The organism is Apibacter muscae (assembly GCF_007845635.1).
Lineage (GTDB): Bacteria > Bacteroidota > Bacteroidia > Flavobacteriales > Weeksellaceae > Apibacter > Apibacter muscae.
Genome location: NZ_SELG01000022.1, coordinates 1 through 50,009, shown reverse-complemented (window position 1 = coordinate 50,009; position 50,009 = coordinate 1). Strand labels below are relative to the sequence as shown.

Here is a 50,009-nt window from a genome sequence, read left to right as displayed (position 1 = left end):
GAATTTTATAATTCAAAAAAGCTTAGAAAATTTATTAAAAATATTCTTAAAGAAGATTCTGATTTATAATTTAAATACTTGTAAGATAATGACCAAAAACGTTTATATAGAATAAAAATATTAGTATTAAAATAAACAGAAACGAAATTAAAATTTTTACTATAATAGTAATATTTTTTTTAGCTGAAACATACGCAATCTACAAAATAAGAAAATAAAAATAAATTCCACATGAGCCACCCCTTAACAGAAAATACTAAATTAAAGTGCAATAAAGGCACCAAAGAAACTCCTTTAAAGGTAACCAGCCATAGTGGATTAAAAATTAATTCCTTATTAAAAGCAACAGAAAAGGATAAAGAAGCTAATACCAATATTATTCCTTTTGGACAATGCAAATTAAAACCAACCTCCGGAGGCTATTTACCTTGTACACCGGTTATCAAACAATGGGAGAAAACCTCCCCTTTCAGTCTCAATGGAATGAAAAAATTAACTACGGATTCCTTTTGTATGTGTGCTACCGGAGGAAAAGTTTCTCCCTTAACTCCACCGGAAACTTTTATTAATGTGATTGAGAAATCTACAAGTTTTAGTCATTTAAAAGATTTAAATGACAATTATCCAATAGAAATTAATGGTTTGGAAGGTCCTACAAAAGTTGAATTATTTGATATTGCAGAGTACAAGGTAACATCTTTTACTAAAGAACCCAAATTTATACATAAAACAAATATTAGCTGGCGGTATGCTGATAATAAAACAAACTTATACAAGTTAAATGGGAAAACAGTTAAACTGTCTTTGTTTATAGGAGAAATAGATGATCTAAATAAGGATATAAGTATCTATGCATATCTATATGAAATTTCAGAAAATATAAAAATTACCAGTAGAGTAATAAATACCGTAAAAATTATCTCAAGAGCAGAATGGGGAGCAAGAAAGCCTGACCCTAAAAAAGGACTTTATGAGAAAATTATGGAGCCTTTAGATAAATTTTATGATACTATTGTTGTACATCATTCAGGTAATGAAGTAGACTATCCTACAGTTAAACAAGTTCAGGATAAACATATGGATAGTAAATCTGATTCAAGAGCTGATATAGGATATCATTATGCAATAGATAAGGATGGAAAAATATATGAGGGAAGAGATATAAAATTTAAAGGATCTCATGTTAATAAAGCAAATACGGGTAAAATAGGAATTGTATTATTAGCAGATTTAAGTACTGATGATGCAGGTATGGGTTGGAGATCAACATTTGAATGGAGTAATGGGGAATTAACTAATAAATTGGAGCGTTCATTATTAAAATTATGTAAATTCTTAGATGATTTGTATGGAATTGAAATTTTAGCTGGGCATATGGAAATAAATACAGATCGATATTGCCCCGGGAATTTAACTATGGCTAAAATAAATAATTGGAGAAAATTATTAAAAATGAAGAAGCCTTGAAAAAATTATTATATTTAATCTTACTCAGTATTTTTATTCTACTTTTTATAGGTATTATAAATTATGACACAGAATTTGGAAATGATTTCAGGTTATTTATAAAGTATCCTCCTTCCTTAAAATTTTATATAGAATGTCCTCCTGATACCCTTTTTGAGAGAAATCCCACCTCTTACCTAATTTTAGAGTATGAAAAATATTTAAGTAGATATAATCAATTAAAAATATGGAATAACTTTATTCCCTTCCTCCTCATACAACTATTTTTAATTACTTTATTCTTTAATACTAAAAGGATATATCAACATAATTATCTATTTATTGATATTCCTTTATTTATTTTTAGCTATTTCATACTTATGTGTACTTTTTACCTCTCTTTTGGATTAAATTTTGATTTTTTATTACTCTTTGTAATATTTATATTATCAATTGTTATCGCTAACTATTTTATATGGATAAGGTTAAGATTTAGATTACTTAAATTAAATAAGATAATGTAGTAAATACTATTTTTTTGAAATAAAACAATCTTAAAGATGAAAAAATATTGTTTACTATACTTTTTTATTATTTTCAGAATATCTCTTTATGGACAAGAATTACCCACCTATTATAAAGACTTAATTTATAGCATTAAAGAGAATAACTTTACTGATTTTAAAACCTTATTTGCTAAGGTGGATAATATCAATAGATTTATACCCGAAAATTTAGAGAAAGAATCTTATAATAAATTAACCTTATTAGGATTTGCCTGTTCTTACAAAAGAAATAAAATTGTAGAATTTCTTCTTGAAAAGAAAGCAGACTTAAATCTTGGAGTGGAAGATGATTATTATGTTTATGATGCTCTGTATAGTATTTACCAAAAAGATAGTTTGAAAAAAAAATCATCCGCGATAGGAAAATTACTATTAAAAAAAGGTGCAAACCCTAATACTGTATATGGAGATAATACACGAAGTATCCTTCATATTGCATGTTCTAAGGGAGATTATGCTATGGTAAAACTTTTATTGGATAATGGCGCTGATCCAAACAACTCTGGAAACAGTGGTATAGAGTATAAATATTACCCTCTAATAGAAGCTGTAAAGAATAGTGATTATAGAATTATAAAATTATTATTAGATGCAGGAGCAGATATTTCTGTAAAAGATGAATATAATAAAACTGCTTTAGATTATGCTATTTTAAGTAAAAATAAAAAAATAATTAATCTATTAAATAAACGAATTACATTAATATGAAGGTGTATATTTTATATACATCTTTAACTAGCACTAGATTCATAAAAAGGAAGAATTCATCCCCTCCTCCAAAAGATAAGCAAGTTCAGCCGGAGATTTATACCCCGTTAAACATTCCCCCGTTTCAGGATTTACCCAATCATTCACCTTTAAATTAAAATTCCAACTTTCGAACTCAAAAACCAATTTAGAATCAGGTTGAGGTCTTTCTTGTTTCGGTAGATTAAACCCAAACCTTTCAAAAATCCTTTTCCCCTTCATTGCTCTAAAAATAGCATCCAAAGCTTGGATGTAAATCATAGGAGCTAGATTCGATTTTTGTTTTTAGATTTTCTTTTTTATATCCGGTTCCGTAAAAATTTTACTACCGTATTTAATCACCTCAATTAAATCCCTTTCCAAGTTTTCCACCTTTCTTATAAACTGAGCTTTAGAACTAACCACTATTTGGTTAGGATTATCCTTATACTTCCAGATCTGCAACCATTCCTTTTTCAGAATTTCAGCAATTTCCAGATTAGCCGTAATAATATGAAAATGCGGATTATAAGTTTTTCTCTGAGGATTAAAATTACATTCTAAGGATTTTATTCCTATCAGTGGAATCCCTTTTCCTCTTTGAAACCTCTTCTTATACCTATCTAAAATCAAAGAAAAAGCACGAAACATTCCGTTAATCCATTTATTTAAAGATTTTATTTTTACAGCCCTTACCGTTAGAGTAAGAAAATGAGGCTCTTTCCATGTCTTTAGAGTAGGATAATACCGATGAATGATATCGGCTTTTCGAATAGCAGAACAAACCGTACAAAAACGATTTTTACAATATTTCCCGTAAATCCTGTTTTTAGAACTAATAATTTTACTCTGACAATGAAAAGTATTCCAATAACTTTTTAGTCTTTGAAAATCCTCTTTAGACTTAGAAACATCAATCAACCCCAACATCATTTTTTGAGTAATCAGTTTTCTTTTGGCTCTTCCTTGCAACACTTTTGTATCAGTCAAATCCGTTCCTTCACCCTCTAATAAAGCAGGAAAAACCCGTTTTTTTTAATAGATAACTGATATTTTGGTTTATGCAATATTCAAAATTTTATTCAAGAAAAGTTCTCCTAACTTAATTCCAAAAACTGTATCTGTAATTTTCAAAGTACAAATTTTTAATATTTTCTCATAAATTCCTTTGATTCTATGTTCTTCTATCCATTCAATATTGTAAATCAGTAATGCCTGTAATTTATTTTAAACAATTAAAATATAGCATTGTCTATCCTCTTTTAAAATTTTTTTTAACCATATGTCAAATGAATTATGACCATAATCATTTCGGAGACTATCAACAAAAGATTCATCAAACCTATTTTCAATTGCTCTGATACTACCAAATTAAAGAATTGGTTGAGAAGGGATTTTTATTGCAAAATTTTCTTCTAATAGATCAATTATAGAATAAACATTTAAAACCTGATTTTGAAGCCCAATTTTTTTAGCATTTTTATGTATTACTAAATCTTCTGTAACAAAATAATCAACATAACCTTTTTTTTAGTTAAAAAAGTTGTTTATTATCAATTCTATCATTCTCTTTTTTTACTTCAAATATTTTATTAAAATTTTCTGACGGAATGGAGTAATTAATTAATATTTCATATTTCTGAAGTTTAGAAATAGTGATTTCCTTTCTTATGGTGTTCAAATCTCTTTTTAAATCTGAAGGAATTGCTTGTAGATGATAAATAATTTTACAATTGTTAGAAATTGCTAATCGATAAAACTTTGGAAATATGTTGCTAAATGCTTTATTATCTTCAAGATTAATTAAAATGTTAGTATCAATTAAAATTTTCATAACTACATGAATTTTAATCTTTATCACCAATGAGGAGATTCTATTTGATTTTGATGAATATCTTCTCTGCCTTCATATTTTTCACGTCCATTTTTATCAATTTCTTTAAAAAACATAATTAAATAATCCTTTTTGGGATATAATTCTTTTCTATTATAAGGGTCAATTTTTGGTCTATAAGGATCTTTTTTTGTCGCAATAATAATAGCCTTTTTTCCAAAACTGATTATCTTTTGATTTTGTTTAAATACATTTTCCATTATCTAACTAAATTTTTGTGTTAATATCTTAACTGATAGTTTTTCTAAATGTTTTTTTATCAAATCCAACAATTTTCAATATCCCTTGAGTTGATTCGTTCTCTTGTTTTAACCTTTGTTTTTGAACTTCAGTTAATTCTGATTCTCGGCCAATAACCACTAGACAAAATGGTCTATAAATATTTTGATATTTTCGAGAAGCATATAGATTATTATTAATAGCCCAATCTCTAAAATCTAGAGCTTGCTTTTTTGCGTGAGTTGTTTTAGCCGAAAGCTCTCCAGATTTTGTCATAATAGAGGTATTGGGTTCTTCAATTTCAATAACTGTATATGCATCATCCATTGAACGGATCAGAAAATCTGGGATTAAATTTTCACCAAATTTTGGTTTTGACCATATTTGAGCATGGAAGGGTTCTAAAATGTATGGATTATTTTTCAAAAAATTGTGATAAATTATTTCTTTCTTTGTTGTAGATTCTATTAATTCTAAATATTTATAAACATTATTTGAATTAAAATTGAACCACCTGATCATGAGAGCAGCAAACATATGTTCTTGAGCAGAGATATTAAAGGGATAAATTAAATTTTGTATTAATCCTAATGGAAAAATATCATTCTTTTCTACTGATTTCACAACCTCAATTAAAACCTTTTTTGCATTTGTAATCCATTCTTCTGTTTTATACTTTTCATTTTCTAGGTTAAGTCTCTTTATACAAGGTAAATTAGAATTGGCAAAGAAAAAATCATTTAAACTTTTACTAGATATATGACTTAAAAGCCTAGTTACATTGTTTATAGCCCTAAAACAATCGTTTTTTATAGTTGATTTTCCAAGTTTTTCTAATCCTTTTATTCCCCAATGGAGTGTTCCTAACATTGCTATGATTTGTAATTCTGCTTTAAACGTTATACCTCCATAATCTGACATGGCTAATTTTAATACTAAATTTAAGGCATCATTATTATTTTGTTTATATAAAAGTATTATTATTTCATTAAGTTCATATAAAGATGACCCTGATACTTGGAATTGACAAACTAATTCTTCTATTGTATGATTTCTCATTGCTTTTATAGTTTTGTAATATCGATATTTTAAATGGATAAATTTACTAAACTATTATGTTATTTTATTACATCTAAAGCACAAATTAAAAAATATTAATATAATCCTCTATGCAAACCCCTGTCCAATTTTAAAATTTATTAAATATTGGAGAATAAGGTGGTTACATAATTGGATTCCCATCCTTTCGCGATCACAAAATAGAATCATAAATAATTATATAATAATTATTTATGATTTTTTTCTTTCATTGTTTAGGTAATATTTAGATAGCGAATCTTTGTTTGCTTAAAATATAAAAAGGTGAATCCTAGCTATTTTAGGCTATAAATAAGTATAATAGTATTTCCTACTTATTTAGTAGTTTCTCAATCAATGTATTTTTCTCCTGAAGCATTCGTTCGTAGAGTTCTTGCTTCTCATTATAGAGTTCTACAATTTTATTTATAGGGTTAAAATTGAAAGTAAAACCAATAGAGGTGTCTTAAAAATCTTCGCCTGAAATATTTGCAACCCTGAAAATAACAGCAAATTACCGCAATTAACTATTATTTAAAATGTATTTTAATATCAATAAGCTTAAATTGGATACTTAAAAATCTTTTAGATATTATTTTTTAGGCTTGATTAGCAAAATTATTAAATAGTAGTTACAGAACCGTACAAAACTATATGAGTGCGGAAAATTGTAAAAAAAACAGAAAGCTATTAAAAATTAAAATATTAGTTAAAATTATTATTTGATATAAAATTTAACTTTATATATATTTGAATTCGTATTTGCTTGATTGTTAATATATTTTATGGGACATAATGATCTATCAGACTATGATATATTAAATATTATAGAAAAGGCTAGAAAAAGTAGCGAATTAGGCATTAGTTATAAAAAATAATGTTCAGATAAATAATTCATTAAAGGCTAATCTGACAAATGTTTTTACAAGTTATAATAATAATTCAAACCCATATCATTTTATATAGGTAAAATAAATATTAAAGAAACAATTACTAATCATAGTTACAGAAAATCAGTTATAGGAGGAGGTTTGATTTATTTAGGGCGTCCTATAATAAAAAAACGATTTGTTATGCAAGGTTCAGCTAAAGGAACTTCAATTGCTTCTAAATATCTATCAAAAGCATTACCCTATGAAATGCCATTTAAATTTTATACTATTAATTTAAAAACTAAAGTAATTTCATCAACTAGTAATTTAGGGAGAGGGTTAGGACGTCTTGTTACTTATGCTGGTTGGGCTTTATTAGCCATTGATGTAATACAACTACTAATTGAAGTATATGAAGTTGATAAGAAAAATAATAAAGTAACTTTTCATGGTTTTGGTGGTGGTGCTAGTGGTTATTGGTAAAAAAATATTTATATATGATTGATAACAAACTACAAATTTTCTTAGAAAAAGAATTATTATCTAAATGGGACAAGAGGTTAGTTTTTACCCCTGATATGAAACTGCACAAAGATTTTGGATTAGTTGGAGATGATGTAGATGATTTTTTAATACATTTTATAAAAGAATTTAATATTTCTGTAAGTAACGACTTTAATTTTGATGAAAGATTTTATCCAGAAGCATACACCTTAAATGCAATATTCAAAGTTATATTCAACAAAGCTAAAAGCCTATTTCTACAAAAAACGATCCAAGAGCCTGAATTAAAAGACTTAAGCATTGCAGAATTACAAGAGGCTATAAAAATAGGTGTTTTAAAGTAATTCATATATTAATTTTTAGAATTCAAAGACTTGTGAAAATTCTCAATTAACTTTTCTCTATTATTTATGATAAGTAATATAACCGATTTTACATCTTCTTTATTTCTCGCAAATCGGATTCTAGCATTCTCGGGTGTAATTTTTAACATCTTACTTGCTAAAATATAATCCCCAACTTCTAATTTTTTTCTTATTTGTTCAATAGTCATAGTTACTTTTTTAAAGTGAGCTAAATAAGTAAATACCTATTTGATAATTAATAACATATAGGTATGTATAATAATTAAAAAGGAATAAATTATTTTCAATTAGTTATTTTATATCTTTGTAAATGAGTAAAAGTATAAAATATGGATACAGCACCTAAAAAAGTACATCAAGGAAGAAACATAAAAAGGCTTCGTGAAATGTTAGGAATTAAACAAGAATCTCTAGCTATTGATTTAAATATTACTCAAGCAGGTGTATCTAAATTAGAAAATAAAGAAATAATTGAGGAAGAAACATTAGAAAAAATAGCTAAGTTTTTGAATCTACCTGTAGAAGCAATTAAAAACTTCAATGATGAAACTACTGTTAGTTTTATTTCTAATACGTTTAATAACACCCATGGTTTTATGTACTCAACTTATACTGATTGTGCATTCAATCCCATTGAGAAGATTATAGAGCTTTATAATGAAAAAGAAGCGCTCTATGAAAGAATGTTAAAAGAAAAAAACGCGTTATTAGAAAAATTTCTTAAATAAATTTGGTATTTTAAATAAGATTTAATTTCTATTAAAATTAAGTTTTCAAGTAAAAGAGTAAAGTATATAAAACGTCCTTTGATTTATAAGGACGTTTTTATTATCTATTGATTGTATAAATTAAAATGTATTGTAATTTAGATGATGTAGATAGTAGAAATCTATAATTTTTTAGATTATATTCGGCGTATTGTTGGCGCACTATAAAAAGAAAAAGACTTAAATAATTATTTAAGTCTTTTTTAAAGTACCCAGAGCGGGAATCGAACCCGCACGATATTGCTATCACTGGATTTTGAATCCAGCGCGTCTACCAATTCCGCCATCTGGGCTTCTGGGTAAGAAGTTGCAAATATAAAAATTTTTTCTTTAAAAAATATATACAACTAATCTTTTTATAAATTAGTAAAAAATAATAAAATGCAAATATTAATAATAAATGGTCCTAATCTTAATTTATTAGGAAAAAGAGAACCAGAGATCTATGGGTCTCAAACTTTTGAAGATTATTTTCAACAACTAAAAACTGATTTTACCTCTGTAGAACTCGAATATTTTCAAAGCAATCACGAAGGTGCAATTATAGATAAAATTCATGAAGTAGGATTTCATTATAAAGGGATTGTGATCAACCCCGGGGCTTTTACCCATTATTCTTATGCTATTTACGATGCTTTGAAATCTGTGACTACCCCCGCCATAGAAGTTCACATTTCTGATATTGAAAACAGAGAACCCTTTCGAAGGATTTCAGTAATCCAAGAAGCTTGTTTGCAACAGATTAAAGGCAAAGGACTAGCAGGGTACGACGAGGCCATTAACTTTTTTGTCAACAGATCATTAAAATCGTGATATTTAAATGATAAAAAATAGCGATGAATAATTCCAATTACAATTCATTCAATAAAAAAGGAATTTATTGTACCTTTGTGTATTATACAAACTAAATTTAAAAGAAGAATGATAAAAATTACTCTTCCTGATGGAAGTGTAAAGGAATTTCAAAGTTCCATTACACCGTTAGACGTGGCTAAAAGTATTTCAGAAGGTTTAGCACGTAATACAATTTCTGCATTAGTAAATGGTAAACAAGTAGAAGTTACCACTCCTATAACAGAAGATTCAACGGTGCAAATTTTAACATGGAACGACGATTTTGGAAAAAAAGCCTTTTGGCATTCTTCTGCTCACTTACTAGCACAAGCAATCCTAGAATATTATCCCAATGCAAAATTGACTATTGGTCCTGCCATTGAAAGTGGATTTTACTACGATGTAGATTTTGGAGATCAAGTATTTTCTGAAAAAGATTTTGAAAAAATTGAAAAGAAAATACTAGAAAATGCTAAGAAAAACTCAACCTTTAGGCTATATCCTGTATCTAAAAAGGAAGCGTTGGAGAAATTCAAAGGGAATGAATTTAAAGAAGAACTTATAGCTAATCTTGAAGATGGTTCTATAACTTTCGTTACACACGACAACTTTACAGATTTATGTAGAGGAGGGCATATACCATCTACCGGAATTGTAAAAGCAGTAAAAATTCTAAATGCAGCAGGGGCTTATTGGAGAGGCAATGAAAAAAATAAACAGTTGGTACGTGTGTATGGAATTACCTTTCCTAAACAGAAAGAGCTTATAGAATATTTAGAAAGAATAGAAGAAGCTAAAAAAAGAGATCATAGAAAGTTAGGAAAAGAATTGCAATTATTTACCTTTTCTGAGAGAGTAGGAGCTGGCTTACCTTTGTGGTTACCAAAAGGAGCAAAGTTGAGACAAAAACTCATTGATTTTTTAGGTGCTGCACAACAAAAGGCAGGCTATGAAATAGTAGCAACTCCGCATATAGGACATAAAGATTTATATGTTACAAGCGGGCATTATGAAAAATACGGAGCAGATAGTTTTCAACCGATAAAAACCCCTAACGAAGGTGAAGAGTTTTTATTAAAACCTATGAATTGTCCTCACCATTGTGAGATTTACCGTTCAGCACCTTGGTCATACAAAGATTTACCTAAGAGATTTGCTGAATTTGGAACTGTTTATAGATATGAACAAAGTGGAGAATTACACGGATTGACTCGTGTAAGAGGTTTCACCCAAGACGATGCTCATATATTTTGTACCCCGGATCAACTAATCGGAGAATTTGAAAATGTAATTGATTTGGTATTGTATACATTTAAGTCCTTGGGCTTTAGTGATTTTACTGCACAAGTATCTTTAAGAGATAAAGACAATCATAGCAAATACATAGGCTCTGATGAGAATTGGGAGAAAGCAGAAAGTGCTATTAAAAAAGCAGCACTGGAGAAGGGGCTTCCTACGGTTATTGAATATGGAGAGGCTGCCTTTTATGGACCTAAACTGGATTTTATGGTAAAAGATGCTTTAGGTAGAAGTTGGCAATTGGGAACGATACAAGTAGATTACAATTTACCGGAAAGGTTTGATTTGCATTATATAGGTTCTGACAATGAAAAGCATAGACCTGTGATGATCCATAGAGCGCCATTTGGTTCCTTGGAGAGATTTGTAGCAATTTTGCTTGAACATACCGGAGGAGAGTTACCTCTTTGGTTAAGTCCAGAACCATTCATTCTTTTACCCATTAGTGAGAAACATATAGATTATGCAAAAAAAGTTTTGAAATTAATGGAAAATTCAGATATTTGTGGTCGTCTTGATGAGCGTAACGAAAAGACTGGTAAAAAGATACGGGATGCTGAAATGAATAAAATCCCTTATATGTTTATTGTAGGAGATAAAGAGGCAGAATCTAATACCCTTTCTATTCGTAAAAGAGGTGGAGAAGATTTAGGTTCATTTTCCCTTGAAGACGCTTTATCATTCATAAAAAAAGAAACGAGTAAACCTTAAATTTTATATACCATAGCACTTAGAAGAAATAATTCGAGAGGGAAATATATCCCGAGGAAACAGGAACCGGAACACAAAATAAATAGGCTTATTGAAGTTCCAGAAGTTAGATTAGTAGGAGAAAATATAGAGCAAGGAGTTTATCCTTTAAAAGAAGCTCTTAGAATATCTGAAGATTTAGAGTTAGATTTAGTTATGATTACTGAATCTGCAACTCCACCCGTTTGTAGAGTAGTAGACTATAAAAAGTTTCTTTATGAACAAAAAAAGAAACAAAAAGAACTAAAATCTAAACAAACCAAGGTAGTTGTAAAAGAAATAAGATTCGGACCTCAGACCGATGAGCATGATTATGAATTTAAAAAGAAGCATGCACAAAAATTTTTAGAAGAAGGATCTAAGTTAAAAGCATATGTTTTCTTTAAAGGAAGATCCATTATATTTAAAGATCAAGGGCAAATATTGTTATTAAAATTAGCTCAAGAGTTGGAAGAATGGGGGAAAGTTGAGCAAATGCCTAAATTAGAAGGTAAAAGAATGATAATGATGATGGCTCCTAAAAAATAAAATTTTTTAATTATAAACTCAACGATCATTCATTGATTCAAGAGAATTAAATAAATTTTTAAATACAAAAGATAACGACATAAATATAAAAAAAATGCCAAAATTAAAAACAAAGTCAGGCGCAAAAAAGCGTTTTTCAATTACTGGGAGCGGTAAAATTAAAAGAAAGCATGCGTTTAAAAGTCATATATTAACCAAAAAGGCTACTAAACAAAAGCGTAATTTAACCCAAACAGCATTAGTAGCTAGTGTTGATGAACCAAGCGTAAAAAGACAATTATTGCTAAAATAAAATATTTAGTATAAACTAAATATTTGGTTTAATTTAAAATTAGTTTAACCCTAAAATAGAGCACTAAGAGAAATTTTTCCGCCTATTTTAAAAAAACACAAAAATATGCCAAGATCAGTAAATTCAGTAGCTTCAAGAGCTAGAAGAAAAAGAGTACTTAAATTAGCCAAAGGTTACTTTGGACGTAGAAAAAATGTTTGGACAGTTGCCAAGAATGCTGTTGAAAAAGCATTGCAATATGCCTACGTAGGTAGAAAACAAAAGAAAAGAAATTTTCGTGCATTATGGATACAAAGGATTAATGCAGGTACTAGAGAGCATGGACTTTCCTATTCTAAATTTATAGGTTTACTTAAACAAAATAATATAGAATTGAATAGAAAAGTTTTGGCTGATTTAGCTATGAATCATCCAGCAGCTTTTAAGGCAATTGTAGATTCAGTAAAAAAATAAATAATTAATTATTCGTTATCTTTAAACACTCATGATTCATGAGTGTTTTTTATTTTAAATCCTATGGTAAAAATAAAAATGACAATATTGATTATTTTTATTTATTCTAAATAAAAATAATCAATTATATTTGCGCAAACTTTTTAAAGAATGACGCATAAATTACTTTTTTTACCTTTTTTTTTAGGTAGTTTACTATCACAATCACAAAAATTAGATTCCATTCAACCTCGATTCGTAGAAATAGATTCTATACCCAAAGATACCATAATCCTAAATCATGGATCAATCAATAATTCAAGGGATAGTTTACAGGGAGTTATAGTAATAGGTAGTGCTAAAAAAAAATATTTGAATAAAAATATCTCCTCCTCACTTAGGTTAGACGAAGAGATAATTAAAATTCCACAAAATATAAATATAATTTCCAATGCAGCCTTAGAAGATCAACAAGTGACAACTCTAAGTGATGGGGTTTTAAGAAATGTTGCCGGTACACAGAGATTGGAACATTGGGCAGATCAATATACACATGTAAATATGAGAGGATCTCGAGCATCTGCATTTTTAAATGGTGTAAATATAACCTCGAATTGGGGCCCGTTAAGTGAAGATATGAGTTATGTTGATCGAATTGAATTTGTTAAAGGTCCAGCAGGATTTTTAATGTCTAATGGTGAACCTAGCGGTATATACAATATAATTACAAAAAAACCTACCGGAAAAGAACTTAATGGATACGCACGGTTTACACTTGGTAGTTTTGATTTATACAGGGCAGAAGTAGATCTAGATTCTAAGATTAACGATAAGATATCCATACGTTTAAATCTTATGGGGCAGAATAAGAATAGTTTTAGAAAATATGAATTTAACGATAGATATGTTATGAATCCATCCATTAAAATAAATCTTACAGACCAAACTACTATAACAGCAGAATATATATATCAAAAAGCAAAAATGTCTAATATTGGTTCAGCTTATGTATTTTCCTATGAAGGTTATGGTACAAAGCCTGTAGATTACACCTTGTCTGACCCTGGGCTAGCACCGACCAATATAGATAGTCATTTGTTTAATATTAATTTACAACATATAATAAATCCTTATTGGAAATTGACTGCTCAGTTAACTTATTTAAATGAATATACCATGGGGAGTAGTCTCTGGCCATCATCCTTTAATCCTGATGGAACCATGATTCGAAGAGTAACCTTGTCACAATCTAGTAATATTATGAAATTTGGTCAAGTGTACTTGAATGGAAATATGAAAACAGGGGTGATTTCACATAAAATTCTTGCAGGTTTGGACTTAGGAAGTAAAAAATACATGGCAGATTGGAATCAATGGCAAGATTTAGATACCGAAGAACATCCTTTTAATACAAATTCTTTAAACTATCAATATCCAAGTAACGGTTATCCTGTCTTTAATACATCTGTACCCCTAGTTACAAGAGCAAATCCTGCTGGGACAATTGAACAAAATTATTCAGGAATCTATTTGCAAGATGTATTAGGTTTTTTTGATGATAATCTTAGACTTACTATCGCTGGCAGATATACAGATGTAAAACAAAACGATTATGGGGTCGAAAAAAATGCAAAAAAGTTTACTCCAAGGTTAGGTTTAAGTTATTCTATTAATGAAAACTTGTCAGTATATGCTTTATATGACCAATCATTTGTACCCCAAGCAGGATTTTTAAGATCGGGTAAGCATCCTAAGCCTGTCACAGGAAATAATATGGAACTAGGATTAAAAAAAGATTGGTTCAACGGAAAGTGGAATACTGTATTGTCCTTATATAAGATCATTAAGAAAGATGAGCTTACTGCAGATCCGTTAAGTGATCCCAACGAAAAATATTCAATTGTATTAGGAAAAACAAGAGCTGAAGGTATAGAGTTCGATTTAAAAGGAGAAATTTTTAAAGGATTTAATATAATTGTTAACTATGCATTCACAGAAAATAAAGTCATTGAATCAAATACGCCGGAATATCCTAAAGGCTCAAGAATTGCAGGTTATGCTAAACATACGGCCAATGCTTGGTTGAATTATACAATCAACCAAGGCTCTTTGAAAGGAGTTGGCTTTACGTTTGGAGGTACTTATTTAGGAGATAGAAGCTCGTGGAGCTGGGGAGGAGAAGGACAAATCCCAATGAATGATTATTTAAAGTTTGATGCAGGTATCTCATGGGAACATTCTAATATGAAATTAAATTTAAATGTATTTAACGTATTTAACAGATACTTGTATTCAGGTTCAAGCTTTGCATCCTATTATTATTACCAAGCAGAAGCTCCAAGAAACTGGAGATTATCTGTAGGATATAAATTTTAATTAAAATAATTATGAATAATTTTAATTAGATCCAAAAAATTAATGAGCAAATCAATTAATAATAAATTTTTTCTCAATCTAAAAAAATGGATTAAAAAAATGCATTTATGGTTGGGATTATTCATAGGTATTTTGATACTTATCATATCCCTTACCGGTGCTCTGTACGTGTTTAAAGATGAAATAGAAAATTACAACCGTAAAGAATTTATCTATCATCAGGAACAAGACGTAGAAAATAAAGAAGTGTTACCCATTCGGAGCCTTGAAAAATTAATTGATAATCAAGTAAATGAAAAATTTCCATTACATTGGGTAGAGATTCCTTTAGATAAAAAAAAATCATATAAGTTTTTCTGGTATGAGCATAACACGCATGCATGGAATTATTTTGATGAATTTCCTGTATACAAACTTGCTTATGTAAATCCATATAACGGTCAAATTTTAAAAATATACGATGAAAAGAATGGATTTTTCAATATAGTTAAAATGATTCATTGGAGTTTTTTGCTAAAAATGGATTGGGGTAAATACGTTGTAGGAATTCCGGTGCTCATATATATAATTATGCTAATTTCAGGGATTGTACTGTGGTGGCCTAAAAATAAATCCGCAAGAAAGCAAAGAATTTGGTTTAGATGGAAAAAAATTAAAAATTGGAAAAGAAAAAATTACGATTTGCATAACATATTTGGGTTTTATACATCCATCTTTGGGTTATTATTCGCCATAACTGGTTTATTTTATTCTTATCTTTTAGTTGGCCAAATTATATATGCAATTTTCACTTTAGGTAGCGATCCTGCTCCAAACTTTTCAAATATTACCACCCAAGCACCTATAGAGATAAGAACCGATCAAACTTTAGATAAAATTATTGCTAAGGTTAACAATTTATACCTTAATGCGGAAAGTTTTAGTTTTGATTTAGGACATCCTCATATAGATAACCATGAGCATCCAAATTTTCAAATATATGTTAAACACTTTCCCGGTGTTTATTATAAAAATAGCCTATTGATTTTTGATGAAAACTCAGGAGAATTACTAAAAAATTACGATCCAGAAGATAAAAATTTGGGTGAAAAAGTAATTGCCGCTAACTATGATATACATGTAGGGTCAATAGGGGGGCTTCCTACTAAAATATTAGCATTTGTAGTTAGTTTACTAATAGCTTCAATGCCAGTAACTGGTTTTTTAATATGGAAAGGTAGAAAAAATAGAAAACTTAAATCTTAATTGATTTAAGTTTTCTATTTAGAACCTTATATGTTTAGAAAGGCATATTAGAATCTTCTTCATCCATATTCTCATCAATTCCAAAAGAATCGCTTGGATTTATAGTAGGAATATTTAATGAACTTTCAAAAGATGTCCCTACCTCGTTTATTTTACTTTCAAAAGTTGTTGATAGATCATTTGAATTAGAATCATTATAAAAATAATCATCTAAATCAGAAAACTTAGCTTGAGAGCTGGTGAACTTTAATCGAACATCTTCCAACGCCCCATTTCTGTGTTTCGCAATAATAAATTCCCCTTGACCGGCACACGGAGTACCATCTTCCCATGTGTCTAATTTATAATATTCCGGTCTATATATAAATGTAACTATATCTGCATCTTGTTCAATAGCTCCGGATTCCCTTAAATCTGAAAGCAAAGGCTTTTTGCTCCCTCCTCTGGTTTCAACCGAACGAGATAACTGTGATAATGCAATTACAGGTATTTCTAACTCTTTGGCTATTGCTTTTAAGGAACGAGAGATCGTAGCAATTTCTTGTTCCCGATTTCCTATACCTTTCCCCCCAGCAGTCATTAGTTGAAGATAGTCAATCATAATAATTCTAACCCCATGCTGAGATACAAGCCTACGTGCTTTAGCACGTAAATCAAAAACAGAAATTCCGGGAGAATCATCGATAAAAATGGGAGCTTTTTCCAATTTATTAACTCGAGAATACAGTTGCTGCCATTCCAATTCAGATAAATTGGCTTTTCGTAATTTTTCAGATTCTAAACCTGTTTCGCTTGAAATCATACGCATCATTAGCTGTTCTGCCGACATTTCCAATGAAAAAATACCAATAGGTGTTTCTGCATTTATGGCGATATTTCTAGCCATGGATAGAATAAAAGCTGTTTTCCCCATTCCAGGTCTTGCAGCAATAATAATTAAATCTGAAGGTTGCCAACCCGCAGTTATTTTATCCACATTTTTAAATCCAGAAGGTATTCCACTCATTCCTTGCTTAGATTCAAGAGATTTTATTTTTTTTAAGGCATTGGATACCAAATTTTTAGCTTCATTGAAGGTTCTTTTTAAAGTACCATTGGTAATTTCGTACAATTGACTTTCGGAATAATCCAATAGATCAAAGACATCTGAAGTTTCATCGTAAGATTTTTCAATCATATTAGACGAAATTTCAATTAACTTTCTTAAAATAAATTTCTCTAAAATTATGCGAGAGTGATATTCAATGTGAGCCGAAGAAGAAACTTTGTTGGATAATTGTATCAAATAAAAATCGCCGCCAGCAGCATCAAGTTTTCCTTGTGAACGCAGTTTATTAGAAATAGTTAAAATATCAATTGGTTCCGTCTCTTTAAATAAATCTTCAATAGCTTCATAAATAAACTGATGCTCTTTTTTATAAAAAACTTCCGGAGATAAAATATCTATAACCTCATCCAGCCCTTTTTTATCTATCATCATAGCACCTAGCACAGCTTCCTCTAGATCAATGGCTTGAGGAGGAAGTTTTCCTTTTTCTAAGGTTACAATTTTATTGGATTTAATTGAATTTTTTTTCTGATAATCTAATGGCTCCATAATAACCTCAAAAGTAATCATAAAAATCTTTTTTAACGGATAATTTTCTAACAAGGCTAGTGGTGCCTAGGCTGTAAAAATTAATATAAGGTTTATAATAATTAAGATGAGATTTATAATGTGTTATCTTTGTTATATGAAATGGGATCAAATTATTGGGCAAGAAACATTAAAGAATAAGTTACGAGATTCAATCATTGAAAATAGAATTAGCCACGCACAATTATTGGTTGGTAAGTCTGGATATGGAGCCCTAGCTTTAGCTTTAGCATATGCTTCAGAAATAATTTGTGTAAATTCTGAAACTTGTTATAAGAGATTAAATCAATTTCAACATCCTGATTTGCACTTGTCATTTCCAACTATAAATAATTCTACAGAGAAGAGAGAAGCTGTAAGTGCTGATTATGCATCACAATTTCGAGATTTTTTACAAAAAAGTGTTTATCAAGAATTAGATCAGTGGTATGAGTTTTTAAATGAAGAAAAAAAGCAAGGATTTATTTCTGTAAAGGAAATAGAAAATATCATTAATAATTTAAGTTTAAAAAGCTTTGAAGGAGGTTATAAAGTACAAATAATTTGGGGGGTAGAGGCAATGAGAACGGAAGCAGCAAATAAGTTATTGAAAATCTTAGAAGAGCCTCCTGCAAAAACTCTTTTTTTATTGATAGCGGATGACGAAAAGAAAATTTTGCCTACAATACTATCTCGATGTCAAAAAATTTTAATACCCCGTATTGAAGAGACTTGTATTCAGCAAAGCCTACAAAATTTATATTCCTTAGAAAATAATGAATCCAATATAATAGCTAAAAGATCGCAGGGAGACTGGGCTTTAGCTTTAAATTTGTTGAATAGCTCTAAAGTGAACGAAGAATTTGAAAAATTCTTTATACAATGGAATAGAGCAGCGGTTATGGCTCCAAAAAAAGTTGAATTTTTAAAAGAAATTGTTGAATGGTCAATAATCATTGCTGGATGGGGAAGAGAAAAACAAAAAAGATTTTTGCAGTTTTGTTCCGAAACCTTTAGACAGGCTTTACTTGAAAATTATTCAGCAAATAAATTAGTGAATGCCTCATTAAGCTATAACAACTTCAATTGGAAAAGTTTTAGTTTTTTTGTTCATGGAAATAATATTCAAGATATATTAGAAGAAATAAATTCAGCTTACTATCATATTGAAAGAAATGGAAATGCAAGAATTATATTTTTAGATATGGGTGTAAAACTTACACGTTTTTTAGCTAGAAAACGAGAGTAAATTTTATTAAATATAGTTTGAAATTTTTTATATTTAATTCATATACAATAAATTATAAAAATAATTTATTTAGAATCGTTATAAATTGTATCGTTGTTAAATATATATTAAAAAAATATTTGGCGTTAGACTTCATATTTATAATTTTGCAAGTATCGCTTTTTGGATAAAATTACACCAATATTAAATAAGTTTCATTTGTTTGAAATCAATTATTATGAATAAAATTTTAGCAGTAATTATGCTGGTTCTCTTTACAGGAGTTTCTGTTTTTGGGCAGGATCTTTCTGGTGATTCTAAAAAAGGAGAAACCTTATTTAAAGCTAATTGTACCGCTTGTCATGCTTTAGACAAGAAATTAGTTGGGCCTGCTCTAAAGGGGATCTATACAACACTATCTTCAGAAGGAGTTAGTAAAGAATGGATCATGAAATGGATCATGAACAACGAAGCTTTAAGGAAAAGTGGAGATAAAAGAGCCAATGATATCTACAAAGAATATTCAGAAGCAGCCATGGATGTTTTTGAAGGAAGATTGTCTGATCAAGACATTGAAGATATTTTAACATATGTAAACAACCCACCGGAACCAAAAGTTGAAGAAGCTCAAGTGGAGGTACCAGTAAAACAAAATACCGATACGGATAGTTCTAAATTACTTTTAGTTTCATTTGTAATAATAGGAATTATACTTATTATTACTCTGTTTAAAATAAATACGTTAGTTAAGCTAAGTACTAAAGGTACAGAATTATCTTCTTTAGAAAGCCATAAAATTAAAAACCTTTCAGAGTTCTATAGGAAATATCAAGGATTTAGTTATTTTATTATATCCATACTTTTAATCATTTCCTTATATGGTGTTTGGGCTTGGTTAATGGGAATAGGTGTTGACAAGGGGTATGAACCGGATCAACCCATTTATTTTTCACATAAAATCCATGCAGGAGAAAATAAAATTGACTGTCAAGTATGCCATTCAGGAGCAAAATATGGTAAAGTTTCAGAAATACCTTCTTTAAGTGTATGTATGAATTGCCATAGAAATATAAGTGAATATAATGGAAAATATATAGAGCCTGGGAAATCCAAAGAATTTTATACAGGAGAAATCAAAAAAATATACAAACATATTGGTTGGGATGAAGAAAACCAAAAATATACAGGTAAACAAACTCCAGTTAAATGGACAAGAATTCATAATATGCCTGATTTTGTTTACTTTAATCACTCACAACATGTCGTAGTTGGAGAAAAAACAATAATTGCTGGGTATAACAAGAAAAATCCTAATCAACAAATTGATGTAGTATGTAAAGCATGTCACGGTCCAGTGGATACTATGAATGTGGTAAGAATGTCAAATGACTTTACTATGGGTTGGTGTATCGATTGTCATAGAACAACAGAAGTAGATATGACAAACGGATACAATGCAGCATATTTCGATAAGTTGCATGAAAAGTTGAAATTAGAGTACGGTCAAGATAAATCTACCATTACAGTAGATGCTATAGGAGGAATTGAGTGTGGTAAATGTCATTATTAATAAATTAAAATCATCAGAAGATCATTATGGCTTCAAAAGATAAAATAACATTTAGAAGTTTAGAAGAGTTAAAAGACCCATCTTTAACTGAAAAAATTGCAAGTAATGAGTTTGCAGAAGAACTTCCAATTGATGAATTTTTAGGGGATGAAAAAGCTATGTTTTCCACTAAAACTACAAGAAGAAATTTTCTTAAGTTTCTAGGTTTTGGAACAGCAGCTGCAACATTAGCAGCTTGTGAAGCCCCTGTTGTAAAGTCTGTCCCATATATTGTTAAGCCAGAAGGTATAGTTCCTGGTGTTCCAGATTATTATGCCTCTACTTTATTCAATGGTTTTGATTTGGCTAGTGTTTTAGTAAAAACAAGAGAAGGCAGACCTATAAAAGTGGATAGTAACAAAAATGCCAAATTATTTTCTGGAAGTACAGCTAGAAGTCAGGCTTCAGTTCTTTCATTATACGATAACAATCGAGCCAAAGGTCCTAAATTAAATAATCAAAATACAGATTGGAAATCTTTAGATGCTTTTGTGTCCAAAGGTTTACAATCAACGCTTACCTCAGGAAAAAAAGTGGTTATTTTAACCCCTTCTTTCCCATCACCATCAACCAAAAAAATAATTGCTGATTTTAAAACGGTTTATCCAACTACTGAACATATTGTATATGATTCGGTTTCCTATTCTTCAGCCTTAGATGCTTCTCAAGAAGTTTATGGATCAAGGATTTTGCCTTTATATGATTTATCAAAAGCAGAATTATTAGTTTCTTTTGGAGCAGATTTTTTAAACGACTGGAATGGCGGACACTTAGAAGAGTCTTATTCAAAAGCTAAAGTTCCTGGAAAAAATATGCTTAAGCATATCCAAATAGAATCGAACTTAAGTTTGTCGGGTGCAAATGCAGACGAAAGAATGCCATTAAAGCCATCTGCAGTTCAAAAATTACTTGCAGAAGTATACAAAGCACTTGATGGCAATTCTGCTAATAAGGTTGCTGTTAAAATTGCAAAAGAACTAAAAGAAAAGGGACCTAAAGCAGTAGTTTTTGCTGATGGAGACAAATCATCTTATGTTTTAGCATACCTAATCAATCAAAAAATAGGCTCTCAAGTAGCAGATTCACAAAGAGTTGTCTTAATGAAAGAATCTGACGATTCCAAATTTTCTGAATTAATTCATTGGTTAGATGCAGGGAATGTTGAAGTATTATTAAACTTCAACACAAACCCAGTTCATTCATACTCTGAAGGTGATAAATTAGCTACACTTCTTAAAAAAGTTCCTTATTCTGTATCGCTTTCGGAATACGAAAATGAGACAGCTTTGGTTTCTAAAGCTTTGGCACCAGTACCGCATTGGCTAGAATCTTGGGGAGATATTAATCCAGCTACAGGAGTATACCTTCTTGTACAACCAACAATTCAAAGAATTTTTGATACACGTCAATTTCAAGACTCTCTATTGGTTTGGAAACGCAACAAGAATAAGGTAAATACAAATTCAAACGAAGAAGAGGCAAATAATGCTGATGAATCTTCAATATCGCCTTCGATTGAAACCACAGAATTTAATTCAACGTATACAAATTCTACAGCAACACCTCCGCAAACTGATAGCTATTATAATTTTTTAAAAGAATTTTGGAAATCTCAATTAGCGTCTACAGTAGGGTATAGCTTTAATCAAGCACTTTATAATGGATATAATGAAAGTAAAGAGGTTGCAGTATTAACTGTGGTAGGAGGAGACTCTGCAAAAGCTCTAAACTCCATTCAGTCAATTAAAGAAGGTGATTTAGAATTAAATCTTTACTTAAAGACATCTATAGGGGATGGAACACAAGCAAATAATCCTTGGTTGCAAGAACTGCCTGATCCAATCTCAAGATTAACTTGGGATAATTATATTACCATTTCGGAAGAAGATGCGAGTAAATTAAAACTTAGAAATGAGGTTAATGGTAGAATGCAGTTGGACGGCTCTTTGGTGGATGTAACCGTAAATGGTAAAACTATTAAAGATGTGCCGGTTTTTATACAACCCGGCCAAGCGAAGGGATCTATAGGCTTAGCTTTAGGATATGGACAAAAAACAGGAAAAGTAGGTAAAACAGGAGTAAATGCTTATCCGGCTTACAATAATTCTAATTTTAACCAATACAATATAAGTCTTAAGGATACTGGTAAAATGCATGAATTTGCTTCTATGCAAATGCAAGGAACCTTAATGGGGCGTTACGAAATAGCTAGAGAAATACCTTTAGAAACATATTTAAATGAAAAGTCTGAGGTTTGGAATCCTGCTTTAAAAATGGGAACCTATGTTGGTGAAATGCCTATAGGTAAAATTGGTCTATGGACTGAATTCGACAGCAAAGATGGACCCCATTTTAATCTTTCCGTAGATTTAAATAGCTGTACAGGATGCGGCGCTTGTATTATCGCATGTCAGGCAGAAAATAATGTACCTGTAGTAGGTAAAGAAGAAGTAAGAATGTCTAGGGATATGTTCTGGCTTCGAATTGATAGATATTATTCAGCGAAGAAAAAAATTGATCAAAGAGAAGAGATTTTAGAAAATCTGGATCAGGTTCCTATGTACAAAGAACTTATAAAACCAGATGCTACTAATCCAGATGTTATTTTCCAGCCAGTTATGTGTCAGCATTGCAACCATGCGCCGTGTGAAACGGTTTGTCCAGTTGCAGCTACATCTCATGGAAAACAAGGACAAAACCAAATGGCTTACAATAGATGTGTAGGTACAAGATATTGTGCAAATAACTGTCCATACAAAGTTCGAAGATTTAATTGGTTCAACTATGCACTAAACGATAAGTTTGACTACAATATGAATAATGACGTAGAACGTATGGTATTAAATCCGGATGTTGTTGTTCGATCTAGAGGAGTAATGGAAAAATGCTCTTTATGTATACAAATGACTCAAGCAACCATTCTTAATGCTAAAAAAGAAGGTAGAAGAGTTAAAGATGGGGAATTCCAAGTGGCTTGCTCACAAGCTTGTTCTACAGGTGCAATTCAATTTGGAGATGTAAATGACCCAGAATCAGAGATACTAAAACTATCCAATGATAAGAGAAAATACGTATTATTAGAAGACATTGGTACGAAACCTAATGTATTTTATCAATATAAAGTAAGAAATAGAACTAAATAGAATTAAAAATATTTTAAGTAATTTACTATGTCAGGACATTACGAAGCACCTATTCGGGAGCCGTTAATTTTAGGAGATAAATCCTATCATCAAATAACGGAAGATATTGCCAAGCCAATAGAAACAAAGGCGGGTAAATTATGGTGGTACGCTTTTTATATAGCATTAGTAGCATTTATCTATGGTGTAGGTTGTATAGCATACACAGTAGGTACAGGGATTGGTGTTTGGGGGCTAAATCGAACAACCAATTGGGGTTGGGATATTACCAACTTCGTATGGTGGGTAGGTATTGGTCACGCAGGGACATTGATTTCTGCTGTTCTATTACTTTTCCGTCAAAGGTGGAGAATGTCAATCAACCGATCTGCGGAAGCCATGACCATTTTTGCTGTAGTTCAAGCGGCACTGTTTCCAGTAATTCACATGGGTAGACCATGGTTGATGTATTTTGTATTTCCAATTCCCAATCAATTTGGATCTTTGTGGCCAAACTTTAATTCTCCGTTGTTGTGGGACGTATTTGCAATTAGTACCTATTTTTCTGTATCAGTAGTTTTCTGGTATATAGGTTTAATACCAGACTTTGCTATGGTAAGAGATCGTGCGGTTAAACCAGTAACAAAAAAAATATATAGTATTTTAAGTTTTGGTTGGGGAGGAAAAGCTAAACATTGGCAAAGATTTGAAGAAGTTTCTTTGGTTTTAGCTGGTTTAGCAACTCCATTGGTATTTTCAGTTCACACAATTGTATCTTTTGACTTTGCTACCTCAGTTATAAAGGGTTGGCACTCAACCGTCTATCCACCATACTTTGTAGCAGGAGCAATCTTTTCAGGATTTGCCATGGTTCAAACTCTACTAAGTGTGGTTAGAAAAGTTTGCCATTTAGAAGACTATATTACTTTGAAGCATATTGAGTATATGAATATAGTAATCGTAGTAACAGGTGGGATGGTAACCGTTGCGTATATCACAGAATTCTTTATTGGGTGGTATTCCGGTAGTAGATATGAAGATTTCACCTATTTCTCCATAGGAGCAGCTACAGGTCCATACTGGTGGGCATTTTGGTTACTGATTATTTGTAATGTTTTAATACCAGCATCGCTTTGGGTAAGAAGATTAAGAAGAAACTTTCTTTGGACATTTATTGTTTCAATAGTTATAAATATAGGTATGTGGTTTGAAAGATTTGATATTATCGTTATAAACCTTTCTAGAGATTATTTACCGAGCTCATGGACAATGTTCCAGCCTTCTTTTGTAGATGTAGGGATTTTTGCGGGTACCATTGGATTCTTCTCTGTCTTATACCTTTTATATGCTAGAACTTTTCCAGTAATTGCGCAAGCAGAATTAAAAACTATTGTTAAAACTTCAAGTGAAGGTTATAAAAAACATCATTCAGAACATGAGCACCACTAAAACAAAAATATACGGGTTATACGGAGATGATGATCTCTTATTAGATGGAGTAAAACAGCTTCGAGAAAAAGGTATTCAAATTGACGAAATTTACACACCATTCCCAGTTCATGGGCTTGACAAAGCAATGGGATTGAAAGAATCAAGATTATCGGAATTTGCTTTCGTATATGGAGCGATTGGTTTAACAGTTGCTTGTTTATTGACATGGTATACCATGAATCACGATTGGCCACAAAATATTGGAGCTAAGCCTAGTTTTACATGGGGGCAAAATATGCCTGCATTTGTTCCTATAATGTTTGAGCTGACTGTTTTATTTGCAGCACATTTAATGTCAATCACTTATTTAGCGCTTAATAAGCATTATCCAGGACAAAAAGCTCAGAATCCTGACCCTAGAACGACGGACGATAAATTTTTGATTGAAATTTCAAATCAAAATTTCGATTATGTGAAAGAAATTCTTATAGCTACCGGTGTTGAAGAAATAACCGTAAAAAAATTAGAAGATGAAAAAATTAACTAAATATATTCTAATTGGTACAGTTGCTTTGAGTTTAATCTCATGTAGCAAAAAAAAGCCAGCCCTAGTTTATTTTCCAGATATGTATTATCCGGTAGCCTATGATCCTTACGAAGAGGCAGTTTTAGCATATGGAGAGCAAACAACAACTGTTCCATTGTTTAAAAAACACGACGGAAGAACGGCATTAGATCCTGTTCCCGGTTCAATCGCTCAAAATCCTGAAGGAATTTTACCTATGGACTTACCAGCCACTCCTGAAGGGTATGAAGCTTCTAAAAATGTAGTTTCACCATTAAATCCTGAAAATAAAGAGAAAGATTTAGCTAGAGGTAAATTGTTGTTTGATAGAACATGTGCAGTTTGTCATGGAACCGCAGGCGATGGTCAAGGAAATATTGTACAATCAGGAGCCTATTCAGGAGTCCCAAATTATAAAGATAGACAAATTACGGTTGGTTCTGTTTATTATGTAATGCTACATGGAAGAAATGCCATGGGTTCATATGCTGGACAATTATTACCTGGAGATATGTGGAGAGTTGCAGAATATGTGATCCATGAATTTAAGCCAGAAGTTGAGAATTCATCAAAAGTAGCAACTATAAAAACAACAACAGAAACCTCTGAACAATAATACAACTATGAGATACATATTTTCATCAAGACTTAAGTTAACATCTATTGTACTAATAATAATAGGACTGATTTCTTTTGGAATAGGATATTATCAGAACTCACATGTTGATCATGATAGGGTAGTAACTATTCTGGAACATAATGAAGAAATTGCTCATGCTCAACCCATGAATTCTATATATAAAAATGACGTTCCTCTATCTAAAGAGCATATTGAGCATGCAGAAATTCAAATACATAACCGACCCTGGGCTGCCTTTATGGTACCGTTAATGCTATTTTTTGGAATAGCAGCCACATCTTTATTTTTCTCAGCAGTACAACATGCTGGAAATGCTGGATGGTCTATTGTTGTAATTAGAGTGATGGAGGGTATAGCATCGTTTATTCCTGTGGGGGGTATAATGGTCGTTATTTTTATAATTCTGTCATCTTACGGCTGTCTGAATGGAGGAGGATTAAATCATTTGTACCATTGGATGGATCCTTCATTAACAGATCCAAATTCTTCACATTTTGATTTGCTAATTAAATCTAAGCAACCATTTTTAAATCGTCCTTTCTTTGTAGTAAGAACAGTGATTTATATTATTGGTTCCATATTTTTCCTCTATAAAATTAAATCTTTAACAAGAAAGTTAGATGAAACAAAAGCTATCAGTGATTACAATAGAGTTTACAATTGGAATGTAGGATTCATAGTTTTTTTTGCACTTGCATCTGCATGTTGGGCTTGGGATTGGTTAATGTCTATAGATCCACACTGGTATTCTACCCTCTATATGTGGTATACCATGATTAGCTGTTTAGTTTCTGCAGTAGCTGTAATGTTAATAATTTCAATTTATTTGAAGAAAAAAGGTTCTTTGCCTGATTTTAATGACAACCACATGCATGATTTAACTAAATTTTTATTCGGGTTTAGCTTGTTATGGTCTTACTTATGGTTTGCTCAATTTATGCTTTACTGGTATGCAAATGTTCCCGAAGAAACTAATTATTTCTTTGGAAGGTATAAATTATACAGCCAAACCTATTTTACAATGCTAATTCCTAATTTAGTATTACCTTTTTTAGTTTTAGTAAGTAGCAAAATCAAAAGAAATTATACTATAGTTCCTTTAATGGCTTGTGTAGTGATATTTGGACATTATATGGATTTCTTTAATATAATTATGCCAGGTACAGTAGGTGCCTTTTGGGGATTTGGATTCTTGGAAATTGGTGCGTTCTTGTTTATGTTAGGTATATTTATATTTACTGTTATGACATCCATAAGTAAATTGAATTTACAAGCGAAAGGAAACCCATATTATCATGAAAGTAAAACTTTTGAATATCCATTTTAATTAAGTTTCTAAATATAAAAAAACTGATAATGACAAATTATCAGTTTTTTTATATTTGTAGTATACGCATTATATGTTAATATTATAAAAAAATATAAATTAATTAATAATAAGATATATATGTATGGCATGATATTTTCTATTTAATCACCTGATAACAGAATTAAATAAAAAGAATTATTATGCGTAGAATTAAACTTTTTCTTCCAATGTTAGCAATGACTTTTGGTTTAGGAAATCTAGCTCAAGCACAGATTCAAAAAGGAAATTTAATGGTTGGTGGATCTATCACAGATATGGATTTTGGCTTAAAAAAAGGTCAATCTTGGGGGATTGGTATAACTCCTAAATTGGGTTATTTTATTAAAGATAATTTAGCTGTAGGTGGTTATGTAAATGTGGATATCTCTAAACAAGGACAAGGTAGTACTACCAGAACAGGATATGGGGTTGGAGCTTTTGGACGTTATTATGCTAATAAAGAAGATATAAATAATCTCTTGAAAAATGGAAGATTCTTTTTTGAAGTAAATGCAGGTTTAGAAGGTGCTAACCAAAAAGGTGAGCCTACGACAAATGGATTTGGATTTGGATTAGGACCTGGATATTCCTATTTTATTACTCCAAATATTGGATTGGAGGCGCTAGTTAAATACAACGGACTTACGGGCGGAGGTAACGAAGGATATCAACATGATTTGTCCTTTAACGTAGGATTCCAAATATACTTGCCTACTTCAAAGGTGAAAAATAGATTAAATAATTTATAATAAATTAAAGTATAAAAATAAAAAAAAGGTCTGATATCAGACCTTTTTTTATTTTTGTCTAAAATAAACTTCAATAGGTACTCCCGTGAAATCAAAATTTTTGCGTAATTGGTTCTCCACAAATCTTTTATAAGGCTCCTTTACGTATTGAGGGAGGTTAGCAAAAAATGCAAATTGAGGTGTTTTTGTGGGTAATTGTGTACAATATTTGATTTTAATGTATTTTCCTTTAATACTTGGAGGAGGAGTGGCTTCAATGATAGGAAGCATAACTTCATTCAATTTACTGGTTTTTACTCGTCTATTTCTGTTTTCGTAAACTTTCATAGATGTTTCAACAGTTTTAAATACCCTTTGTTTGGTTGTAGAAGAAGTGAATACAATAGGGGTATCCGTAAATGGTGCAATTTTATCTTTAATGTAATTTTCAAATTGTTTTAAAGTATTACTTTCTTTATCAATCAAATCCCATTTATTTACAACAATTACAATTCCTTTACGAGATTTCTGGGCTAAGTATAGAATATTCATGTCTTGTTTTTCCCAACCAATAGTAGCATCTATCATTAAAATAACAACATCAGAATCTTCAATGGAACGGATTGATCTCATTACAGAGTAAAATTCTAAATCTTCACTTACTTTGCTCTTTTTTCTCATCCCAGCCGTATCTACTAATACAAATTTATATCCAAATTTATCGTAAAGAGTTTCGATACTATCTCTAGTTGTTCCAGCTATATCAGTAACAATGTTTCGCTTATCTTCCAAAAGAGCATTAGTTAAAGTTGATTTCCCTACATTCGGTCTACCGACAATTGTTATTCTTGGTAATCCTTCAAAAGGATCAACATAATTTTCTTCTTCAAAAGTAGCAACCACATCGTCCAACAAATCTCCAGTACCACTACCAGTCATGCCAGAAATTGTGTAATATTTGTCAAATCCAAGAGAATAAAATTCCATGGCACTTGTCTCTAGCATACTATTGTCAACTTTGTTAACCACTAAAAACACTGGTTTTTTCGTTTTGCGCAATAGCTGTGCAACTTCTTGATCCATATCTACGACTCCTTCTGTAACATCCACAAGAAAAATTATGGCAGAAGCTTCATCTATTGCTAATTCTACCTGTTTTCTTATTTCATCTTCAAAAATATCGTCAGATCCTTTAATATATCCTCCTGTATCAATAACTGAAAAGTCAACTCCATTCCAATCACTTTTTCCATAATGTCTGTCTCTAGTAACCCCAGAAACGCTATCTACAATAGCCTCTCTCTTTTGCAATAATCGATTAAAAAAAGTTGATTTTCCTACATTTGGTCTACCTACAAGTGCTATAATGTTAGCCATATAATCATTTTTCACAAAGGTAATTAATTTTACTAATTCAGAATTAACACTAAATGAATTAGTTAAATACATCTAAAAAATTAATTACTAAAAAAATTACCACTTGTGGTAATTTTTTTTAAATCATTATAAAATATTATCATTTAAGTCAAATGATGGTTAGACTTTAATAAAAAAGTTTTAATTGGATAAAAACTTGTTTGTTTTCAATATTTGATTTAAATCGCAACGAAAAACTAACTATAAAGGTAGACTATGAATAAATTTTACTTATTCTCTATAATTTCGTTTATTTTTTTAAATTTAAATTCACAAAAATTAGATTCAATAGCTCCGGGTGGAGTGCAGGGAACTGTACTTTGGATGAAAACCGTGCCTTGGGATCAGAATGCAGATCTTCATGCAGGTTATCAATGGAAAGATTTTTCTGGAGACTTCTCAAAAGTAAAGTATTATAATGAAGATTCAGAATATATAGTTTCAAGAACTTGGTTTGCAAGATTTTTTAACTTCAATCCTGCATTAAGATTTATAAATTCTCAGTTAAGTAAGGAATTTGAAATCGTAAATTCAAACTTATCTACTTCTACACTTATTGGAGCTTTTGCAGAATATGAATTTGCAAATGAATATTCATTTCAAAAACCAAGTTTCATTTTAGCAATGAATGGAGTTGAAGGTAAAGGATTTATTATTGATAAAGATAAAATTGTTAATAGTACAGAAAGTAAGAGAGGATTACTAGAATATGGAGATGAGTATGGTTATGATTTGATGTTCCATCCAGGGAAAAGTCCAGAGTCAAATATAGTTAAATATAAAGAGAGGACCTTAAGATCTCTCACCTATTATAGAACCAGTCGCCCTATAACAAGCGTTTGGGGTGAGAAAAATAATGCTATAGTTTCCTTTGGTGAAAAATTTTATTCATTTAATAAATATAACAATTCAACATTTGATTTAAATACTTTTAATCCTAATGATATATTTACAGGTTATATACCTGAATTATTTATATATAATAGAATACTTACACCTTTAGAAAGAGTTAAAGCAGAAAGTTATTTAGCTATTAAATATGGATTTATGCTTGAAAATTCCTTTTTAGGAAGTGATGGGCATTTGTTATGGGATGTTATTTCACAAAAAAATTATAACCACAGAGTTGCTGGTTTGTTTAGAGATGATCAAAGCGGGTTAAATCAAAGAATATCTTCAACCTCTTATGAAGAGGCTCCATATTTTAGTTATTTACCCGAAGGCGATTCGTACGATAATGCAAACACCTATAACTTATCTAATAGAAATAAATTATTAGTAATTGAAAAATTTCCCGCTAGTCATTTAAATGATAAAGAATATCTTATTTGGGGTGATAATAATAAAAGTTTGCAAGCTTCAGAGCAGATAGAGGAGTTGTTAGGATTTAATACGATGAGTCGTAAATGGAAGGTGAGTACTAATATGGGGAATTTAAATGCTGATCCTATGGGGATGAAATGGGAAGCATCTCCAAATACAGAAATGGTCCTGGATGATTATAAGATTTCTTTTATAAAAAAAAGAAATACTTATGAGCAAGCAAATATATCTAGTGAGAATCCACTGCCTAGCTATGAAGGACATGTTACTTTTACATTAAATTCTCCCTCATCTGGAACAATTGTTAAATTCGGAACTAAAAATAATTTTGAACAAGCGGGAACCCATGATTATGGAATATATATAAATGGTAATGGAGATATTTATCCTATTATAGAAGGCTCAACAAGATGGGCGAATCGTTGGAGCTTAAAAGCATATCCTAATTCCATTATAAGGATTGATAAAACTAAGGAATATATTATTATTTCCTTAGATGGTAATCCTAAGCAGCAAAGTGGTCAACCTTTGCCTCAAATTTTTATTGCTAAAAATGATATTGATAAAGACTTTTATGTCACCTTAAGGTTAGATGCAAATAATATAGATGCAAGTATAAAGAATTTTCGTGTAGGTGGTTTTATGGAAATGGGTAACCGAATTGAATTAGCTTATAGAGATACAAGAGCTTCAGATTTTGCAAACTATGCTACAAATGGACAATCTTATCTAATTATTGATAGATCTGGTACAGGCAATTTTAAAAGGGAAGATATTGAACTATTTCCATCAGATGAATATGATTTAACTAGGAATAAAATAATTTTTAATAATATATTTTTTGATACGGATAAAAACCAAGAAGATGTTTTTACCTTTGGTTACAGACCTTCAAATATAATAGCAAAGATTAATAAAACTAATCCTAGCTGTAATCCAAATTTAGAAACTTCTTCTCAAGATGGAAAAATTGAGATTCAAATAGAACAAGGAGATCCGGGTTTTGAATATCAACTTGTAAATAGTGAAAATAAACAAGTGGTAAAAGAAGGAGTTTTTTATGAAGATAAATTTACTATAGATTCCTTATCCCAAGGGAACTATACTTTAAAACTAAAAGAATTAGGTGGATTTAATTTTATATCCGATTCTACAGAAGCAGAACCCAAGGCTTACGCACATCAAATTATAAGTAGAGGTGCTAATGATGGGGGCTTGTTTGAATTTACAGTAAGAGATCTTAATCCAAGTTTTCAAGTGGGAATGAACCCTATTTCAGGAATTATGCCAACCACTTATATACAATATGGATTTGAAGTAAAAGATGGTTTGGTTTATCTTATAAATAATAGAGTTAAAAGTGTTACTCCTATGCCTGGGATTAAAATAAAAGAAGGAGATAAAATACAACTATATAGACAAAATACTTATAGTTACCCATATACGATATACTATCGAATAAATGGTATTAGTTTTTATTCCCAACCCGTTAGTTTATCTTTTTGCTTTTTTATGATTCAATTGAATGATAGAATAGGAGGGTTTTACAATGTTAAAAATGGTAAACCGGGGTATGTAGCAACTCCATTGAACTGGAATTATTCAGGAATACAACCCCAACCAGCAACAAAATTACTATCAGAAACCTCTATTGAGCATTCGATTAGTTTAATGGCAGATTGTAACAAAAAAGAAGAGGAATCTCAAGTTTTACCTATAACATTAACTTCAAACGAAAACTTAACTACCTATTATAAAGACTTTAGAAATCAATCTGAAATTACCGCTTATATTAAACTTGATCAACCATCCCCTATAACTTTATCTATATTTGATTTTTCTGCAAATATGATTTATAGTCAAGACATTACAGAAAGTAAAAAGGAACACACGGTGGATATAAATGGGTTAAATAAGGGAGTGTATATATTAAAAGTTTTCTCTCAGCAAGGAGAATTTAGCAAAAAAATAACGATAAACTAACGAATAATAAAAATTACTGTGATGATGAGATTGAGCGCAAAAAAAGCCCGATACATATCTTATTTCTTACTCTTCATTATGGCTATACAAAGCTTTACGCCTTATGTGCCACATGTAGTGAAAGAGAAAAAAGAAAATTCAGATGAAAAAAATACCTTTTCGTCAGAAGGAAAAACTAGTAAAGCAAAAGTAAAAGAAGAGACCGAGGATTTAAAAAACGAACATTCATTTTTTAAACCATCCAAATCTCTAGAAGCAGGGAGTACGCTATATAGCTCCGATCTAAACGAAGGAGAAATAGGTTTTCTTTTTAATCATTATTTTGACAACCCTCAAGACAATGTATTCACCTTATACGTAGATCATAAACCAGAAAAAGGACAAAAAGCCTACATCGTTTATGAATTGTATGGAGTTGAAGATAAAAATTCAGTCACTAAAAGCATCAATGATCGTTTGGCGACCGGAGGATATTTAGTTAAAACCAACACCGAATGGACTAAACAAAAAGAAGAAATCAATAGCGATTGGTTACGTGAGGGAGTAAATCATATTTTCTTTAGTGTACCCAACAATGCTACTTACGGCTATAAAATTAAAAATCTAAAAATAGAAGTTGAAAATACCACTTCTACCGTAGAAGAGTTACATTGGAATAGCTATGCTTACGAAAATGGAGATACCTATGTAAAAGGATACTTTTTAGATGGTAAAGACCGAGAAATTCAAATCCAAGGTCAGTTGGTAAAAAGTTTTCAAGGAGAATTTGAAACAGTATTATCTGGGCATTTCCCACAAGTAGAATTATCTATAGAAGGGAAAAGACAAACCCAAACTTCAAATTTATTGAAAGGCAAGCCCAAATTTGTTTTTAAGGAAACCTTTGTACCCAATCAAAGCCAAGAATGGTTTAGTAAACAAAAAGAAAGCAATGAAATAAACTTTCTAGGAGCCTCGTTAACCATTGCAGGAAAAGATCTTTGGTCTAATCAATTAATTCGTATACAAAATCTACGTTATACGGATATTCCAACACTAGATATGGGAATGCAAAATGTAACGGCTAAATCTGTAGCCTTTCGTTTTTTACCACACGGAGAACATTTTTCCAAACCAGCAATAGTAAAACTTCCGTACGACCGTACCAAGATTCCCAACGGATATACCGAACAAGACATAAAAACCTATTATTTTGATCTAAATACCAAACATTGGGTTTCATTAGAAAGAGATAGTGTCGATACACAAAACCAAGTCATTATATCTAAAACTACGCATTTTACAGATATGATCAACGGAGTGATTCAAGCCCCTGAATCCCCGGAAACCAGTGGTTTTACACCTACTACCTTAAGCGATATTAAAGTTGCAGATCCGTTAGCAAAAGTAAACCAAGTAGCTCCCCCACAAGCCAACAACCGAGGGAGTGCAGGCATGGGCTATAGCTTTGAAATGCCACCGGCACGAAATGGAATGAGCCCTTCCTTAGGAATCCAATACAACAGTGACGGCGGTTCCGGACTATTAGGAGAAGGCTGGGATTTAAATACCCCTTCCATATCCATAGAAACCCGTTGGGGGGTGCCTAGGTACGACGTAAATTTAGAGACAGAAACCTATGTAATGGATGGAAGCCAATTGGTTACCCAAGGACCAGATGGAAAAAGCAGTGTTGCACACCGAGGAGAAAAAATTGCCAGACAAGCCGATCGTTTTTTCTTTCCAAGAAAAGAAGGTAGCTTTGCTAAAATTCAAAGAAAAGGAAATTCTCCCTCCAATTATACTTGGGAGGTCACCGATAGAAAAGGAACCAAATATACCTATGGTGGAAACAACGGAGTTTTAAAAGGTACTTTTACCAATATTAAGGGGGAAAAACAAGAAGTAATTTCTGAATGGAAATTGTCTCGGGTAGAAGAACTACACGGAGATTGGATAGAATATTACTACGACCAAGTAGAAGAACCCGTACGTGGTGGCTTAACCTCTAAATCCTTGTACTTAAGAGAAGTACAAGCCGGGAATAAAGGAGAAAAAGCCCATACGGTCGTAAAATTAACCCGTGGAAAAACCAAACAAAAGCAAACCAACAATGCTCGTTACGGATATTTAACCTCTCAAAATCAATTGCTAACCAATGTAGAAATAGATTTTGAAGGACGTAAACTAAGAGAATATAGTTTTGAATATAAAGAAGGTGCTTTCTTTACCGACTTACTTAACAAAGTAATACATAAAGACGACCAAGGAGCACAATTTACCTATAATACTTTTGATTATTACAATACCGTAGAAGAACAAGGCGGTTATTATCAGCCCAGCGAAACTTGGAATACCCATAACGACGGATTATCTGCAGGCTTTGTTAACCCTTTATCAGCATTACAAACCACTGGAGATTTTTCTGATAAGCCAACCGCTTTAGGGGGATCTAAAACAAAAAATAAGTCAGGTTCAATATATGTAGGAATAGGTCTAGAAGATGGAAAGCCATCTAAAATTAGAACAATAGGAGCTAGCTTAAATTATTCTTATTCCGAAAGTAAGGGAGTATCTACTTTAATAGACATTAATGGAGATGGAATGCCGGATAAGGTATTTGTGGATGATTTAGTAGGAGGGATGCATTATCGTCCCGGACATCGAGACGGAACCTTTGGCGAGCCAATTCGAATACAAGGAGCCAGTCAGTTTTCAACTTCATATTCCAATGCTACTTCTTTTGGTGCTAAGGCTATCGTGGGAAAAGGACAGGCAGAAGGTGAACCCAAAGAAAAAACAGCTACTATCGGAACAGATTTTCAACAATCAAAATCTAAAACAAGTCGTTATTTTACCGATGTCAATGGAGATGGGTTGGTTGATTTAGTAGTCGGAAGCAAAGTCTATTTTAACCATATAGAAAAAGATGCACAAGGCAATTTGGTTCCTACCTTTACCCTTAGCAGTGCCGATACCCCAAGCCCGATCAAAGGCGGGGGAGTGATTGATGATTCCGATACACAGGTAGATCCCGAAGAACAAGCTGAACTCATAGCCAACAATCCTTTGCAAGATGCTGTCCGCGTATGGCTTGCTCCGTATGACGGTAGTATAAATGTAAGCGGTACAGCCACTCTATTAGCTCCGCAAGCAGGGTATGATCCAGAATCTTTTGCTAAAGCAGACGGGGTTCGTGTAGCCATGCAAAAAAATCAGAGCGAGATAAAATCTTTCGTAATCAACAGAGACGATTACTCACCGAAAGATATAGCTACTGCCAATCTTTCCGTAAAAGCCGGAGATCGAATCTATTTTAGGGTACAATCGGGAATACAGGAAAATTCCAACGGTGATTTTGACCGCGTGGAATGGAACCCTACTATTAAATATAACAACATCAATGGAGGAACAGATGCCAATGCCTATCCAACCATCTATACGGCAGCTACCGAAACTTTGAACTACTATGATGGATATACGGTAGTTCCCGGAGTAGACTCTCTAACTATTAAGGGGAATTTTACAAAACCGGTAACTTCCGATGTGGTAACCCTTAAAGTGTTTATGGGAGAGGAGAAGGCATTGGCTTATGAAAAAACTTTTCAAGCCACAGAAACTCATCAGGGAGAATGGGTCATACCTATTTCCAACCCAAGTTTGAAGGATGTAATGCAAATAGAGATGGAATCTCCTTCCTACCTAGCTTGGGAAACAATAAGCTTTCAACCGGTGGTTTATTTTACACGTACCATAGAAACCCCAGAAGGAACACCCCAAACCATTGAGCAAACCCAACTCGCTTCCGTAAAAGTAAATGCAACGTATGAAAGTTTGGTGCATCCGGGTACGGTACAAACCGTAGCCACTAAAGGGAAGGGGAAACTAAAAATAGAAATCACCCCCAAGGTTGGAATTACTCCTGAAATAAAAAATAAAATCAACGGAAGTTTTCAAGTCAAAGCCAAAAATGAAAAGGGTGTTTTCTACACCGGTAACTTACAAATGGCTAATGGAAGCTTAGGAGAAGGAGCTGAACAGGATTTGGATTTACCGCAAGGTCCGGTTTGGGTAGAATTGTATTCTGCCGATGCCAACCGAGAAGGCTTGCAAAATTTAGCCACGGTAAAAGTTATACTTACCGATAGCCTAAATGCACAAACCAATGCTTTAGCCTCCGTATATAGAAACTGGGATTTGCAAGGATTTGGACCGTTGCATCGCCAATGGGGACATTTTTCTTACAATTCCATGGAAGGCAGAGCCAACCAGCCCATCAAAGAAAATTTATTGGTATTGCCTCAATCAGAAAATGATCCGAATGTAGATCCTAGAAAAATGGTCTTTATCCCTATGCATTTAGATGCGGTGAATAAAACCTATTGGCAAGGGAATGATGCAGAAGTAGGTATTCATCAAAAAATAATGACGGCTTCCCGTTTAGGACAAAAAGACGTGATTTTGGACAATCCATTGTCTGGTTTAAGTGGAGTAGGAAATTTAGAAGGTACTTGTATTACCGGTAGTGGAGGAATAGGAGTAAGGCAGGAATCGAAGAGTGAAAGTAAATCGGTTATGATTGAAGCTGGTGGTTCGTTAAAAGGTACTTTAAGTACAGCAGAGGGAGCCGACCAAACCTTATTGGCTTTTCAAGATTTGAATGGGGATGGATATCCGGATATTATTTCCAAAAGACAAGTACAGTTAACCAACACCCAAGGAGGTTTTGATGGAGAAATAGTTACTTCCAAGAATGGATATGCTGGTTTTCATAATAGTGAATCTAAATCTGCATCAGTAGGTTTAGGAGGTAATCCTACGCATGCAAGTTCTATAGCTTCTAAAGCAGCTAGATTAGAATCAGCTACTGCTAATATAAAAGGTTCATTCAAAGGAAAAACACTCTTTGATAAAATTGCATCATTAGTTAAAGCTGTAAAAGAAGCTGATGATGCTGAAATATCTTTAAATAATGCTAAGAATACCCCTTATTTAATACCAGGAGGGGATAAGAATTTTAATGAAGATGAGGCAATTGATAGTTTCACGGATGTAAATGGAGATGGGTTGCCGGATAAAATTTTAAGAAATAAACAAATTCGTTTAAATTTAGGCTATGAATTTACCGAACCCTTGGATTGGGATATTAGTGAAATAAGGTCAGGGAAAGGAAGCAATAATAGTTTGAGTTTAGGTTTTGCTATTGATGAAGGAAGTTGGTCCGGAGGAATAGGACTAAGTAATAATAAAACCCATACCAATTTTGCCTTGATGGATCTTAATGGAGACGGTCTAGTAGATAAAGTACGATTAGAAGGTTCTAAAATCCATGTTTCTTTAAATAAAGGAAATTCCTTTGCAGATGAAATATTGTGGGAAGGACTTTCAGAAATCAATAATTCATCTTCCGTATCTGAATCTATAAACAGCGCATTAACATTTAAAATGACTTTGCCAACCCTACCGCCATTAAAATTAGCCTTGAATCCTTCGGTTAATATAGGGCAAAGTATGAGTCGTACTTTAGAGGATTTACAAGACATTGACGGTGATGGATTTTTAGACGTGGTAACCTCCGATCGGGAAGATCGTTTGCAGGTACAACGCTCTACCATAGGAAAAACCAACAAGTTAAAAACCGTATATAACCCTATCGGTGGAAGCTTCACTTTAGATTATAACCGTTCCGAGGCTACTTATGACCATCCGGCAGGTAAATGGGTGCTTTCCGCGGTGGAAACTAACGACGGAATCAACGATGACGGGGCAAATACCCGGGTAGAATACCGTTACAGCCAAGGAAAACAAGACCGACACGAACGGGAGTTCTTAGGATTTGGAAGAGTGGAAACCCTAAGTGTAGATACCGAAAATTCCAATGCACTTTATAGAAAAAGTATCCAAGAGTACGACGTAAACAACTATTACACCGCCGGAAATACCCTAAGAAGCTGGGTAGAAGATGCCCAAGGGAAGAAATACGCAGAAACCCTTAACGTATACTACGCTTACGAAGTAAAACAAAACGGAGCCAATGCCTATGCGATTACCACTACCGAACTATGTTCAGACAATCAATCCGCATATACCCCGTTAAAATACACCAAAAGTATGGCTTACGAAGGACAAGACCTAGGAATAGTAACCAGTGAATCCTTCTATCAATACGATATTACCCAACAATACGGAGAAATTTTAGCCTATAAATACAGCGACCAAGGAAACCTAGGAGAAAACGGAACCGGTGGTTACAACTACCAAACCAAAATTACTTATACCTCCAACCCCGCTAAAAATATTTACGGATTGCCCGTACAAGTACAAGTGATAGGAAGCGACGGTAAGCAGTACCGAGAGGTAAAGGCAACCTATGACACCAACTACGCCAACCACCTTACACAAGTCAGCCAAAAATTGAACGACGAAGGAGAGGTAGCCACCACCGATATTGTTTACGATAAATACGGGAATATCACCCAAAAAACTCTACCGGCCAACGCCAACGGCGAACGTATGTGGTACAAATACCGTTACGACAGAGATTACCACATGTACCTTGAAAGAATCGACGATGCCTACGGCTATACCAGTGAGTTAGAAAATTACGACTACCGTTATGGAATGCCACTAAGCACCAAAGATTACAACGGTTACTATATGGCTACCACCCTAGACAATTTAGGGAGAGTGCAAACCATTACAGGGCCCAACGAAATGGAACAAGGCTTGCCGTACACCATTAAGTTTGAGTATCACCCGGTCGCAGAGATAGATTCCAACGGAGAAATTAAAAACCCGGCATATGCCATTACCAAACATTACGATCCGCAACACAAAGGCAACGACATTGAAACGGTTAGTTTTGTAGACGGAGTAGGGCGTGCCTTACAAGTAAAAAAAGAAGGAGTAATTACCGAAACGGATGCCAGCGGTAGCAACCCCAAAGAAAAAGAAGTTTGGATTGTAAGCGGTAGAAACTCTTTAGATCCTTACGGAAGAGTATCCGCCAGTTACTACCCGGTAACCGAAGATCTTTCCCAAAAACTGATTTTCAACCGAAATTTTGACAAGGTTACCCCTACCCGTACCCGTTACGATGTCATGGATAGAGCGGTGCAAACCCTTTTACCAGACAAGAGCAGCAGTTCCGTCGCTTACGGTATAGATGCCTCTACGCGTACTTTGGTAACCACGGTTACCGATGCCATGGGCGGAAAACAAACCACCTATACCAATGGCTCTGGCTTAACCCTAAAAACCGATCAACTTTCCGGTCCTTCAGGAACTATTTCTACCCAATTTGGGTACGACCGGATCAACCAGTTGTTAGAAGTAACCGATACCGAAGGGCAAAAAACCACCTCGGTGTACGATTTAGCCGGAAGAAGAACGCAAGTAACCCATCCAAGCGCAGGAACGGTAAGCCTTACCTACGATGCCTTGGGCAATGTAACCACTCGCCAAACTTCTAACCTGGCAGAAGCAGGGCAAAAAATAGAATACAAATATTTTTATACCCGCTTAACAAATATCAACTACCCACAAAACCCACAAAACAACGTCACCTACCACTACGGCAATAAAAATGCGAAAGAAAACCGAGTAGGAAGGGTAGTATTGCAAGAAGATGCAACCGGAGCGCAAGAATTTAAATACGGAAGCCTAGGAGAAATTACCGAGGTTAGAAGAACCCTAGTCATTCCTAACCAAGCCATAGCTACCTACGTAACCCAAACCAAGTACGACAGCTGGAACCGTATAGAACATATTATTTACCCGGATCAAGAAAAGGTAGAATACAAATACAATACCGCTGGGCAACTTGTACAACTCAAAGGAAGCAAGGCTTATAGCTACAACTACGTAGAAAAAATTGGCTACGATAAATTTGAACAACGCAATTACCTGAAGTATTGCAACGGATCTGAAACTAGTTATACCTACGATCCGCAAAGACGAAGATTGACGAATTTACAAGTTTGGTCCAATCCAAAATCACCGCAAGCCTCAGGAGGAAAGCGTCAAATCATGAACAACCAATACACGTACGATGCCGTAAGCAATGTACTAAGTGTAACCAACGCCACTGCTTTGCCAGCCAACGGACAATCCTTAGCCGGAGGACCCATGAAACACGAATACTCGTACGACGGTTTGTATCGTTTAGTACAAGCCCAAGGAACCTACACAGGAGCCGACCAAAAAACAGCTTCCTACACCTTGGAAATGGGCTACGACAACCTGCACAACATAGTTACTAAAAAACAACACCTAAGCCAAAAAAACATTATGTTTAACGGTGGCTTAAAAGCAGGATACGACTTGGCGTATACGTACGACAAAATCAAAAGAAATCAGATTTCTGAAATTGAAGATATCAACTATAGAACAGAAGAAAACAAACCGGAAGAAAAAAGAAACGAAAGAAAAGCGTATAGCTACGACGCCAACGGCAACTTGGTTTACATCAATACCGCTTTAGCCAAGAAAGACGGTAGAGAAACGACTCACACCAACGAGCGTAAACTTCGTTGGGACGAAGAAAACCGACTGGTAGCCCTAGACGATAACGGATACATCAGCAACTATTGGTACGATGCATCCGGAGAACGCGTAGTAAAAACCTCCGGAGAAAGCGAACACGTATACGTAAACTCCCTTTTTGCAGGAGGAAGAACCCAAACCGCAAGCTTTTCCGCTTACGTAAACCCTTACCTAGTGGTAAATCAAGCCGGTAAATATACCAAACACTATTACATAGGAAGCCAAAGGGTAGTAAGTAAACTGGGAGATTTACAAAGCTACGGGGCCGACCCTAGGAGAATACAGTATGCAGGAGCTAACCTAGACGGTATATCCATCGACTGGAAAGGCAAATACCAACAAACCATACAGGACATCAAAGATAGCTATGCGTATTTTGAAGTCCCTTACAATGGAAAAGACAACGACGATTATGTAAATGGGCAAGGTTTTTGCTGTTCAGATAACGATGCTGTAGGAATTAGTCCTTTAGAAGCCGGTATAGGAAATGGGAATGTGGATTACGAAAGAATGCAATACTTTTACCATGCCGACCATTTAGGAAGTTCTAGCTACATTACCAATCTTGACGGTGCTGTGGTGCAACACATAGAATATGTACCGTTTGGAGAAGTGTTCCTTGAAGAGCGAAACAACCAATGGAATAGTCCATACCTATTCAACGGGAAAGAGTTGGATGAAGAGACGGGGTTATACTATTACGGTGCTAGATACTATAACCCGAGAGAATCCGTGTGGTTGTCAGTGGATCCTCTAGCTGAGAAATATCCGAATATTACTCCTTATGCTTATTGTGAGAATAATCCAATTGTTAGTATAGATCCAGATGGAAGAGAGAAAATAATTATATCAGGAGGAGAGTATGATGGAAAAAGATATAAATATAATTTTATTGAGCCAGCAATAAAACAGTTATCTGTATATAAAGCTTCTGCAGGATCAGAACAAATAACATGGGTTGTTATGAATGCAGGATATTCAACAAAAGCAATAAATAAGATGCAAAGAATAGCTAAAAGGGAAGGAGCAGAATTTTTACTTCTTAACTCAGCGGATGAATTAACTAATTATATAAATTCTAAATCACCATCATCCTCAAATTTATCTAATGATAGAAATTCGGATAAAATAACAGAAATGGCAGTATTTGGACATGGTTATGTAGGCTCTATGGAGTTTGCTCATGGGCAAGAGGATCATGATATTTTTTCTTTTTCATTTGCTCATGTAGCTAAATTAAAATCAGAAGCATTTAATAATGCTATTATAGATATATACACTTGTAATTCATTTACCCCAACAGGATATAATGATATTTCAACTTCTTTAGGGTATGATATGGCAGAGCAGACTAATTCTAAGGTATTAGGATTTTACGGTAAGTCAGATTATGCTAAAATAAATGAAGGAGAAAGTGTCATATACAAAGGCATTAGAAAAGCTAATGGTTTTAACATATTTGGAAGTAGGAATTTACCTGTTGGAGGTAATAAAAATGATGGAGAAACCCCTTCAGAAAAATATTATCATGATAAAAGGAAATAGTCAACTAATAGTAATTGTTATATTTTTTATAATGTTTTTTTGTAATTGTGAAAGTAAAAAAAATGCTTTTCAATCTAATTCATTAGATTTTTTTGAGATATCACAGAATGAAATAGAGTTAAAGAAGAAAACAGTAGATATACAACAGGTTAGTAAGGAAAGGATTAAAGGAGTATTTTTAAATAATCCATATAAGTTTATCGAAAAAGACTACATCTTGTTATATGCAAATGGTAAATTAGTTTACAGAGGGAATTTTACAAGTTCTTTTGTTTTTGATATAGATGATAAAATAACAAGTATAAGGAGAGGTTTAGTTAATTTTTCTTTTGAAATTATTAAAGGGGATAAAATAGCAAAAATTTCAAATAAATCTGTAGTAAAGTGGGATGATAAAAACAAATTTTTATATATAGCATTCTTTCCAACCAATCAGAATACAGAGCAAATTGTATTTATTCCAGTAGAAAATTCTTTAATGTAATAAAATAAACACCCCCGCTTTGTAGCGGGGGTTTTTGTTTTAAGCCATTTTATTTAATTTGTCTAGCAGTTCCCATGGATAAGACCTATGAATGAAAATTATATTGATTATTTAAATAAATATTTAAAAACAAAATGAAAGTACTAAGAGAGTGGACTGATCATGATTTTAATGAATTAAATTTTCATGATAATATTATTTATTCAGTTTCTTTTCCAGATGAAGAGCCTTTGTTTTCAATAAGGCTAGATTATATATTAGAATGGAATTTGGATAGAAGTCAAGGATTATATTCATTTTTAGTTTCTCCTGCTATCATAGTATTTGAAAATATATCAAAATTAAAGATTGATTTAAATTATGAAAATAATATTGGAATGATTATGTCAGCCTTTGTTAGAGATAATCAAAGGTTAGCACCAAATAAAGAAGTTTACTTATGGGATTATGTAATATATACAGATAGAGGTAATATATCTTTAAGTGCGTCAAGATTTAGTTTAAAACTTTTGGATGATCCTATTTCTAGTCATAGTCAAAAATATCCAAAATCTTTTGAGATTGAATAATTGAAAAAAGCCTGATGTTATATCAGGCTTTTTGTTATTAATCCTTTTTATTTAACCTGTCTAATAGTTCCCATTCGCTATCAGGGATAAGAGAATGAATAAGGTTAAGGATGTTATAAATATCCCAAGGCTTATGCACAGAAAGATTGGGATAGGAGCCGTCCATCATAAGAGCCGTTTGGGTTACTTTACAGAGCGATTTAAGAGTAAAACCCAATTCTTGGTAGGTTTCTATAAATGGAAAATTTTCCAGAGACTTTAAGAAGTCTTTAGGGTTAAGGTTTTTGTTTTCATTAGAAAAATCATTGTTAAGATTTTCATTTTTGTTTTGTACATTTTCGGTTTGCATAAAAAAGAATTTAAATTAAAAGACAGCAGGTCACTGCAAACCAACTTATCGCTAAGTAGTACGAGGACTTTCACCTGTGTGCCTGCCTTATTGTGATTAATAATAAACATGATTGGTACGATAAAATTGGTTTGCCCTACAAAAGTATAAAAATAAAATAAAAAGCTCCTTATAAAAAAGGAGCTTTATTTATAATAGATATTTAACCAATTACCTTATAGAGCCAATTTCTGAATCTTTTTTTTAGTAATAAAAGCATCCAAAAACGTTTTTACCAAATGCTTATCTTGCTCATTCATAGCTTCCACTTCCTTAAACTGTTTCAAGAGTTCCTTATCAGCAAGTTGAGCATCCACCATCTCAGAACTCCCATTCATTAAAAAATCAGTAGAAGTATTCAAAGCATCAGCAAGCTTCTGTAACACATCCGCAGAAGGAGAACTTTTACCCTTCTCATATCTACCAATTTGAATATAAGTAAGCCCTACCCTCTGAGCCAGCTCAGATTGAGTAAGATTATTTTTACCTCTTAAATCCTTAATTCTAGTACTAACAGACATTTATATTGCTTATTAAAAGTATTAAGATGAAACCTTAATGATAGCAAAAATACGTAAAATGAAGACTATTTAAAACAAAGTTGATAAAAGATAAAACATAAGTATTTTATATATTAAAACAATTATGTATTATTGCAAAACAAAAAAGTATCAGAAAATATTTTTAAAAAACTTAGTCACCCCAAAACAATAAGTTATGACTATCCAAGAGATCAAGCAAAATCTAACCATAAGGCAAGTATTGGAACATTATCAGATCCAAGTAAAGAACAACAGTTGTTGTTGCCCCTTCCACGACGATAAAACCCCGAGTATGCAAATCTTCCCCGATACCCATACGGTTCGATGTTACAGCGGAAATTGCCAGCAGTCTAATAAAGTCATAGATGTGATCGACTTTATTATGTACAAAGAAAACTTAACCAAACACGAAGCCCTGTTAAAAGCCAGTCAATTAACCGATCTAAGCCATAAGATCCAAAGAAGCAAAGAATACCAAGAAATCCCCCTAGATAGACTAGAAGAACTCTTTTACAAAATGAAGAGCAACTTAAGACAAAGCAAAACTGCCAGAACCTATACCCAGCAAAGAGCCCTAGACTATCAAAAACTAGAAATCGGTTACAACGGCAGGACGTATAAAGGACTAGTTAACTGCATAGTGTTTCCCCTCAAAGATCCCAACCACAAAATCGTCAGCCTGTACGGAAGAAGTATCAAAGCAGAAGCAGAAAACAAACACTTTTATTTAAAAAACCGCCAAGGCTTATATCCCTGTTATCCAGATCCCGAAACTAAGATATTAATCCTAACAGAAAGCATTATAGATACCGCCAGTTTATTACCAATTCCCTTAGCCCTTAACACTTACAGCTTACTCTCTTGTTACGGAGTAAACGGCTTTACCCAGGAACACAGGCAGGCAATCAAAGAACTCCAACACCTAGAAGAAATAATAATAATCTATGACAATGACCAGGCAGGCCAACAAGCCAGCCACAAACTCGCCCAAGAATTATTAAAGATACAACCCAAATCTACCATTACCCAAGTAGATTTACCCTCTAAAGACATTAACGAAGTATTACAATTACACAATCCAGAAATCTTTACCCAACTCCTAGAACAAAGAAAAGAACTTATCTTATCAATTGAAAAACAAGAAGCCAGAGAACAGTCAGAACAAGAAACAACTAACCAAAATTCACCAAAAACAGAACACCTAAGCCTAGATCAGATCAATCACCTGATAGGAAAGAGTGGCATTATCGGCGAAGAAAACACCCGACTACTATTATTCATTATTGCCAGTAGTTACAAAACCCAAAGCCCCTTACACGCCATCGTGCAAGGCAGTAGCGGAAGCGGAAAAACCCATTTAATCAGTAAAATCGCCCAGCTCATCCCCCAAGAAGACGTACTCAAATTCACAAGAATCACCGAAAGCAGTCTGTACAACTGGGGCGAATGGGATCTGGTGGGCAAACTCATGGTCATCGAAGACCTAGACGGACTCAAAGAAGAAGCCCTATACTCCCTAAGAGAACTTATCAGTAACCAACAGTTAAGCAGTAGTGTGAGTATCAAAGACAAAAAAGGCAACATTAAAAGCACCCATAAAAAAGTACGAGGAGTATTCAGCTCCCTCAGCGCCACCACCAAAGCCGATGTATACGAAGACAACATCAGTCGAAGCTTTATCCTCGCCGTAGACGAAAGCACCCAGCAAAGCAAGAAGATCATAGAATACCAAAACCAAAAATACGCAGGAGAAGTCAGCCAAACCCAAGAAAAACAAGCCAAAGAAAAATTACAGAACTACCTCAGAAACCTACAACAAGTAGAAGTCATCAATCCCTACGCCACCAAATTAGAACTCCCCGAAGAAGTCCATAAAATCCGAAGACTCAACCAAATGTACCAAAGTATCATAAGACAAATCACCTACTTAAATCAAAAAAACAGAACCTATAAAGACGGTAAGATCTACACGGAGATCGAAGACTTAGAACAAGCCACCCAAATCCTCTTTGAAAGTATATTATTAAAAATAGACGAACTAGACGGAAGCCTTAGGCAGTTTTACGAAAGACTAAAAAAATACCTCAAAGACAAGAACCAAGAATTTTACTTAAGAGAAGTAAGACAAACCTTAAACATCAGTAAAACCCAGATGTTCAGATATATTCAAAATTTAAAAGAATTAGACTATATCAAACCCATAGGCGGGCATGAACGAGTAGGAATTAAATACAAGATCCTTTATTGGGACGATTACCAAAAACTAAGAAAGAACATAAAAGAACAATTACAGAAGCAAATAGAAAAACTAAAAATGGAACAGTAAAAGAACAGCTTTGGAACACCCAAAAGCAATATAAACAAAAGACAATCAATATATTAAACCCCAGCTGATCCAAATTCCAAAAAAGACTAACCTAAAAACACTTACGATGCCAGAAGAAAGAATACAGAATTATAAAAAATACTTAGAGATCAAAGGCTATCAATCCAGTACCATTCGAGGACTCTTAAGAACAGCAAAAAACCATATAAATCAGAAAAATTCCCAACAACAATTAACAAACAATACCCAACAACTCTATTATTATCAAAAGAAAGTTTATATAAATTATTTAAACCAAGTAGAAAACCAAAACATCCATTTATCCCCAGAACATTACAAAAAGACCCTATCAAAAATAGAAGTACTAACCCTAGAAGAAATAAGAGAACTAGAACAAGGTTGTAAAACATTAAGAGAACAAGTAGTTATCCATTGCTTATATAGCTTAGGTTTACGACTAAGCGAAGCATCTAACCTAGAATTAGAAGACCTGGATTTAACTAAAAACATAGTGCTGATAAGAAAAAGTAAGACAAAAAAACAAAGACAAATACCCATAAATAAGAAAACCCAACAAATTATCACCCATTATATAAATCAAGAAAGACCCATCAATAAAGGAAGAAAACTACTCCAAGGCCTAAAAGGAGACCTAATCCCCGATGGAATCTATCAAAACCTAAAAAGAATAGTAAAAAGAACAACCATAAAAAAAAGAATTTATCCCCATTTACTCAGACACAGTATAGCCAGTCACTTATTACAAAGAGGCATGGACATAGAACAAATAGGAAAATACCTAGGCCATACCAGTATAGAAAGCACCCAAAGGTATACCCATTTAGCAGAAATAAACAGAAATGAGTAAAAACTAAGCACTAACGAAAGACAGATGAACTTTATAGACTATTTACAAACCCAATACCCCTATTCAGAAAGAACCCTGCAAGACAAACAATCACAAATAGAAAACTGGAAAAACCAATGCCTAAAAAATCAAACCTTAGAAAACTTAACGAGTAAAGAAGTATTAAAACTTATAGAAATACAGAAGAAAAAATACAAAATACAAACACTGAATAACCAAATACAAACCTTAGAACAATATTACAATTACCTAGTAGAGACAAAAAAAAGAAAAGATCATCCCATAAGACACTTTAGGATTAAACCCGAAACTAAACCTATAATCCAAGGACTATTAACCGAACAGGAACTTACAGAAATATATGAACAATACCCCAGCGATAAGCCAATAAAAAGACTAGAACCCTACAGACAAAGAAATAAAGTTATTCTAGGATTAATAATTTATCAGGCCTTAGATAATACCACCCTAAGTAAATTAGAAATACAAGATATAGATATCAAAAAAAGGCATATTAAAGTCCCTAAAGTAAATAGTTACAAGCGAAATAAAAGAACCTTAAAACTAAATCCTAACCAAATACCAGCACTAGCAAATTACCTAACCCAAACCAGAAAAGAAATACTAAGACAAGTAAAAACACAAGAAACAACAAAAAAGCTATTTCCAACAAGTGAAAAGACTAAATTCAGCAGTATTACAAAAGCAATAAACAAGCAGATAAAAATAGAAAAACAACTCACCCTAAGATATAGCCGAATATCCCTATGGATCAAACAAAGTAATCTAATCCAAGCCCAATACAACGCAGGCTATAGAAGTATAAAAAGCTTAGAAAAACTAGACCTAACCCATTTAGAGAAGCTCAAACAAGACCTAGCAAAATACCATCCACTTTGAACAATCAGAGTCAAAAACAAACTACCCACTCAACCCTATCACTTACAACAAACAGCATACAAACTCAGAGGCCCATTGCAAAGGCATTCGTCCGCGCTCAAACCCAGTTACACAGCCATGCACTCCAGTTGCAAGAATTCACTTACGTTTGGCTGTTTCACGTGTTTCGCTTGTCCTCATCCGCAACTTTCTTGTCTGCTCCTAAAGTCGCATCCGCCGTTGCTTGTTGGTTTTGCTCGCAGGCAGGTGCTTGCGCGCCACGGGGACGAAGCACCCATGTAAAGAAGTAAACCACCCTTAACCCCGCTTTCGGGCGGTTTTATCGCCAAAAAAGAATTAAGGAAGATAGATTTAATTTTTGGCAAGCCCTCACCGCCCGCGCTTGCACACTCGCTTTACTGCTCGCTTGGACGCATAAAGCTCGTTTTTAAAAACTCGCAACCCTCCTTTAAAAACCACGAACGTTTTTAAAAAGAACAACCGCCCACCCCCGAAAGCCCAACGCCCTATGTTCTTTTTAAAATCCGTTAAACCTTTTTCTTTCAACTGAAAAATAAAAATCACAGACCCATAAAAAACCATTTATCTTTTACCAGAAAAAAGCTAAAAAAGTATATCTTTGAAGCCAAGAAGAAGCTATTTGAAATAAGGCTGTAGCGATAAC

Annotated in this window: 37 protein-coding genes and 1 tRNA gene; 27 read left to right on the top strand and 11 right to left on the bottom strand. The window is 32.8% G+C overall.

The features are described from left to right. The first annotated feature begins 231 nt into the window (after positions 1–231). Together ETU08_RS12075 and ETU08_RS00770 are read left to right on the top strand one after the other, a co-directional pair. A complete protein-coding gene (locus tag ETU08_RS12075; RefSeq protein WP_221410418.1) occupies positions 232–1,467 on the top strand; it encodes a PAAR-like protein in 1,236 nt (411 codons plus the stop codon). A 539-nt stretch (positions 1,468–2,006) separates the two neighbouring features. Beyond that, positions 2,007–2,720, top strand: a complete 714-nt coding sequence (locus ETU08_RS00770; protein WP_146261104.1) for an ankyrin repeat domain-containing protein — start codon at positions 2,007–2,009, stop codon at positions 2,718–2,720. A gap of 39 nt (positions 2,721–2,759) precedes the next feature. On the opposite strand, the gene ETU08_RS00765 is transcribed toward ETU08_RS00770, so the two are convergent. The 5 genes from ETU08_RS00765 to ETU08_RS00745 all read right to left on the bottom strand — a co-directional run bounded on the left by ETU08_RS00765 (position 2,760) and on the right by ETU08_RS00745 (position 5,910). Continuing rightward, positions 2,760–3,020 (bottom strand): hypothetical protein, encoded by a 261-nt coding sequence (locus ETU08_RS00765; protein WP_146261103.1) that lies wholly within the window; start codon positions 3,018–3,020, stop codon positions 2,760–2,762. 24 nt (positions 3,021–3,044) lie between these two features. Next, complete coding sequence (locus ETU08_RS00760) at positions 3,045–3,728, bottom strand: protein rep (protein ID WP_146261102.1); 684 nt, start codon at positions 3,726–3,728, stop codon at positions 3,045–3,047. 544 nt (positions 3,729–4,272) lie between these two features. Beyond that, the gene (locus tag ETU08_RS00755; protein ID WP_146261101.1) at positions 4,273–4,572 is read right to left on the bottom strand and encodes a PIN domain-containing protein; all 300 of its coding nucleotides are present in this window, start codon (positions 4,570–4,572) and stop codon (positions 4,273–4,275) included. A gap of 23 nt (positions 4,573–4,595) precedes the next feature. Next, positions 4,596–4,832, bottom strand: a complete 237-nt coding sequence (locus tag ETU08_RS00750) for a hypothetical protein (RefSeq protein WP_146261100.1) — start codon at positions 4,830–4,832, stop codon at positions 4,596–4,598. A 28-nt stretch (positions 4,833–4,860) separates the two neighbouring features. Continuing rightward, positions 4,861–5,910, bottom strand: a complete 1,050-nt coding sequence (locus ETU08_RS00745; RefSeq protein WP_146261099.1) for a Shedu anti-phage system protein SduA domain-containing protein — start codon at positions 5,908–5,910, stop codon at positions 4,861–4,863. A 1,091-nt stretch (positions 5,911–7,001) separates the two neighbouring features. Between ETU08_RS00745 and ETU08_RS00740 the strand changes: the two genes are divergently transcribed. Both ETU08_RS00740 and ETU08_RS00735 read left to right on the top strand, forming a co-directional pair. After that, on the top strand, positions 7,002–7,283 hold the full coding sequence (locus tag ETU08_RS00740; protein WP_146261098.1) for an STM2901 family protein: 282 nt from the start codon (positions 7,002–7,004) through the stop codon (positions 7,281–7,283). A 14-nt stretch (positions 7,284–7,297) separates the two neighbouring features. Continuing rightward, positions 7,298–7,648: a DUF1493 family protein gene (locus ETU08_RS00735; protein WP_146261097.1), complete on the top strand. Its 351-nt coding sequence runs from the start codon at positions 7,298–7,300 to the stop codon at positions 7,646–7,648. 8 nt (positions 7,649–7,656) lie between these two features. On the opposite strand, the gene ETU08_RS00730 is transcribed toward ETU08_RS00735, so the two are convergent. Next, a complete protein-coding gene (locus ETU08_RS00730; protein ID WP_146261096.1) occupies positions 7,657–7,857 on the bottom strand; it encodes a hypothetical protein in 201 nt (66 codons plus the stop codon). A gap of 141 nt (positions 7,858–7,998) precedes the next feature. Here ETU08_RS00730 and ETU08_RS00725 point away from each other — a divergent pair, with 141 nt between their 5' ends. Next, on the top strand, positions 7,999–8,397 hold the full coding sequence (locus ETU08_RS00725) for a helix-turn-helix domain-containing protein (RefSeq protein ID WP_146261095.1): 399 nt from the start codon (positions 7,999–8,001) through the stop codon (positions 8,395–8,397). A gap of 248 nt (positions 8,398–8,645) precedes the next feature. On the opposite strand, the gene ETU08_RS00720 is transcribed toward ETU08_RS00725, so the two are convergent. After that, positions 8,646–8,729 (bottom strand) — tRNA-Leu (locus ETU08_RS00720). Between the two features lie 88 nt (positions 8,730–8,817). On the opposite strand from ETU08_RS00720, the gene aroQ reads away from it, so the two are divergent. The 7 genes from aroQ (at position 8,818) to ETU08_RS00685 (ending at position 16,192) form a co-directional block, all read left to right on the top strand. Further along, the gene (aroQ, locus tag ETU08_RS00715) at positions 8,818–9,249 is read left to right on the top strand and encodes a type II 3-dehydroquinate dehydratase (RefSeq protein WP_146261094.1); all 432 of its coding nucleotides are present in this window, start codon (positions 8,818–8,820) and stop codon (positions 9,247–9,249) included. 108 nt (positions 9,250–9,357) lie between these two features. Then, complete coding sequence (gene thrS, locus ETU08_RS00710) at positions 9,358–11,280, top strand: threonine--tRNA ligase (RefSeq protein ID WP_146261093.1); 1,923 nt, start codon at positions 9,358–9,360, stop codon at positions 11,278–11,280. 48 nt (positions 11,281–11,328) lie between these two features. After that, positions 11,329–11,847 (top strand): translation initiation factor IF-3, encoded by a 519-nt coding sequence (gene infC / locus ETU08_RS00705; protein ID WP_260390868.1) that lies wholly within the window; start codon positions 11,329–11,331, stop codon positions 11,845–11,847. Positions 11,848–11,941: 94 nt separating this feature from the next. Next, the gene (gene rpmI / locus ETU08_RS00700) at positions 11,942–12,139 is read left to right on the top strand and encodes a 50S ribosomal protein L35 (RefSeq protein WP_146261091.1); all 198 of its coding nucleotides are present in this window, start codon (positions 11,942–11,944) and stop codon (positions 12,137–12,139) included. Between the two features lie 105 nt (positions 12,140–12,244). Next, a complete protein-coding gene (rplT, locus tag ETU08_RS00695; protein ID WP_146261090.1) occupies positions 12,245–12,592 on the top strand; it encodes a 50S ribosomal protein L20 in 348 nt (115 codons plus the stop codon). A 150-nt stretch (positions 12,593–12,742) separates the two neighbouring features. Further along, positions 12,743–14,947: a TonB-dependent siderophore receptor gene (locus ETU08_RS00690; protein WP_146261089.1), complete on the top strand. Its 2,205-nt coding sequence runs from the start codon at positions 12,743–12,745 to the stop codon at positions 14,945–14,947. Between the two features lie 99 nt (positions 14,948–15,046). Further along, the gene (locus tag ETU08_RS00685) at positions 15,047–16,192 is read left to right on the top strand and encodes a PepSY-associated TM helix domain-containing protein (protein WP_260390857.1); all 1,146 of its coding nucleotides are present in this window, start codon (positions 15,047–15,049) and stop codon (positions 16,190–16,192) included. 34 nt (positions 16,193–16,226) lie between these two features. Here ETU08_RS00685 and dnaB read toward each other — a convergent pair whose 3' ends face one another. Then, a complete protein-coding gene (gene dnaB / locus ETU08_RS00680) occupies positions 16,227–17,789 on the bottom strand; it encodes a replicative DNA helicase (protein WP_146261106.1) in 1,563 nt (520 codons plus the stop codon). A 136-nt stretch (positions 17,790–17,925) separates the two neighbouring features. On the opposite strand from dnaB, the gene ETU08_RS00675 reads away from it, so the two are divergent. The 8 genes from ETU08_RS00675 to ETU08_RS00640 all read left to right on the top strand — a co-directional run bounded on the left by ETU08_RS00675 (position 17,926) and on the right by ETU08_RS00640 (position 28,499). Continuing rightward, positions 17,926–19,056: a DNA polymerase III subunit gene (locus ETU08_RS00675; RefSeq protein ID WP_185145247.1), complete on the top strand. Its 1,131-nt coding sequence runs from the start codon at positions 17,926–17,928 to the stop codon at positions 19,054–19,056. A 217-nt stretch (positions 19,057–19,273) separates the two neighbouring features. After that, positions 19,274–20,605: a c-type cytochrome gene (locus ETU08_RS00670; RefSeq protein ID WP_146261086.1), complete on the top strand. Its 1,332-nt coding sequence runs from the start codon at positions 19,274–19,276 to the stop codon at positions 20,603–20,605. Between the two features lie 26 nt (positions 20,606–20,631). Beyond that, positions 20,632–23,787 (top strand): TAT-variant-translocated molybdopterin oxidoreductase, encoded by a 3,156-nt coding sequence (locus ETU08_RS00665; protein WP_146261085.1) that lies wholly within the window; start codon positions 20,632–20,634, stop codon positions 23,785–23,787. A gap of 27 nt (positions 23,788–23,814) precedes the next feature. After that, entirely contained in the window at positions 23,815–25,215 is a 1,401-nt protein-coding gene (gene nrfD, locus ETU08_RS00660; protein WP_146261084.1) for an NrfD/PsrC family molybdoenzyme membrane anchor subunit, read from the top strand. Further along, on the top strand, positions 25,202–25,744 hold the full coding sequence (locus ETU08_RS00655) for a DUF3341 domain-containing protein (protein WP_146261083.1): 543 nt from the start codon (positions 25,202–25,204) through the stop codon (positions 25,742–25,744). The genes nrfD and ETU08_RS00655 overlap by 14 nt, the downstream gene beginning before the upstream one ends. After that, positions 25,728–26,378, top strand: coding sequence for a c-type cytochrome (locus ETU08_RS00650; protein ID WP_146261082.1), 651 nt, complete (start codon positions 25,728–25,730; stop codon positions 26,376–26,378). The genes ETU08_RS00655 and ETU08_RS00650 overlap by 17 nt, the downstream gene beginning before the upstream one ends. 7 nt (positions 26,379–26,385) lie before the next feature. Continuing rightward, on the top strand, positions 26,386–27,729 hold the full coding sequence (locus ETU08_RS00645; RefSeq protein WP_146261081.1) for a quinol:cytochrome C oxidoreductase: 1,344 nt from the start codon (positions 26,386–26,388) through the stop codon (positions 27,727–27,729). Positions 27,730–27,911: 182 nt separating this feature from the next. Then, the gene (locus ETU08_RS00640) at positions 27,912–28,499 is read left to right on the top strand and encodes a porin family protein (protein WP_260390854.1); all 588 of its coding nucleotides are present in this window, start codon (positions 27,912–27,914) and stop codon (positions 28,497–28,499) included. A 48-nt stretch (positions 28,500–28,547) separates the two neighbouring features. Here the strand turns inward: ETU08_RS00640 and der are convergent, their stop codons facing one another. Continuing rightward, a complete protein-coding gene (gene der, locus ETU08_RS00635; RefSeq protein WP_146261080.1) occupies positions 28,548–29,855 on the bottom strand; it encodes a ribosome biogenesis GTPase Der in 1,308 nt (435 codons plus the stop codon). 255 nt (positions 29,856–30,110) lie between these two features. On the opposite strand from der, the gene ETU08_RS00630 reads away from it, so the two are divergent. The 4 genes from ETU08_RS00630 to ETU08_RS00615 all read left to right on the top strand — a co-directional run bounded on the left by ETU08_RS00630 (position 30,111) and on the right by ETU08_RS00615 (position 44,321). Next, the gene (locus ETU08_RS00630) at positions 30,111–33,200 is read left to right on the top strand and encodes a DUF8202 domain-containing protein (RefSeq protein WP_146261079.1); all 3,090 of its coding nucleotides are present in this window, start codon (positions 30,111–30,113) and stop codon (positions 33,198–33,200) included. Between the two features lie 21 nt (positions 33,201–33,221). Then, complete coding sequence (locus ETU08_RS00625) at positions 33,222–43,268, top strand: RHS repeat-associated core domain-containing protein (RefSeq protein ID WP_146261078.1); 10,047 nt, start codon at positions 33,222–33,224, stop codon at positions 43,266–43,268. Then, complete coding sequence (locus ETU08_RS00620) at positions 43,252–43,752, top strand: hypothetical protein (protein WP_146261077.1); 501 nt, start codon at positions 43,252–43,254, stop codon at positions 43,750–43,752. The genes ETU08_RS00625 and ETU08_RS00620 overlap by 17 nt, the downstream gene beginning before the upstream one ends. A 134-nt stretch (positions 43,753–43,886) precedes the next feature. Further along, positions 43,887–44,321 (top strand): hypothetical protein, encoded by a 435-nt coding sequence (locus tag ETU08_RS00615; protein WP_146261076.1) that lies wholly within the window; start codon positions 43,887–43,889, stop codon positions 44,319–44,321. A 37-nt stretch (positions 44,322–44,358) separates the two neighbouring features. On the opposite strand, the gene ETU08_RS00610 is transcribed toward ETU08_RS00615, so the two are convergent. Further along, a complete protein-coding gene (locus ETU08_RS00610) occupies positions 44,359–44,670 on the bottom strand; it encodes a hypothetical protein (protein ID WP_146261075.1) in 312 nt (103 codons plus the stop codon). A gap of 215 nt (positions 44,671–44,885) precedes the next feature. Next, positions 44,886–45,230 carry a helix-turn-helix domain-containing protein gene (locus tag ETU08_RS00605; RefSeq protein ID WP_146261074.1) on the bottom strand — a complete coding sequence of 115 codons (345 nt, stop codon included), beginning with the start codon at positions 45,228–45,230 and terminating at the stop codon, positions 44,886–44,888. A 196-nt stretch (positions 45,231–45,426) separates the two neighbouring features. Here ETU08_RS00605 and ETU08_RS00600 point away from each other — a divergent pair, with 196 nt between their 5' ends. From ETU08_RS00600 to ETU08_RS00590, 3 genes are all read left to right on the top strand, one after another. Next, entirely contained in the window at positions 45,427–47,577 is a 2,151-nt protein-coding gene (locus ETU08_RS00600; RefSeq protein WP_146261073.1) for a CHC2 zinc finger domain-containing protein, read from the top strand. A 106-nt stretch (positions 47,578–47,683) separates the two neighbouring features. Beyond that, on the top strand, positions 47,684–48,445 hold the full coding sequence (locus tag ETU08_RS00595) for a tyrosine-type recombinase/integrase (protein WP_146261072.1): 762 nt from the start codon (positions 47,684–47,686) through the stop codon (positions 48,443–48,445). 24 nt (positions 48,446–48,469) lie between these two features. Beyond that, the gene (locus ETU08_RS00590) at positions 48,470–49,345 is read left to right on the top strand and encodes a tyrosine-type recombinase/integrase (protein WP_146261071.1); all 876 of its coding nucleotides are present in this window, start codon (positions 48,470–48,472) and stop codon (positions 49,343–49,345) included. Positions 49,346–50,009: the final 664 nt, after the last annotated feature.

What these genes read in the sequence shown, in the direction of transcription:
- der (WP_146261080.1), bottom strand. Translation starts at nt 29,855, where the DNA reads ATGGCTAACATTATAGCACTTGTAGGTAGACCAAATGTAGGAAAATCA.
- ETU08_RS00615 (WP_146261076.1), top strand. Translation starts at nt 43,887, where the DNA reads ATGAAAGTACTAAGAGAGTGGACTGATCATGATTTTAATGAATTAAAT.
- ETU08_RS00745 (WP_146261099.1), bottom strand. Translation starts at nt 5,910, where the DNA reads ATGAGAAATCATACAATAGAAGAATTAGTTTGTCAATTCCAAGTATCA.
- ETU08_RS00600 (WP_146261073.1), top strand. Translation starts at nt 45,427, where the DNA reads ATGACTATCCAAGAGATCAAGCAAAATCTAACCATAAGGCAAGTATTG.
- ETU08_RS00640 (WP_260390854.1), top strand. Translation starts at nt 27,912, where the DNA reads ATGCGTAGAATTAAACTTTTTCTTCCAATGTTAGCAATGACTTTTGGT.
- ETU08_RS00690 (WP_146261089.1), top strand. Translation starts at nt 12,743, where the DNA reads ATGACGCATAAATTACTTTTTTTACCTTTTTTTTTAGGTAGTTTACTA.
- ETU08_RS00620 (WP_146261077.1), top strand. Translation starts at nt 43,252, where the DNA reads ATGATAAAAGGAAATAGTCAACTAATAGTAATTGTTATATTTTTTATA.
- ETU08_RS00630 (WP_146261079.1), top strand. Translation starts at nt 30,111, where the DNA reads ATGAATAAATTTTACTTATTCTCTATAATTTCGTTTATTTTTTTAAAT.
- ETU08_RS00675 (WP_185145247.1), top strand. Translation starts at nt 17,926, where the DNA reads ATGAAATGGGATCAAATTATTGGGCAAGAAACATTAAAGAATAAGTTA.
- nrfD (WP_146261084.1), top strand. Translation starts at nt 23,815, where the DNA reads ATGTCAGGACATTACGAAGCACCTATTCGGGAGCCGTTAATTTTAGGA.
- ETU08_RS00655 (WP_146261083.1), top strand. Translation starts at nt 25,202, where the DNA reads ATGAGCACCACTAAAACAAAAATATACGGGTTATACGGAGATGATGAT.
- ETU08_RS00670 (WP_146261086.1), top strand. Translation starts at nt 19,274, where the DNA reads ATGAATAAAATTTTAGCAGTAATTATGCTGGTTCTCTTTACAGGAGTT.
- ETU08_RS00685 (WP_260390857.1), top strand. Translation starts at nt 15,047, where the DNA reads ATGCATTTATGGTTGGGATTATTCATAGGTATTTTGATACTTATCATA.
- ETU08_RS00625 (WP_146261078.1), top strand. Translation starts at nt 33,222, where the DNA reads ATGATGAGATTGAGCGCAAAAAAAGCCCGATACATATCTTATTTCTTA.
- ETU08_RS00740 (WP_146261098.1), top strand. Translation starts at nt 7,002, where the DNA reads ATGCAAGGTTCAGCTAAAGGAACTTCAATTGCTTCTAAATATCTATCA.
- ETU08_RS00590 (WP_146261071.1), top strand. Translation starts at nt 48,470, where the DNA reads ATGAACTTTATAGACTATTTACAAACCCAATACCCCTATTCAGAAAGA.
- ETU08_RS00725 (WP_146261095.1), top strand. Translation starts at nt 7,999, where the DNA reads ATGGATACAGCACCTAAAAAAGTACATCAAGGAAGAAACATAAAAAGG.
- ETU08_RS00735 (WP_146261097.1), top strand. Translation starts at nt 7,298, where the DNA reads ATGATTGATAACAAACTACAAATTTTCTTAGAAAAAGAATTATTATCT.
- ETU08_RS00755 (WP_146261101.1), bottom strand. Translation starts at nt 4,572, where the DNA reads ATGAAAATTTTAATTGATACTAACATTTTAATTAATCTTGAAGATAAT.
- ETU08_RS00610 (WP_146261075.1), bottom strand. Translation starts at nt 44,670, where the DNA reads ATGCAAACCGAAAATGTACAAAACAAAAATGAAAATCTTAACAATGAT.
- ETU08_RS00605 (WP_146261074.1), bottom strand. Translation starts at nt 45,230, where the DNA reads ATGTCTGTTAGTACTAGAATTAAGGATTTAAGAGGTAAAAATAATCTT.
- ETU08_RS00645 (WP_146261081.1), top strand. Translation starts at nt 26,386, where the DNA reads ATGAGATACATATTTTCATCAAGACTTAAGTTAACATCTATTGTACTA.
- ETU08_RS00665 (WP_146261085.1), top strand. Translation starts at nt 20,632, where the DNA reads ATGGCTTCAAAAGATAAAATAACATTTAGAAGTTTAGAAGAGTTAAAA.
- ETU08_RS12075 (WP_221410418.1), top strand. Translation starts at nt 232, where the DNA reads ATGAGCCACCCCTTAACAGAAAATACTAAATTAAAGTGCAATAAAGGC.
- dnaB (WP_146261106.1), bottom strand. Translation starts at nt 17,789, where the DNA reads ATGGAGCCATTAGATTATCAGAAAAAAAATTCAATTAAATCCAATAAA.
- ETU08_RS00650 (WP_146261082.1), top strand. Translation starts at nt 25,728, where the DNA reads ATGAAAAAATTAACTAAATATATTCTAATTGGTACAGTTGCTTTGAGT.
- ETU08_RS00730 (WP_146261096.1), bottom strand. Translation starts at nt 7,857, where the DNA reads ATGACTATTGAACAAATAAGAAAAAAATTAGAAGTTGGGGATTATATT.
- thrS (WP_146261093.1), top strand. Translation starts at nt 9,358, where the DNA reads ATGATAAAAATTACTCTTCCTGATGGAAGTGTAAAGGAATTTCAAAGT.
- ETU08_RS00770 (WP_146261104.1), top strand. Translation starts at nt 2,007, where the DNA reads ATGAAAAAATATTGTTTACTATACTTTTTTATTATTTTCAGAATATCT.
- ETU08_RS00595 (WP_146261072.1), top strand. Translation starts at nt 47,684, where the DNA reads ATGCCAGAAGAAAGAATACAGAATTATAAAAAATACTTAGAGATCAAA.
- rpmI (WP_146261091.1), top strand. Translation starts at nt 11,942, where the DNA reads ATGCCAAAATTAAAAACAAAGTCAGGCGCAAAAAAGCGTTTTTCAATT.
- ETU08_RS00765 (WP_146261103.1), bottom strand. Translation starts at nt 3,020, where the DNA reads ATGATTTACATCCAAGCTTTGGATGCTATTTTTAGAGCAATGAAGGGG.
- ETU08_RS00750 (WP_146261100.1), bottom strand. Translation starts at nt 4,832, where the DNA reads ATGGAAAATGTATTTAAACAAAATCAAAAGATAATCAGTTTTGGAAAA.
- rplT (WP_146261090.1), top strand. Translation starts at nt 12,245, where the DNA reads ATGCCAAGATCAGTAAATTCAGTAGCTTCAAGAGCTAGAAGAAAAAGA.
- aroQ (WP_146261094.1), top strand. Translation starts at nt 8,818, where the DNA reads ATGCAAATATTAATAATAAATGGTCCTAATCTTAATTTATTAGGAAAA.